Origin of the sequence: Streptomyces sp. NPDC014870 (genome assembly GCF_043081505.1) — a bacterium.
Lineage (GTDB): Bacteria > Actinomycetota > Actinomycetes > Streptomycetales > Streptomycetaceae > Streptomyces.
This window is the reverse complement of sequence record NZ_JBIBWQ010000001.1, coordinates 477152-534822: the sequence shown is the minus strand read 5'-3', so window position 1 is coordinate 534822 and position 57671 is coordinate 477152. Positions and strand designations below refer to the sequence as shown.

Here is a 57671-nt window from a genome sequence, read left to right as displayed (position 1 = left end):
AGGTCGACCTGATCGTCCGTCACCGTCAGGGCCGGGGCCAGGCGTACGGTGGCTGGGCCGGCCGCGTTCACGAGGAAGCCGGCCTGCTGCGCCGCCTGTTGGACGGCGGGGGCGACCGGCTCCGTGAGGACGAGCCCCAGGAGCAGACCGGCGCCACGCACCTCCGCGACCCGGGGGTGCCCCGACCCCTCGATGCCCCCGCGCAGGCGCTCACCCACCCGGATCACCCGGGCGAGGAGCCCCTCCGCCTCGATGGTCTCCAGGACGGCGAGACCGGCCGCGCACGCGACGGGGTTGCCGCCGAACGTGGAACCGTGCGCCCCGGGCCCCAACAGCTCGGCCGCCGCGCCGAAGGCGACCGTGGCGCCGATGGGCAGCCCGCCGCCCAGGCCCTTGGCGAGCGTGACCACGTCCGGATCCACGCCGCGGACGGCCTGGTGCGCGAACCAGTGGCCGGTACGGCCGATCCCGGTCTGCACCTCGTCGAGGACGAGCAGGCTCCCCGTGGCCCGGGTGAGTTCGCGGGCGGCCCGCAGATAGCCCTCCGGCGCCGGAACGACGCCCGCCTCGCCCTGGATCGGTTCCAGGACCACCGCCGCCGTCTCCTCGGTCACGGCCGCGCGCAGCGCCTCGACATCCCCGTACGGCACGTGCGTGACCTCGCCCGGCAGCGGCAGGAAGGGCTCGCGCTTCGCCGGCTGGCCGGTGAGCGCGAGCGCCCCGAGCGTGCGCCCGTGGAAGCCGCCGCGCGCCGCGACCAGGTGCGGCCGCCCCGTCCTGCGGGCGATCTTGAAGGCGGCCTCGACCGCCTCCGCACCGGAGTTCGCGAAGAACACCCGGCCCCGCTCCCGCCCGAACAGAGCGAGCAGCCGCTCGGCCAGCTCGACGGGCGGCCCGGCCACGAAGAGGTTCGAGACATGGCCCAGTCGGCCGATCTGCTCCCGGACCGCCGACACCACGGCGGGGTGGGCATGGCCGAGGGTGTTCACCGCGATCCCCCCGGTGAAGTCCGTGTACGCACGACCCGACTCGTCCCAGACCGTGCTGCCCTCGCCCCTGACCAGCGCCAGCGGGGGAGTGCCGTACGTGTCCATCATCACCGCGCTCCAGCGGCGCGTCAGCGGCGCGGCGCCGTTGTCGGCCTCCGGGGTCACGTGCGGTCCTCCTTCGTCCCGTCGCCGGGCTCCTCGTCCGGGACGACGGTCGTGCCCGGCCCCTTCTCGGCGAACACGCCCCGCAGCAGGGCGTGCGGCACCCGGCCGTCCAGGACGTGAGCGCGCCGCACACCTCCGCGTACCGCGCGCAGACAGCCCTCCATCTTCGGGAGCATGCCGCTCGCGAGCCCCGGCAGCAGCGTGTCCAGTTCGGCAGCCGTGAGCCGGTCGATCACCTCGGTGCTGTGCGGCCAGTCCGCGTAGAGCCCTTCCACGTCGGTGAGCACCACCAGCCGTTCCGCGCCGAGCGCGACGGCGAGCGCCGAGGCGGCGAGGTCGGCGTTGACGTTGTAGACCTCCCCGTCCTCGCCCCGGGCCACGGGCGACACCACGGGGATACGGCCCTGGTCGAGCAGGGTCCGTACGGTCCCCGGCGACACGGACACCACGTCGCCGACCAGACCGATGTCCACCGGCCGACCGTCCACCCACGCGGGGCGCCGCACGGCCGTCATGGTGTGCGCGTCCTCGCCCGACATGCCCACTGCGAACGGGCCGTGGGCGTTGAGCGCGCCGACCAGGTCGCGCTGGACCTGGCCGGTGAGCACCATGCGGACCACGTCCATCGTCTCGGGCGTCGTGACCCGCAGACCCGCCTCGAAGCGGACCTCCAGATCCAGGCGGTCGAGCATCGCGCTGATCTGCGGTCCGCCGCCGTGCACGACGACCGGCCGAAGCCCCGCGTGCCACAGCTCCACGACGTCCTGGGCGAACGTCCGGTGCAGCGCGGGGTCGACCATCGCGTTGCCGCCGAACTTGACGACGACCGTGCGGCCCTGGAGCTCCTCCAGCCACGGCAGATCGGCGGCGGTCAGCTCGGCGGTCGACCCAGCGGTCGGCCCGGCCGTCGACCCGGAACCCGGGCCGGAAGCCGCGCCGGCGGTCGGACCCTCGGTCGCTCCGGCGGTCGGGCCGGTCACCGTGCCCTGCCCGCTCATGAGCTGTACGCGCTGTTCTCGTGGACGTACTCGGCGGTCAGGTCGTTGGTCCAGATCACCGCGGAGGACTCACCCGCGCGCAGGTCCACCGTGAGGGTGATCCGGCGCCCCGAGAGGTCGACCTTCTCCCTGGGCTCGCCCGCCGCGCCGTTCCGGCAGACCCAGACGCCGTTGATCGCCACGTCCAGGCTGTCGGGATCGAAGACCGCCGCCGTCGTACCGATCGCGGACAGCACGCGGCCCCAGTTCGGGTCCTCGCCGTGCAGCGCGCACTTGAGCAGGTTGTTCCGGGCGATGGAGCGGCCCACCTCGACGGCGTCCTCCTCGGAGAACGCGCCGACGACCGTCACCGTGATCTCCTTGGACGCGCCCTCGGCGTCGGCGACCAGCTGACCGGCCAGGTCCAGGCAGACCGCGTGCACGGCCTCGTCGAACGCCGCGGGGTCGGGGACGATCCCGGAGGCGCCCGAGGCGAGCAGCAGGACGGTGTCGTTGGTGGACATGCAGCCGTCGGAGTCCACCCGGTCGAAGGTGGTGCGCACCGCACGCCGGAGCGCCGCGTCGAGCGCGCCGGCGTCGACGTCCGCGTCGGTGGTGAGGACCACCAGCATGGTGGCGAGTCCGGGCGCGAGCATGCCCGCGCCCTTGGCCATACCGCCGACCGTCCAGCCGTCGCGGGTGACCGCGGCCGTCTTGTGCACCGAGTCCGTCGTCTTGATGGCGCGGGCCGCGTCCTCCCCGCCGTCCTCGGCCAGCCGCTCCGCGGCGGAGTCGATCCCGGCCGTGACCCGGTCCATCGGCAGCATCACGCCGATGAGACCGGTGGAGCACACCGCGACCTCGTGCGGGTCGGTGTCCAGGGCCCGCGCCGTGCGCTCGGCCATGAGCAGCGCGTCGACCGCGCCGGCCTGTCCCGTACAGGCGTTGGCGCCACCGGAGTTCAGGACGACGGCCGCGAGCCGGCCGTCGGCGAGGGCGCGGCGGGTCCACCGTACGGGCGCGGCCTGCACGCGGTTGGAGGTGAAGACGCCCGCGGCCGCGCGGGACGGGCCTCGGTTCACCACCAGCGCGAGGTCACGGTCGCCGGACTCCTTGATGCCGGCGGCGACACCGCTGGCGAGGAATCCACGGGCAGCGGTCACACTCACTCTGCGTTCTCCTTGGCTTCTGCGCCCACCGGGGTCGGTGGTGCGGGCGTCGTCGTCGGCTGCCGACCGGTGGCCGGGCGCGGGGCGCTCACGGAGCCACTCCGTTCGTCGGCAGGCCCTCGGCCTCCGGCAGGCCGACGGCGAGGTTCATGCACTGCACCGCGCCGCCCGCGGTGCCCTTCACCAGGTTGTCGATGGCGCTCACGCAGATCAGCCGGCCGGCTTCCGGGTCGACGGCGAGCTGCACCTGGGCGGTGTTGGAGCCCAGGACGGCGGCGGTCGACGGCCACCGTCCGGGCGGCAGGAGCTGGACGAACGGCTCGTCGCCGTAGGCGGCCTCGTACACGGACCGCACCGCGGCCTCGCCGCCGGCGGCCGCCTCCGGGCGCAGCCGGGCCGAGCAGGTGGCGAGGATGCCCCGGGACATGGGGGCCAGGGTCGGCGTGAAGGAGACCGTCACGTGTTCGCCCGCCACCAGGGAGAGGTTCTGCGTCAGTTCGGGGGTGTGCCGGTGGCCGCCGCCCACGCCGTACGGTGTCATGGCGCCCATCACCTCGGCGCCGAGCAGGTGCGGCTTGAGCGCCCGGCCGGCCCCCGAGGTCCCGCTGGCCGCGACGACCACCGCCTCCGGCTCGACCAGCCGCGCTGCGAACGCGGGGAAGAGCGCGAGCGTGACCGCCGTCGGATAGCAGCCCGGCACCGCGATCCGCGGGGCGCTCTTCAACTCCTCCCGGGTGCCGGGGAGTTCGGGAAGCCCGTACGGCCAGGTCCCGGCGTGCCCGGAGCCGTAGAACCGCTCCCAGGCCGCCGGGTCGCGGAGCCGGAAGTCCGCCCCGCAGTCCACGACCACCGTGTCGAGGTCCAGCTCGTGCGCGAGCGCCGCCGACTGCCCGTGCGGCAGGGCGAGGAAGACCACGTCGTGGCCGCGCAGGGTCTCCGCCGAGGTCTCCCTCAGGACCCGGTCCGCGAGCCCGGGCAGCTGCGGCTGCACGGACCCGAGCGGGCGGCCCGCGCTGCTGTGCGCGGTGAGCGCGCCGAGCTCCACGCCGGGATGCGAATCCAGCAGGCGCAGGAGTTCCCCGCCCGCGTAGCCGCTGGCACCGGCCACCGCGACCCGTACGGTCATCTTCTTCGTTTCTCCCTGTCCGTGTGGGGGCTGCGGTCACAGGATCGGCGCCGCAGGTCGCCGTCAGGGGGACTCGGTCACGCGTCCCGGCGAACGGCAGGTTGCGCCCTGCTGAGAAGGAGGTCGCGCAACAAGGATTCGGTCGTGCACACCACACCGCTGCGGGCGGCCCAGCGCAGCGCCATCGCGTGTTCCTCGGGGGAGAAGTCCGCCACGGCGTCCGCGACGACGAAGGGCTGGATGTCGTTCATGAACGCGTCGGCCGCCGTGAGCAGGACGCCGAGGTGGGCGTAGACCCCGCAGATGATCAGCTGGTCGCGGCCCTCGTCGCGCAGCAGCCGTCCGAGATGGCTGCGGAGGAAGGCGTTGTGGCGCACATTGGCGAGCAGGTGCTCGCCGGTTCGCGGGGTGAGCGGCGCGACGATCGCCGCGGCGTCGGGCTCGTCCCCTATGCCGGGGCCCCAGACGTCGGCGACGAGACCGCGCTGGCCGGGCCGTTGCGCGGCCGGCTCGGCGCTGAAGACGACGGGCATCCCGAGGGTCGCGGCGAGTTCGCGCAGGGCCGCGATGTTGTCGACGAGCTCGACGACCGGGCTCTCCCCGGCCGGGAACGTCTCCACGAAGTGGTTCTGCATGTCCAGGACCAGGAGCGCGGCGCGCGCGGGGTCGATGGACCAGGAGACGCAGGACCGGGGGAGGGCGGCTCGGTCGGGCAGGGGGTAGGGGCCGACGGTCGGCAGGCCCATGGGTGGTTCCTCCCCCCGGGCGGTGGGCACGGGTCCGCGCCGACCACCCTGACGTGTGATTTAGCTTAGCCTAACCTAAGTGGTACCGGTCCCGGCAGTGCCAACCCCGCATCGGGAGCGAGGAGTTGGCCCTGTCGGGGCCGGGCGGAGGTCAGGTGCGCGGCGAAGGGTGGCGGTGGTGGGAGCAGGAGGGCGTCGTCAGGATCCGCCGGACCTGCTCGCCGGCCTCGGCCGCGTCCCGGGCCTCGACGGGGAAGGGGATGCGCAGATCGCAGTGGCCCTCGCGGTACTCGCACCGCAGGGTGATGCCGTACCGGTCCACGGCCAGGGGCAGGGCGCGGACCACGCCGTACGGCAGGCGCGATCCGGTGAGGACGACGAGGTCGGCCACCATGTCCGCGTGGGCGTCGGCGAGATGCGTGAGCATGGCGGCCTCCTCGACGGCGAGCGCGTCGGGGCGCGCGAGGGTGTAGGCGTCCAGGCTCACCTCGTGCGCCCCGGCGGCGGTGCGCAGTGTGACGCGCGCGAGGTCGAGCCGGAGTCCTCCCTCTTCCCGCTCGCTGCCCGCCGGGTCGGCGGGGGTCAGCCAGCCCGAGATCGTCACCCGAGCCCGGACCCGGTCCCGCAGCGGCGTCGGCGCGATGTCGGTGAACTCGAGGAGGACGGCCAGACTGCCGTGGGGAGCCATGGCGACCTGGGCGGTCAGCGGGCTGTCGGCCTGTGCGGTGAGGGTGATCCGCCCGGCGGGCCCCACGGTGTGCATGCCGATGAGGTCGTAGCACTGCCCGTCGGTGGTGAGGGAGAGCGAGACCGCCTGTGCCAGCACGGAACGGACGCGCTCCGCCGCGGCCTGCTCGGACGGGGCGGTGTCGGTGACGGCGCTCAAGGCAACTCCTCGCGGGGCGGCGGGCATCGGAACGCCCGATGCGGCTTAGGTAAGGCTAACCTAAGTCAGTCGGGGGGTCGTGTCCAGCCCCGCCGCGTGTCGCCCCCCGTGTGCCGCATCCCCGCGTGTCGCGTCCCGGTGTTCGCCTCCCCGCCTGTCGCCTCCCCGCCTGTTGCGTTCCCGTCTGTCGCGTCCCCCTGTGTCGTCTGCCGCGCGTCAGTCGACGACCGCCGTCGCCTCCACCTCGACCAGGTGCTCGGGTACGTCGAGGGCCGCGACGCCGATCATCGTGGCGGGCGGAGTTGTCGTGATGCCCAGCGCGGCGGAGGCCCGCGCGACCCCGTCGAGGAGCAGCGGCATCTTGTCGGGGGTCCAGTCCACGACGTACACGGTCAGCTTCGCCACGTCCCGGAACGAGGCGCCGGCCCCGGCCAGGGCGGTGGCGATGTTGACGTAACAGCGCTCGACCTGGGCCGCGAGGTCGTCCTCGCCGACGGTGACTCCGTCGGAGCCCCACGCGACCTGCCCGGCGACGAACACCAGCTTCGAGCCGCTCGCGACCGACACCTGGTGGTAGACGGGGATCTCGGGAAGTCCGGCCGGGTTGGTGAGGGTGATGGCCATGAGGGTGCCTCTCGTGCTCTCTTGTGGTTACTCAGGCACCGTAGGAGAGTGGTCTCCGACATGGAAGAACGCACTTTTCAGTGACTGGGGAACCCGATGGTGACCAAGCAGCTCAGCGGCCTGCCGGAGGACGCGGACGTGACGCGCGCGGACTCGCTCGGGCGGGAGATCTTCTCCGACGTCGCCAACAAGTGGGCGCTCCTGATCATCGAGTGCCTGGGGGAGGACACCGTCCGTTTCAGCGCGCTGCGGGACGGCGTCGAGGGCATCAGCCACAAGATGCTCACGCAGAACCTGCGCATGCTGGAGCGCAACGGCCTGGTCGAGCGCACCGTGCACCCCACGGTCCCGCCACGCGTCGAGTACGCCCTCACCGAGCCGGGCCTCGCCCTCCGGGTCACCATCGAGGGCCTGTGCGGCTGGACCCGTACGTACCTCCCCGCCATCGAGGCCAGCAGGGCCGCCTTCGGGGCCCCGCCCGCCTGACGCGCGTGGCTCAGGCGGCGTCCGAGGAGCCCATGGCCTGCTCGGCGCCCTTGGCCATCTCCTCCTCCGAGACGTCCTCCACATGCGTGGCGACGCTCCAGCGGTGACCGAAGGGGTCCTCGAACTGGCCGATGCGGTCGCCGTAGAACTCGTTCGTGACCGGCTTCAGTTCCCTGGCACCGTGCGCGAGGGCCTTCGCGAAGACCGCGTCGACGTCCTCCACGTACAGGTGCAGGGTGAGGGGCGTGCCGCCCAGTGCCTTCGGCGACCGGAAGTCGATGTCCGGGTGCTCGTCCGCGAGCATGAGGAGCGAGTCGCCCACCTCCAACTCGGCATGGCCGATGGTGCCGCCGGGCGCCGGCATCCGCATCCGCTCGGTCGCGCCGAGCACGGTCACGTAGAAGTCGATCGCGGCCGCGGCGCCGTCGACACTGAGGTACGGCGTGAGGTTCGGGTATCCCTCGGGAACGGGCTTGACGCTCACTGGGCTTCGGCCTTCCGGGAACGGGGCGATCGCCGCCGACCGCCTTCTGCGACCACTGATATCCCGTACGGGCGGGCTGCCCGCCCCCGCCGCGCGGCAGGCGCCCGCCCGGATACCCCGAAGGGCGGCGGCCCGACCTTGTCCGTGGGGTGATCACGGGTTACGGTGCCCCGTCACGCAGGGGGATCTTGAAAGTGGGGGGTCGGGGGACATGGCCGACGACATCGACGGGCTGCCGAAGGGCGCGGGCGTGTGGGGGCAGGTCATCGCCGGGCTGTTGCTCGTACCCGCGCTCGGCGCGGGACTCTGGGCGCTCGGCGAGGTGACCGGGACCTCCGGTACCGGGGCCGGCGAGCGACGGCCCGCCGCGTGCTCGGACGGCGCCGACGACACGCCGCCGGTCGTGGGTCCGTCGAAAACGGCGGACGCGGCCGCCGAACGCCGTCTGACCGGGCAGCAGCTGTGCCTCGCGCTCAACCGCCCCGACCTCGCCCGTCTCCTCGGCACCCCCGAGGAGACGGCGACATCCGCGAGCGGCAGCGACGGCTCGCTCAAGCTGGCCGGCGGCAGCCTCGCGGACCTCTCCACTCCCATGTCCCAGGTCGAGTTCGAGACGTACACAGTCTCCCTGGCGGCCACCTACGACAGGCTCCCGGTGAAGGGCTCCGAGGCCGGGCTGCTCTGGGACGGCGCGCGGGCGCGGACCGTCCTCGGCCGCCCGGCGGTCGTGTACTCCGAGGCCACCGTCGCCGTCAGCTTCCGCCTCGACGGCAGCGACGCGTACACCGGGACCGGTGCCCCGGCCCGCGTCCTGTCCGTGGCCAAGGACGCCAGGGACAGCGGCGGCTCCTTCGAACTCGCGATCTGGCGCGAGGACGGGACCGCGCCGGACGACGCGGTCCTGCTCCGCGTGGCGGAGCAGGTGCTGCCGACGATCCCGGGCTGGTAGCCGCCGTCACCGCGCCTTCGGGTCCGACGCGGACGCACGGGCCGCGCGCGGCGCTCGGCCCACGGGCGCGGAGGCGAACAGGTTGAGGCCGAGCGTCCGGGACAGCCGGCGCGCCGCCCGCTGTCCGCGCACGCTGTTGCCCGCCGTGTCGAGAGGCGGGGAGAAGGAGGCCAGGGCGCACTTCCCCGGCGCCACCGCGACGATGCCGCCGGACACCCCGCTCTTGCCGGGCAGCCCGATGTCGTACAGCCAGTCGCCCGACCGTTCGTACAGCCCCGACGCGGCCATGGCGGCGAGCACCCGGCGGCAGGTCCCCGGCCGCACGACCTGGACGCCCGTGAGCGGGTTCATCCCGCCGTCGGCCAGCGTGGCGCCCATGACCGCGAGGTCCCGGGTGGTCACCGTCAGGGCGCACTGCCGGGTGTAGACGTCCGTGCTCTCCAGCGGATCGAAGGGCAGCCGGCCGTAGCTCTCCAGGAGCCGGGCGATGCCGCGGTTGCGCTGGTTCGTCGCCGCCTCGGACTCGTAGACGGCCACGTCGAGTTCGAGGCGCCGTCCGGCGAACGCCGACAGGCCGTCCTGGACGAACGTCCACTTGTCCGCCGCGCCGTCCCCGGGCACCAGGCCGGTGGTCACCAGCGCCCCGGCGTTGCACATCGGATTCATCGGGGAGCCGCCGTTCAGCTCGAGCGCCATGACCGAGTCGTAGGGCAGGCCCGTGTTGTTCACCCCGACGGCCTCCCAGGCGGCGCGATGGCCGAGCCGCTCGCAGACGAGCGCGAAGACGAAGACCTTGGAGATCGACTGGATGGAGAAGGACCGGTCGGCGCAGCCGACGGCGTGCACCCGTCCCCGGGTGTCCGCGAGGCTCAGGGCGAACCAGGAGCGGTCCGCCGCCGCGAGCGCCGGTACGTAGTCGGCGATGCGGCCCTCGTCCGAGGGGAGGTAGCGGGCGTGCGTCTCGCGCAGCAGCGCGTCCACCGCGCTCGCCTCGGGCAGCGAGCCGGTCGAGATCGCCCCCCGCCCCAGCTCGTCGCCGAACTCGGTGTCACCCCGCTCCAGCTCGGGCGGCACGGCCTGGCCGGGCGGGCCCTGCGGGTCGACCGGCCCGTCCCCCGGCTCGCTGGTGCGCATGGACGCCACTCTCCCCGCGCGCCCCGGCCCGCGCACGCTCGTGGGACCAGGCAGGTGAAGCGGGAGCGGGAGCGTCCCGCCCCTCCGCGCCGCTGATGCCCACCTCCAGATGCGGGCATATCGTGCGAAATGAACGCTGTGACGGCAAAGGAGACAGAGCATGTCCGAGCTCATCGTGATCGGATACGACGACACGGCCGTGGCGAAGAAGGCCTTCAAGGCGGTGCAGGAACTCCAGAAGGGCCATGTGGTCGACCTCAACGGGCTCGCGGTCGTCTCGGTCGACGAGGACGGGGAGACCCATGTCGACACCCCCGCCAAGAGCGAGAAGGTGGCTGTCTCGGCCACGGCCGGCGCCTTGTGGGGCATGGTCTTCGGTCTCGTCATCCTCACCCCGGCGATGGGCGTCGTCGGAGCGGCGGTGGGAGGCGTCATCGGCAAGCTGAGTCAGATGGGCATCGACAAGGACTTCCGGGAGAAGGTCGACTCGCTCCTCAAGCCCGGCTCCGCGGCCGTGGTGATCATGGCCTCGAAGGTCACCGAGGACAAGTTCGCCGCCGCCATGCAGCCCTTCGGCGGCACCCTTCTGAAGACCTCCCTGAGCGAGGCCGACGAGAAGGCGCTCGGCGAGCAGCTCGCCGGCGCGGAGTAGCCCCGGTCCCTGACGCCGGCGACAGGCGGTACGAGTCCGGGGCGGTACGGAGACTCTCCGTACCGCCCCGACTCCGTATCGCCCGGACCCGAATCGCCCCGACTCCGTATCGCCCCGACCCCTTACCGCCCCCGCCCCGCGTCAGTACCGCAGGACCGCCGCGATGCGTCGTGCGTCGGGCAGGGTGTCGTCGGGGACGAAGCGCACACCGGCCCCGGTGCCCAGGGCCTGCTCGACGACCTCGTCCACGATGTCGTCGCGCGCGTCGAGGTCGGCCGGCTCCGCGGGTTCGAGGTGGTCGCCGTAGTCGCGCACGACCGCCCGGTAGTGCTCCTCGACGGCGAGGAGCCGGACCCGGCCCTCCTTCACGGCCTCCCAGACCTCGTCGAGGCCGCCCGCGAACTCGCGCCGGCCCTGCGCGGCGTCCAGCTCGGAGACGACGGCAGCCGTGTCGGCCGCCTCGCGCGCCGCCCGCAGGGGCTGGAGCGTCCGCCAGACCTCTGCCGCCGGCCCTGCGGCGAGACCACCGGCCGGGACAGCCGTGACGTCCTTGCCCAGTGCGCCCAGCTCCTCCAGGAGGGAGAGCGCGGGAGCGTCCCCGACCAGGTACAGCGGCCGGGGGGACGAGCTCAGCACGACGCGCATCGCCTCGTGCGCCTCCCGCAGGAACTGGCGGGTCTGCTCGTCCCTGAAGGTGCTCGGCAGGTCGCCGATCTGCTCCTTGCGCTCGGCGTCCGGGTCCTCCAGGCTCCGCGTCAGCGGAAACCCGCCCTCCGCGCTCTCGGTGACCCGCTCGGCCTCGCCGTCCCAGAGGGAGACCCGGTCGGCCGCCACCGCCAGCGCCCAGAAGGGCTGCTCGGCGGCCTGGGCTGCCACCAGGTTGCGGGTGAGGAAGGTGTCGCCGAGGACGACCCGCTCGGGCACCGCGCGGGCCACGGACCAGACGTGGTGCTCGCCGGGGGCCGCGTAGACCACGAGGCCGTCCTCGGCGTGGGCGAGGTCGACCTCGCCGAGGGCCAGCTCCAGCTGGCTCAGCACGTCCAGCCGCCGCTCGCGGGTCACCGCGGGGTCCTGCTCCAGGGCCTCCCCGGCCCGGGCCACGAGGTTGCGGAGCCGCACGGGGTCCTGAGTGTTGTCGGGCTCCCTGCGGTGTGTCGGCATGAGCAGCGACACGGCCGGATACGGGCGGGGCTGACGCAGCTTGGCGAGCAGTTCGGTGCTGAGCGCGGGGTGCATGAGAACCGGCCTTTCGGGTCGATCGCGGGAGTGCGGCGGTCGCGCGCGGGAGAAGCTTGGTTGATCCTTGAGGAACGATATGTCCGAGTTCGCGAGAAGGCGCGTCGCGACCCCGCCGCGTGGGTCCGCCATCCGTTCGGTCCTGCCGGACCGCGGGGGCGGCCGTACGGCACGAGGCTGGGCCCGACCCCTCCGGAAGGAGCGTGAACGGCGTGGCCCGGAACCGCCGTCTGATCCTCAGCTCACCGCCCGAGGTCTGGCGTCTGCTCTCCGACGGCCACCGCTACGGAGAGTGGGTGACGGGCACGCAGGAGATCCTCTCGGCGGACCCGCACTGGCCGGCCGTGGGTGCCCGGCTGAAGGTCCGCGTCGGCGCCGGCCCGCTGACCCTCGACGACACCTGCGTCGTCCGCGTCTGCGAACCGGAGCGCCGGCTGGAACTGGAGGCGAAGGCCGATCCCTTCGGCGCGGCCCGGATCGCCATGAACCTGAAGGCCTGGGGCGAGAACACCCTCTTCACCCTCGACTGGCACCCCCTCCGAGGGCCCGGCACCCGGATGCACGGCCTCCCGGTGGACTACGTCATGGCCGTACGCAACGGCATGATGCTGACGAAGCTGGCCCGAATCGCGGTACGGGAACACACCGTCGCGAGCCGGGCCGGCGAAAGGGCGGAAGCATGAGCGCCAACCCGGAGGAGCGGGAACGGACCGAGGCGAGGGTGGGCCCGGAGCCCACCGCGGAGCCGGAGTACGCGCCCTATCACCACCCGGCCGCCGGCTGGGGCGCCGCCAACAGCGTGACCCGGTTCATGATGCGCGAGGGCGCGCTCGTGGACGGGCCGCGGGCGATCATGCGGATGAACCACGAGAACACCGGGTTCGACTGCCCCGGCTGCGCCTGGCCCGACGACACCAAGGGCCTGCACCTGGACATCTGCGAGAACGGCATCAAGCACGTCACCTGGGAGATGACCCGCAAGCGGGTCGACCGCGCGTTCTTCGCCGCCCACTCGGTGACCGAGCTGGCCGGCTGGAGCGACTACGAGCTGGAGAACCAGGGCCGGCTGACCGAACCGATGGTCTACGACCCCGACACGGACCTCTACACGCCGATCAGCTGGAAGGACGCCTTCGAGCTCGTCGGACGCACCCTGCGCGCACTGGACTCCCCGCACCGGGCCGCGTACTACACCTCCGGCCGGCTCGGGAACGAGGCCACCTTCCTCTACCAGCTCATGGCCAGGGAACTGGGCACGAACAACCTGCCCGACTGCTCCAACATGTGCCACGAGGCCAGCGGCCGGGCCCTCACGGCGTCCCTGGGCACCGGAAAGGGGACCGTCGACCTCAAGGACTGGGAGACGACCGACGCCCTGTTCATCCTCGGCGTCAACGCCGCCTCCAACGCGCCCCGGATGCTGACCGCCCTCGCGGAGGCGTACCACCGGGGCGCCCAGGTCGTGCACATCAACCCGCTCGTGGAGGCGGCCGCCACCCGCACGATCATTCCGCACGACTTCAAGGACATGGCCACCTTCCACGCGACCCGGACGAGCACGCTCAACCTCCAGCCGCGCATCGGCGGCGACATGGCGCTCGTACGAGGCATGGCCAAGGCGATCCTGGAGCAGTCCTCCGCCGACCCCAAGGCGCTGGACCGGGAGTTTATCGAACGTCACACCGCCGGGTTCGAGGAGTACCGCGCCCTGTGCGAGGCCACGTCCTGGGAGGACCTGGAGCACCAGTCGGGGATCGGCCGCGCCGACATCCTCGAGGCGGCCCGCGTCTACCGCGAGGCGGACCGCTCCATCGTCAGCTGGTGCCTCGGCGTCACCCAGCACGAACACGGCGTCGACACCGTACGGGAGATCGTCAACCTCCTGCTCCTGCGCGGCAATCTGGGCCGCGAGGGCGCCGGACCCTCCCCGGTGCGCGGCCACAGCAACGTCCAGGGCAACCGCACCTGCGGGATCGACCACCGGCCCGGCACGGAGTTCCTCGACCGGCTCGCGGAGGTCTGCGGGATCGAACCGCCGCGCGAGCACGGCCTCGACACGGTCCGCACCATCGAGGCGATGCTCCGCGGCGAGGTGAAGGTCTTCGTCGGCATGGGCGGCAACTTCGCCCTCGCGGCGCCCGACACCCCCGTCACGTACGAGGCGTTGCGCGCCTGCGAACTCACCGTCCAGGTGAGCACCAAGCTGAACCGCAGCCATGTCGTCCACGGCCGGCAGGCGCTGATCCTGCCCTGCCTCGGCCGCACCGAGAAGGATCACCAGCGCACGGGCCCGCAGAGCACCTCCGTCGAGGACTCGATGAGCATGGTGCACCTGTCCGCGGGCATGAAGCGCCCGGCCTCCCCGCACCTGCTCTCCGAGCCCGCGATCGTCGCGGGCATGGCCCGCGCGGCCCTCCCGGACAGCGAGACGCCGTGGGAGTGGTACATCGAGGACTACGACCGCATCCGCGACACGATGGCCCGCGCGCTCGACGGCTTCGAGGACTTCAACCGCCGCGTACGGCTGCCGCTCGGCTTCCGCATCAAGCAGCCCGCGCGCGAACTCGTCTTCCTCACCCCGTCCGGGCGCGCGGAGTTCTCCACCGCCGAACTCCCCGACGTCGTCCCGGCCCCCGGCACCCTCGCCCTGGGCACGATGCGCTCCCACGACCAGTGGAACACCACGATCTACTCCGACAACGACCGCTACCGAGGGATCAAGAACCTGCGCACGCTGGTCTTCATGAACGAGGACGACATGCGTGAACGAGGGATCGCGAAGTTCGACCCCGTCGACATCACCAGCACGGCCAGGGACGGCAGTACCCGCCGTCTGCCCGGCTATCTCGCGATCCCGTACGACATCCCGCGCGGCTGCGCGGCCGGATACATGCCCGAGATGAACGTCCTGTGCGCGCTCGGCGACTACAGCACCCAGAGCGACCAGCCGATCATGAAGCATGTCCGGGTGACCATCGACCCGGCCGCCTGACCGCGCGGCCCCGCCGGGCCGCGACCGCCGCCACCACGCCCTTGTCCCACCACGCCCTGTCCACCCGTCACGTCCGCCGGGAGCCCCATGCCCACCCCGCAGCCCGTCGTCGCACCGCCCTCCAGGGCCGCCGTGTTCCTGGTGGCCACGGTGAACCCCGGCGGGGAGACCGCCGTACGCGAGACGCTCGCCGATCTGGCGGGTCTGACGCGGTCCGTGGCCTTCCGTGCCCCGGACGACCGGCTCAGCTGCGTCGTCGGCATCGGCTCGGCGGGATGGGACCGGCTCGTCGGTGGACCCCGCCCCCGCGAACTGCACCCCTTCCCGCCGCTCACCGGCCCCCGGCACCGGGCCCCCGCCACCCCCGGCGACCTCCTCTTCCACCTGCGCGCCCGGCGCATGGACCTCTGCTTCGAACTCGCCCGGCTCCTCGTCGACGTCCTCGGGCCCGCCGTGACCGTCGTCGACGAGACCCATGGCTTCACGTACTTCGACGAGCGCGACCTCCTCGGCTTCGTCGACGGCAGCGAGAACCCCGAGGGCGAGGCGGCGGCCGAGGCCGTCCTCGTCACCGCCGCCGAGGACGATCCGCCCTTCCACGGCGGCAGTTACGTCGTCGTCCAGAAGTACGTCCACGACATGACGGCCTGGCAGGCGCTCACCGTCGAGCAGCAGGAGCATGTGATCGGCCGTACGAAGGACGCCAACGTCGAACTCCCCGACGACGTCAAGCCGGCCGACTCGCACGTGGCGCTCAACACGATCGTCGACGAGGACGGCACCGAGCGGCAGATCCTGCGCGAGAACATGCCCTTCGGCACCATCGGCCGCGGCGAGTTCGGCACGTACTTCATCGGCTACGCCCGGACCCCCGAGGTGACCGAGCGGATGCTGCGCAACATGTTCCTCGGCGACCCGCCCGGCCGCACCGACCGGATCCTCGACTTCTCCACGGCCGTCACCGGCGGCCTCTTCTTCGTCCCCAGTGCCGACCTCCTCGACGACCTCCCCGCACCGCCCGCCGCCGAAGCCGCCGTCCAGCGGGACGACTCCCTGCGCATCGGCAGCCTCAAAGGAGCCCGAGCGTCATGACGATCCCCGCCGCCACCGGCAACCTGCACCGCCAACTCGCCCCGATCACCCCCGCCGCCTGGGCCGAGATCGAGGAGGAGGCCGCCCGCACCTTCCGGCGGCACGTCGCCGGACGCCGGGTCGTCGACGTGCCCGAACCGGGCGGGCCCGGACTCGCCGCCGCCGGCACCGGGCACCTCGCCACCATCGACCCGCCCGCCCCCGGCGTCACCGCCCGGCTGCGCGAGGCCCGGCCTCTGGTCGAACTCCGCGTCCCGTTCACCGTGAGCCGCTCCGCCGTCGACGACGTCGAGCGCGGCTCGCACGACTCCGACTGGCAGCCGGTCAAGGACGCGGCACGCGCCATGGCGTTCGCCGAGGACCGCGCCGTCTTCGAGGGCTACGCGGCAGCGGGCATCGAAGGGCTCCGGGCCCGCTCCTCCAACCCGGAGCTGAGCCTGCCGCCCGAGCCACGCGACTACCCCGACGCGATCAGCCGCGCCCTGACCGCGCTGCGCCTGGCCGGGGTCGACGGTCCGTACGCGCTGCTGCTCGGCGCCGACGCGTACACGGCGGTCAGCGAGACCTCCGACCACGGCTATCCGATCGCGGCGCACCTCGGCCGCATCCTCGGCGGCGACCCGATCTGGGCCCCCGCGCTGACCGGTGCGTTCGTCCTCTCCACCCGGGGCGGGGACTTCGAGCTGCTGCTCGGCCAGGACCTGGCGATCGGCTACACCGGGCACGACGCCAAGGGGATCGAGCTGTACTTCCAGGAGACGCTGACGTTCCTGACGTACACCGACGAGGCGGTCGTCTTCCTGACGCGCTGATCGGCGGTCGGGGCCGCCGGCTCAGCCGAGGGAGACCACGGTCGCGCTCGTGTCCCCGTCGGGGGTGCGATAGGTCACGGTGTCCCCGGCGCGGTGCCCGAGCAGCGCCTTCCCGAGCGGGCTGTCGGCCGTGACCAGGGTCCGGTCCAACTCCTCGGCGACCTCGCCGACCTGGAGCGTCGACTCCGCACCGTCCGCGAACCGTACGGTGACGGTGCTGCCGACGCCGACCACGTCCGTGGACGGCGGCCCCGCCACCGAAGCCTCCCGGATCCGCCCCTCGATCTCCTCGATGCGCCGGTCCAGGCGCGCGACGTCCGAGGCGCGCTGCAACTCGTCGGCCTCGTCCGCCCGGTCGCCGACCGGGTCCTCGCTCCGCAGCGTCGCGGCCACCTTCGCCCGCTCGGCGCGCAGCTCGTCGAGGTCCTTCTGGAGCGCCCGCAGAGCCTCGGCGCTGATGGGTTCGGGTCCACCGGTCATGGGTCCATTACCCCACCGGCGGGGAACACCGGCAAATCGCGCATCACGCGGTTACGGTAACGAACCATGACACGGTGGTTGCCCCAGTCCGCGGTCGCCCGGCTCGCCCTCTCGGTCGTCGCCGGTGCGGCGGTCGCGGCGCTGGTCGCCGTCCTCGCCGACCCGCCGCTCGGGACGCTGGCCGGTATCGCCGCGACGGAGGCGGTGTTCGTCGTGACGGGCTGGCTCGTCCTCTGGCCGATGGACGCCGCCACCACCCGGCGCGACGCCCGACGGGAGGACTTCCGGCCGGCGGTCGACGAGCTCGTCATCGTCGCCGTCGCGCTGTGCGGGCTCGCCAGCATCGTCGTCCTGCTGCTGCGCGGCGGCACCGACACCGGCCACGCCGCCGCCGCGACCGCGCTCAGCGGGGTGTTCATGGCGTGGGCCGCGCTCCACCTGATGTACGCCACGCGGTACGCCTACCTCTACTGCGGGACGTCCGAGGGCGGGATCGACTTCAACTCCGAGGAGCCGCCCGCGTACCGCGACTTCCTCTACTTCAGCTACAACCTGGGCATGACCTACCAGGTCTCCGACACCGACGTGTCCGACCGGCGGATCCGCGCGGTGGTGCTGCGCCACTCCCTGCTGTCGTACGTCTTCGGCACCAGCATCCTCGCCACCGCCATCAACCTCGTCGTCGGCCTCGTCACGGGCTGACCCACCGGCCGACTCATGGATCGCCCGGGACCCGTTCGAGCGCGGCGGCCACATCGGTCTCCCGGGCCACGGCGGTCAGGGCGCGGGCCATGACGGAGCCCGGCTCCCGGGCGTGGACCACGAGGCCCACCGGCACGGTCCGTTCCGGTCCGACCAGCGGCACCGCGCGCATCCCGTGCGGCACGCCGAAGACATGGAGCCAGGTGTGCGGCACGACGCTGGCCCAGCGGCCCGTGCGGACATGGGAGAAGAGGGCGCCCACCGAATCGGTCTCGACCCGGGGCGAGGGCCGCACCCCGGCCTCCTCGAACACCTCGTCCAGCACCCGGCGGCCCTGCATCGCTCCGCTCAGCAGACAGAGCGGCAGCCGTGACGCCTCGGCCCAGGTCGCCGTCGCGCCCCGCGCGGTCCGATCCGCCACGCCGGTGAGCAGCACGTACCGCTCCTCGTACAGCGGGAGGGCCGAGAAGCCCTCCGGAAGCTGCCCGTCCAGATACAGCAGCCCTGCGTCGATCTCGAAGTCCCGCAGCCGGCGGAGGATCTCCTCCGACCGCAGGTCTGCCAGGACCTCGACGGTCACCAGCGGGTGCGCGGCGCAGAGGGGAGCGGTGAGCAGGGAGACGGCGCCCGACGCGTTCGGGACCGTGCCGATCCGGATCCGGCCGCTGAGGCCGGTGCGCAGCGCGCCGATCTCGTCCTTGAGCGCGTCGCGGTCGGCCAGGATCCGCTGCGCCCACACCACGATCCGCTCACCCTCGGGCGTCAGCCCCTCGTAGCTGCGGCCGCGCCGGACGAGTGGCACGTCCAGCTCCTCCTCCAGCTTCCGGACGGCCTCCGAAAGCGCGGGCTGGGAGACGTAGCAGGACTGCGCGGCCCGGGCGAAGTGACGCTCACGGGCCAGGGCGACGAGGTACTCGAGTTGACGGAACAGCACGTCACGGGTCTACCCGACCGTCCACGGCCACGCCAATCGGCCCCCGCCCGACCGGCGCCCGCCCTCATGCTCGGGGCAGGTTCCGGCGGCTGAACCGCGCCGTGACCGTCAGGCAGAGCAGGCCGCCGGCGGCGAGGCCCGCGAGCAGGGCCGAGTAGGGCGCGGCCCCGGCGGTGACGGCGAGCAGCAGCGGAGTGAGGAAGCCGCTGTAGGCCGCGCCCTGGTGGACGAAGGCCGTCGACGGCCGCGCGGCGGGCGGCGCGAGCCGTTCGACCTCCCGCAGCCCCGACGCCAGGGTCAGGCCGTAGCCGCCGCCCAGAAGGACCGCTGCGAGCACGACCAGAACGACCGAGTCCCCGTACGCGGCGCACGCGCCGACCAGGAGCCCGCCGATCACGGTCACCATCGCCACGAGCGTCGCCCGCGCGCTGTGCGCGTGGTCGAGCCGGTCGGCCAGCGGCCGCACCGCGAGGCCCACGGCGAACGTCAGCGCCGCGACAAGCCCGCTGAACACCGGTTCGTAACCGGGTACCCGGTCGGCCACCAGGGGCGGGAGGACGACGTACGCGACGGTGGAGGCGCCGAACACCGCGGGGCTCGCCGGAAGCACCACCCAGAGGAAGCGGGGGTGCGCGAGCAGGGCCCGGCCCGAGGCCGTGAACCGAGGCTCCGCAGCGGCGGTGACCGCCGTCGGCGCGGCCCCGGGAACCCGTGCGGTCGCGCCAAGGGCCAGCAGGGCCACGGCGGCGTGGACGAGACCGGGCAGCACCGTCGGCCCCGGCAGCCACTCGGCCAGCGAGCCCGCCGTGAGCGCCCCCGCGGCGAAGCCGCCGCCGGTGGCGTACGCGGCGCGGACCGCCCCGGCGTCGGGCCGGCCGGCGCCGGCGGACAGCTCCCGCAGCCACGCGGTGCCCGCCGTCAGCACAAGACCGGCCGCGAGCCCCGTGGCGATGCGGCTGACGTACACGGCCGCCTGGGACACGGCCGCCCCGGCGAGGACGACGCTGGCGGCGGCGGACAGGGCCAGCGCGGACCGCACCACGCGCCGCCGCCCGGCCCGGCGCGCGGCCGGGCCGCCGAGCAGCAGACCGGGCAGGAGCCCGAGGAGGTACGTGGTGAACATGGCGGCGACCGGGACGGCGGGCCACCGCTCCTGCGTCCGGTACACCACCGAGAGCGGGGCGAACTGGTTCGCGCCCCACCCGGCGACGAACAGCGCAGCCGCCACCGGAATCCAGCCGCGCACGGCGCGGGAAACGGGCATGGCGGAAGACGCCTTTCTGTGTCGGGGGGGTCGCAAATGAGCCTCCGACAAATTCCCCGGGCGCGTCAAAGAGGGCTTTCCGATGACGTGATAGGCGCCGCTTGTCACCGCACGTGCCTGCGACGACGGCCCCGGGCACGCCTGCCGCCGCGTGTTCCGTGCACACCCGACCACTCCGTGCTACAGTCGAGATCAGTTGCAGTTGTGGTTCCCATAAACTTCAAGTGCCTTTGGCGAATTCAATTCGCCGGGCACTTTTTGTATTTTCGGCGCTGTTTCCGGACGGGGCAATCATCACGGCGACGCCGGGATGCGCACAGTGCGCACCCCGGGTAGTGCCTCGAAGGAGATATGACATGGCTACTGGCACCGTGAAGTGGTTCAACTCGGAAAAGGGCTTCGGCTTCATCGAGCAGGAGGGTGGCGGCCCGGACGTGTTCGCCCACTACTCCAACATCGCGACCTCCGGGTTCCGTGAGCTCCAGGAGGGCCAGAAGGTGACCTTCGACGTCACCCAGGGTCAGAAGGGCCCGCAGGCGGAGAACATCCTCCCCGCCTGACGCCGAGCCTTCCGACGCAGCTGGGGTCCCCACCCACCGGGTGAGGACCCCAGCTCGTCGCGTGTTCCGGACGAGGTCATCTCTCATGAACGCTTTCGCATCGCAGGACCCCCGCACCCCCGCGCTTCCCCCGGTCGCCGCCTTCGACGAGCTGGATCTGCCCGTCGCGGTACGGGAGCTGCTCACCGAACTCGGTGTCGCCACGCCCTTCCCGATCCAGGCCGCGACGCTGCCGAACGCCCTCGCGGGACGCGACGTCCTCGGGCGCGCGCGCACCGGATCGGGCAAGACGCTCGCCTTCGGGCTGCCCCTGCTCGTGCGCACGGCGGGCCGCCGCGCCGAGTCGCGCGCGCCGCGCGCCCTGATCCTCGTCCCCACCCGTGAGCTGGCCCAGCAGGTCGCCGACGCCCTCCTGCCGTACGCCCGGGTCCTGAAGCTGCGCCTGACCACCGTCGTCGGCGGTCTCTCCATCGGCCGGCAGGCCGCCGCGCTGCGCGAGGGCGCCGAGGTCGTCGTGGCGACGCCCGGCCGTCTGAACGACCTCGTCGCGCGCAAGGACTGCCGCCTGGACCGGGTGGACATCACCGTCCTCGACGAGGCCGACCAGATGGCCGACCTGGGCTTCCTGGACCAGGTCACGGAGATCCTCGACCTGGTGCGCCCCGACGGCCAGCGCATGCTGTTCTCCGCCACCCTCGACTCGGACGTCGACCAGCTCGTCGAGCGCTATCTGGACGACCCCGTCAGGCTCTCGGTCGACCCGTCCGCCGCCGCCGTCGCCACGATGGAGCACCACGTCCTGCAGGTGCACGGCGCTGACAGGTTCGCCACCGCCACGGAGATCGCCGCCCGCGACGGGCGCGTGATCATGTTCCTGGCCACCAAGGCCGCCGTCGACCGCTTCACCGCTCATCTGCGCGGCAGCGGCGTCCGCGCGGAGGCGCTGCACGGCGGCAAGTCGCAGCCGCTGCGCAACCGCACCCTGGAACGGTTCAGGAGCGGCGAGATCACGGTCCTGGTGGCCACCGACGTGGCCGCGCGCGGCATCCACGTCGACCAGGTGGACCTCGTCGTCAACGTCGACCCGCCCGCCGACCCCAAGGACTACCTGCACCGCGGCGGCCGGACCGCCCGCGCCGGCGAGTCCGGCAGCGTCGTCACCCTGGTCGTGCCGGACCAGCGCAAGGACGTCGTCCGGCTCCTGGGCGACGCGGGGATCCGGGTCCGGGTGACCCAGGTCCGTTCCGGCGAGGCCGAGTTGACCCGTATCACCGGCGCCAGGAAGCCCTCCGGAGTGCCCGTCGAGGGCAGCGCGCCGAGCACCGAGGGCGCCAAGCGGGGCGGCGCCGCCTTCCGGGGGATGGGCACGGTCCCGGGCAAGCCCGGCCGCGCCAAGAACGAGTCACGGCGCGCCGCCGAGGCCCGCAAGACGGCCGAGGCCCGCCAGGCCGCCCGGATCCGCAAGGGCCGCTAGGGGCCCCAGGGCCTGTGGTGTGGCCTACCCGCATCGGTACGTGAAGCGGGTCTCGGCGGTGTGCCGGGTGGGGGAGACGACGACGAGCCGGGCCGTCGCGCGGTGTTCGCCGGGGCCGTGGAACGTCCAGAGCAGATGCAGGCGCGCCTGCGTCTGATGCCGGGCGAGCCGTTCCTCCAGCAGCCCGGACGCGGTGCCGTCGCTCCGCTCCCAGCGGTACGTGACGGTGCCGGGCCGCCCGTCGGTCTCCAGGACGGCCACGATGTCGGCGGTGCCGTCGCAGCCGGGCGGTCGTGCGGGGGCGGCGACGGTCACGCCGCGTACCGCGACCTCGGGTCCGAGCCGCTGCCAGGCCAGAAAGGCCAGGACGGCCAGCAGGACCACGGCGGGCAGGGCGTAGCGGCGCAGTGCGCGGCGGCGGCGCGGCAGGGTCTCGGGCGGAGCCGCGTGCCAGAGCTGCGCGGTGGTCGGTCCGCCGGCCAGGCGATGGCCGACCGCCGGGGTGACCCCGGGGCCGAAGCGGAGGACCTCGCCCTCCACCCGGTCCGGCGGCACGTCCTGCGCCGGCCCTTCGAACCAGTGACTGCCGAGGACCGTGGCGCTGTAGTCGTCGTTCGTGTCGCGCTCGCTCATGAGACCGTGCACCGCCTGGTGAGGATCTGTCGGGTGGAACCGCCGCTCGCGGCGGTCGGGGCCGTGGTCGCCCGGACACCCCAGTAGCAGCCGCTGCCCCGGAAGCTGTGCGTCAGCGTGATCGTGTACCGCGTCGCCCCGCTCCGCTCCACGCGCGCGGAGCCGTCGGACACCTCGCCCTTGCCGTCGGTCGTGAACCAGGAGAGGTCGAGAACCACGGGCCCTGTCCCGTCCGCCACGATCTCGAACGAGGCCTCCGCCGTGCTCGATCCCGTCTGCCGCAGCCCCGTGACGGCGACCGACTTCACGCCGACCGGACGCGTCGTGGGCGGTGTCGTCGGTGGCGTGGTGGGCGGTGTGGTCGGCGGTGTGGTCGGCGGGTCCGTGGTCGGCGGGGTGGCCGTCGGGGTGAGCGCGGGTGTGGGCACGAGCGTGGGCGTCGTCGTCGGCGGAGTGCTCGACGGGGTCGCCTCCTCGGACGCCGAAGGCGTGGCCTCGGGGGACGGCGTGCTCGTGGGCGACGCGGCCGTCGGGGGCACCGAGGCGGTCGGCACCGTGCTCGTCGTGGCGAAGGACTCCGCCGTCGAACCGCCTCCGTCGTCACCGGCCCGGGCGGCGACGGCCGCCAGCAGGGCGAGGATCAGCGCGGTCACCCCGGCCGGGACGACGACCTCCGGCCACAGTCGGCGTCCGCGCCCCGCGGGCCGCGGCAGGGTGGTGGTGGCCAGTGCGGTCGTGCCGGTGGCCGGCTCCCCGCCGGCGGAGGGGAAGAGCAGGGGGAGGAGGGCGGCCAGCGCGGCGAGCCTGCCCCGCCCGCGCTCCTCCCAGTCCTCGCCGTAGGCGGCCGTGGCGACCGATTCGAGCTCCGCCACGAAGGCCGTCGCGTGCTCGGGGCGCTGCCCCGGGACCTTCGCAAGGCCGCGCCGGATCAGCGGGCGGAGCGGTTCCGGGACCTCGGCGTCCGGTACGGGCGCGTCGAGGTGCTGGAGCGCCAGCTCGGCGATGTTCTGTCCGGTGAACGGCTTGCGTCCGGTCAGGCACTCGAAGAACGTCGCGGTCGCCGCGTACACGTCGGCGGCCGGGGACGCGGGCTCGCCGTTCCACTGCTCGGGCGCCATGTACGCGGGGGTGCCCGCCACTCCCGGCTTGCTGCCGCGGTCCGTGGCGATGCCGAAGTCCACGAGCGTGGACGAGCCGTCGACCGCGACCAGGACGTTCTCCGGCTTGTAGTCCCGGTGCACGACCCCCGCCCGGTGCGCGGCGGCCAGGCCGAGGAGCGAGCCCTTGAGCACCACGAGAGCCGCCTCGGGGCCGGTGGCGCCTTCCCGGGCGAGCAGCGCGCGCAGGGCGATCCCGTCGACCAGCTCCATGACGATCGCCGCACCCCGCGGCGACTCCACGTACTCGTAGAGCCGGACCACGTGCGGTGTGTCCAGTGCGGCGAGCAGCCGTGCCTCCGCCCGGAACCCCCGGACGAACGTGGCGTCCGTGCGCAGGCGTTCGCCGAGGTACTTGACGGCGACCGGTACACCGGTCGTGTCGTGGACGGCGAGCACCACCCGCCCGCTGGCGCCCGCGCCCAGCTCCCGGGACTCCGTGTACCCGGGCACCACCCATGCGTTCATTCCGCCCCCAGCCCCCAGTCCTCCTCTACGAGGACAGATTCCGGCCACGACCGGTTCCCGGCAAGAGCGCGCGCGGAGTGCGGGCGTGCGGTGCGGGCGGCGCGTGGACGCGTCGGCGATCCTACGGCCCCTTCGCGGGCGGCCCGTCAGACGGTGACGACCTCGACGCCCGCGTCGGTCAGCCGCCGCACCGCGTCGCCGGGCATGCCTGCGTCGGTGACGAGGACGTCGACGCGTTCGAGCCCGCAGATCCGGGCGAAGGCGCGCCGCCCCATCTTCGAGGAGTCGCCGGCCACGACGACCCGGCTCGCGCGCTCCGCGAACAGCCTGCTGATGCCGGCCTCGTCCTCGTGGTGGGCCATGATCCCGAGCTCCGGGTCGATGCCGTCGATGCCGAGGACCACGACGTCGAGGACCACCTCGTTGAGGACCCCGGCGGCCAGCGGTCCGACCAGTTCGTACGTCTGCGGACGGGCCACACCGCCCGACACGACGATCTTGATCTGCGGGCGGACGGCCAGTTCGCCGGCGATGTTGAGGGCGTTGGTGACCACGGTGAGCGCGGGCGCGGGCGGCGTGCCGGGGGACTCGGACCGTCCGCCGCCGAAGCGCAGGGCGAGCGCCCGGGCGACCTCGGTGGTGGTCGTCCCGCCGTTGAGGCCCACCACCTCGCCCTCGTGGACCAGTTCGGCGACGGCCGCGGCGATGCGCTGCTTCTCCGAGGCGTGCCGGGAGGACTTGTAGCGCAGCGGCAGCTCGTAGGAGACCCCGTGCGGGACGGCGCCGCCGCGGGTGCGGACCAGGAGCCGCTGCTCGGCGAGTTCGTCCAGGTCGCGGCGGATCGTGGCGGGGGAGACGTCGAGCGTCCCGGCGGCCTCCTCGACCTCCAGCCTGCCGGTCGCGGCGAGCAGTTCCAGGAGCGTGTTCCACCGCTCGTGCTTCGACATGATCGCGATCTTAGCGCCGCGCGGCGGTCGTGGGCCCTGGACCGTACGCCCCGGCTGATGGATACTACGCACCGTAGCTGTTGCTCGAAGATGCTCGAAAATAATCTGTTACGAGCAAGACTGAGCATCCTGTGTCTGTGAAGGAGTCGCACGTGCCCATCCCGGGACCCTCCCGCACCGCCGCCGAAATCGCCTCGCAACCGGCCTCCTGGCGCCGGGCCGCCGAGACCCTGCCCCAGCACCGCGCGGCGCTTCCGGTGCGCGGCGAGCGCGTCGCCGTCGTCGGCTGCGGCACCTCCTGGTTCATCGCCCAGGCCTACGCCCAGCTGCGGGAGAACGGCGGACACGGCGAGACCGACGCCTTCGCCGCCTCCGAATTCCCGCTCGGCCGCCGCTACGACCGGGTCCTCGCGATCACCCGCTCGGGCACCACGACCGAGGTGCTCGACCTGCTCCGCCGCGTCCAGGGCACCGTGGCCACCGGCGCCCTCACCGCCGACCCCGCGACCCCGGTCATGACGGCCGCCGACGCCGTCGCCATCCTCGACTTCGCCGACGAGGAGTCGGTGGTGCAGACCCGCTTCGCCACCACCGCCCTCGCCCTGCTCCGCGCCCACCTGGAGGCCGAGGACGCCCTCCCGGAGGGGGTCCGTACCGTCGAGCGGGCCGCCAAGGACGCCGAGCGGGCCGTCGCCGAGCCCCTCGGCGCCGAGGTCACCGGCGCGGAGCAGTACACCTTCCTCGGCACCGGCTGGACCTACGGTCTCGCCCTCGAAGCCGGCCTGAAGATGCGGGAGGCGGCCGGCGCCTGGACCGAGGGCTACCCGGCCATGGAGTACCGCCACGGCCCCATCAGCATCACCGCGCCCGGCCGCGTCGCCTGGTCCTTCGGCCCCGTCCCCGCGGGCCTCGCCGACGACGTCGCCCGGGTCGGCGGCACCCTCGTCGCCGACTCCGGCGACACCGAGGCGGAGCTCGACCCGATGGCCGACCTGATCCGCGTCCAGCGGCTCGCCGTGCTGCTCGCCGAGGCCCAGGGCCAGGACCCCGACCGGCCCCGGAACCTCACCCGGTCCGTCGTGCTCGCCCCTGCCGGGACGGAGGAGAGCTGATGCCCCTCACCCCCACCGGCGAGATCGTCCTCGGCGCCCGCGAACGCACCGCGGGCGCGGGGGCGTTCAACGTCATCCAGATCGAGCACGCGCAGGCCATCGTCGCAGGCGCGGAGGCCGCCGGGCTGCCCGTCGTCCTCCAGATCAGCGAGAACACCGTCCGCTACCACGGCTCCCTGGAGCCGATCGGACTCGCCACCCTCGCCATCGCCCGTCGCGCAGCCGTCCCCGTCGCCGTCCACCTCGATCACGCCGAGTCGCCCGAACTCGTCCACGAGGCCGTCGGCCTGGGCTTCCCCTCCGTCATGTTCGACGCCTCGACCCTCCCGTACGAGGAGAACGTCGCCGCCACCCGCGCCATGACGGAGCACTGCCACCGCCACGACGTCTGGCTGGAGGCCGAACTGGGGGAGGTGGGCGGCAAGGACGGCGCCCACGCGCCGGGCGTGCGCACCGACCCGGACGAGGCGCGCGCGTTCGCCGCCGCCACCGGCGTCGACGCCCTCGCCGTCGCCGTCGGCAGCTCCCACGCCATGCTCACCCGGGACGCCGTCCTCGACCTCGAACTCATCACCAGGCTCCGCGAGGCCGTCGACGTGCCCCTGGTCCTGCACGGCTCCTCCGGCGTCCCGGACGACGTGCTCGGCCAAGCGGTCCGGGCCGGCATGACGAAGGTGAACGTCGCCACCCACCTCAACAAGGCGTTCACCGGCGCCGTCCGGACCCACCTGGGCGAGAACGCCTCGACCGTCGACCCGCGCCGCTACCTCGGTCCGGCGCGCACGGCCGTCGCCGAGGCGGTCACCCACCTTCTTCAGGTGCTGGCGGCTGAGGCTCCGCTGGTTCGCACGTGACGCGGTCGCGCGGGGTGTAGTGCGTACGGAAGGTCTCCCGGCCGACCTCCGCCCCGCCGTCGCGGAAGACCCGGTCCACGGTGATGTCGAAGCCCTCCAGGGGGTCCTGCGGTTCGCACTTCGGGCCGGTGCCGGTCCGCTCGGCGGGCTCCGTGAGATTGGTGCGGGGGCCTTCCACGGCCTCGACCGCGTCGTACTTCTTCGTGCCGAGGAAACTGACCGTCACGGAGGAGTCCGTCGCGGTCGCCTTGATGTAGATCCAGGCGTCCGAGTTGTTGCGGAACTTCAGGTCGAGGGTGCCCCAGGCCACGGTCGCCTCCCGGCCCGGCGGGTACCGCTCGATGTAGAACGAGTGCGCGCCGTACTCGACCGGCTTGACCCCGGCGAAGAAGATGGCGTTGAAGACCGTCGTCGCGACGGCCGACACCCCGCCGCCCGGCGCCGAGTGGTACTGGCCGTCCAGGATCATCGTGCCGTCCACGAAACCGTTGGCCTTGGTGCGTTCTCCGACGGTCCGGTTGAAGCTCCACACCTCGCCGGGCTTCACCAGCGAGCCGTTGATCAGCTCGACCGCCCGGCCGATGTTGATCGTCCGGTAGGGCGCGGTGGGGAAGTTGACCGTGAAGCTCGACATCTGCTCCTTGATGCCCATCCGGGCCACCGACTCCCGGGTCAACACCGGCTGGATCAGCTCGGTGGCCACCGGTCCGGTCCGCGCGGCCTCACCGCGCTTCGGGAGCAGCGGCATCACCGCGTCGCCCAGGGCCTCCGCGGTCACCTCGTGGCCCGGCCTGCCGTCCGAGAGGACCACCACCCGGCCGTTCTCCACGCCGAGCCGTGCCTCCACCGGGCCGGTCGCGACCGCGTCGAGCGGGCGCGCCACCGCCGGGTCGCGGAGCAGCCCCTTCTCGTCGAGCGTCGGCACCAGCCGACCGTCGTCGTCGGCCTTCACCGTGAGATGCGCGCCCAGCGTGGTCGGCGTGATCCGGAGGCGCTCGCCGTCCACGGTCAGGGTGACCGGACCCGACATCGCGGGTGTCCCGAAGGTGTTGAGGAAGCCGGCCGTCTCGGCCTCGCCGACCTCGGGCGGGGACACGGCGGTCGGCAGCGGAACCGGATGCGGGGCCTCGGGCTCGGGGTAGTTGGAGCGCAGGGTGTCCACGGATCCGTCGACGTCCATCTTCTGGCCGTCCCTCGGCTGCACGGTCACCGCCTGACCGTTCTTGAAGGAGACGGCTCCCTCCACGGTCGTACGGTCATAGGTGCGGGCGGTCTCGACCATCGCCGCCCGCGCCTTGGTCTCGTCGAAGCGGACGACGGGCTCGACGTTCCGCTCGTCCGAGGAGAACAGCCGCCCGATCACCGTCACCGGATCGCGCGCCGGGTCGGCGGCCCTGTCGACGGTCTTCGCCACGTCGACGCTCAGCCCGGCCGTCGCGGGGACGACCGTTCCGGTGCTCCCGCCGATCCGCACCGGTATCGGCGCGGTCCAGGACGCGGGGGCCGCCGACGTCAGCTTCGCGCGCGCCTCCTCGCGGCTCATGCCGCCGATGTCCACCCCGTCGACCCGTGTGCCCTCGGATATCTCGTCCCCGGTCGCGATGAGCCCCGCCGCGTACAGTCCGCCGGCGGCCAGCAGTGCCACTCCGGCCGCCGTCACCGCGAGCCGGACGCGCCGTCCACGGGCGGACAGCGGCGTGGGGTCGTCCTCAGGACTGGAGCCGCGCACAGAGCCTCCCGGTGTGGGGGTACCGGCGATCTTCCCAGGACGTTACGCCAGGTGGGGGTACCGCGCACGCCGTGCGGCTCTGGCCTGCGCTGATGCCCGCCCCGCAGGAGCGGGCCGCTCCTCGTACGATGCGGCTGCCGAGATGCATCGGGTCCCCGGAGCCCGGAGAATGGGCACGGACAGGGTCCGTTTCCGCTACCGGGCGCCTACCTGGCAAGGGGGCGGTCGACGATGCCGCAGGCACAGGAGAACCGGTCGTTCGCGGCCGGAACGCTGAGACGCTGGGTCATCGTCTATCTGATCGCCGTCGCCGTGCTCACGGCCCTGTACCTCACGATCCCTTCCCGGCACACCCTCCTCTGGGCACTCATCGGTCTGAGCGGTGTCGCCGCGATCCTCTTCGGTGTCCATCTCCACAAGCCCGCGAGACGCTGGCCCTGGCTCGTGCTCGCGGGTGCCAACTTCACCTTCGTCGGCGGTGACACCGCGTACAACCTCCTGGAGAACCTCTTCCACCAGACCAACCCCTTCCCCTCGGTGGCCGACGCCCTGTACCTGGCGACGTACCCCCTCTTCGCCATCGGGCTCTTCGGGTTCATCCGCTACCGCGCCGCCTCGCGCGACCTCGCCGTGGCGCTCGACGCCCTCATCCTCACCTCCGGACTCGCCCTGCTCTCCTGGGTGAACCTGATCACCCCGCTCGCCAAGTCGCCCGACATGACGTGGATCGAGAAGGCCATCTCGATCGCCTATCCGCTCGGGGACGTCCTGATGCTCGCGATGCTCGCCCGACTCCTGGTCCCCGGCGGACTCAAGTCCCGTGCCGTGCAACTGCTCACCATCGGAACCTGCGGCATCCTCGCCTCCGACGTCATCTACGGCACGCTCCAACTGCGCGGCACCTGGCAGGTGGGCACCGGCTGGGACATCGGCTGGGTCCTCTTCTTCACCGCCTGGGGCCTCGCGGCCCTCCACCCCTCCATGACCGGACTGACCGAACGCGCCCCCGAGCCGCCGTCCGTCATCGCCGAACGGCGCCTCGCGCTGCTCGCGGCCGCCTCGCTCGTCGCCCCCGTGCTGCTGCTCTACCAGTCCCTGCGCGACGACCGCGAACAGGACATCGCCGTCATCGCGGTCTTCTCCGCGATCATGTTCCTGCTCGTCCTCACCCGGCTGTGGAGCATGATGGCCGAACACCGCCACGCCGAGGAACGCGAGCGCAGCCTGCGCGTGGCCGCCGCCTCACTGGTGGCCGCGCTGAGCCCGCGCGAGGTCGCGAGCGCCGTCGAGGTGTCCACCGCGACACTCGTCGGACCGGGCACCCCGCACAAGACGATGCTCCTGGCGCGGGACCGCCGACGGCTCCTCAACGCCGTCCCCACCGGCCACCTGCCCTGGAACTTCCGGGGCACCCGGCTCACCGGCCCGGACAGCGCCCCCTGGTCCGAACTCCTCGCCGACGGCGGGAAGCTCGTCGCCACCGACGACCTCGACCCCTCCGTCGCGCGCGCCCTCGGCCCGCTCTCGCACGCCCTGCTCTGCCCGCTCGCCCTCCAGGCACCCGCCGCGGGGGAGTCCCTGCTCGGCGTCCTGCTGCTCGCCGCGCCCGAGAAGAAGCTCCGCGCGATCGCGGGACCCGCCCAGTCCCTGGCCTCCCAGGCAGCCCTGGCCCTGGAACGGTTCGGGCTCAGCGAGGAGGTCAACCGCCGCACCAGCGAGGCGTACTTCCGCACCCTCGTGCACAACACCTCCGACGTCATCCTGATCATCGACGACGACGACACCGTGCGGTACGCCAGCCCCTCGGCCGAGTCCATGTTCGGCCACGCGCTGCTGCCCGGCACCCCCCTCACCGAACTGCTCGCGCCCGGCGACGCCGCCGGTGCGCTGCGGATCCTGGCGGGCGTCCGGCGCCGCGGCGACGGAGACGCCAGGGACGACTGGAAACTGCGCCGGGGCGAGGCCACCGACCTGCACGTCGAGGTCCGGTGCAGCAACCTCCGTGACGAACAGACCGTCCACGGCCTCGTCCTCACCCTGCGGGACGTCACCGAGCAGCGGAAACTGGAGCGCGAGCTGACCCACCGCGCGTTCCACGACTCCCTCACCGGCCTGCCCAACCGCGTCCTGCTCCTCGAACGGATCGAGCGGGCCCTCCTGCGCGGCCGCCGCGAATCCACCCTGACCTGCATGCTCTTCGTCGACCTCGACGACTTCAAGGTCGTCAACGACACCATGGGGCACTCCGTCGGCGACGAACTCCTCGTCGCCGTCGCCCGCAGGCTGACCTCCGTCCTGCGGCTCAGCGACACCGCGGCCCGGCTCGGCGGCGACGAGTTCGCCGTCCTCATCGAGGGGGCCAAGGAGCCCGGGGACGCCGAGGCGCTCGCGGCCCAGATCGTGCACACCCTCAGCCAGCCCTTCCACCTGACCGACGGCGCGGTCTCCGTCTCTACCAGCGTCGGGGTCGCCACCGTCCTCGACAGCGCCCACGCCGAGGAGCTCCTCGGCCACGCCGACCTCGCGCTCTACGCGGCCAAGGCGGCCGGCAAGAAACGCTGGCGGCGGTTCCGGCCCGAGCTCCACTCGCGCCTGGTCGCCCGGCACGAACTCCAGGAGAGCATGGACACGGCCATCGCCGACCACGCCTTCGCCCTGCGCTACCAGCCGATCATGGAGGTGACCGGCGGGGCGGTCGCCGGCTTCGAGGCGCTGATCCGCTGGCCGCACGGGCGCCGGGGCATGGTCCCGCCCGACCAGTTCATCACCCTGGCCGAGGAGAGCGGCCACATCATGCCGCTCGGCGCCTGGGTCCTGGAACACGCGGCTCTCGACGTCGCCCGCTGGCAGCGCGCCCGGCCGGGTCCTGAGCCGCCGATGCGCGCCAACGTCAACGTCTCCGCGCGGCAGTTCCGCGATCCCGGTCTCCTCGACGACGTGCGCCGCACCCTGAACTCCTCCGGGCTCGCGCCCGGTTCCCTCGTCCTGGAACTCACCGAGACCGTCCTGATGCGCAGGGACGAGCAGATCCGCACCACCATGCGGGCCCTGCGGGACATGGGCGTCTCTCTCGCCATCGACGACTTCGGCACCGGGTTCTCCTCGCTCAGCTATCTGCGGGAGTTCCCGATCGACGTCCTCAAGGTCGACAAGTCGTTCATCGACGACATCACCACCGACCGGCAGCAGATGGCGCTGGTCGAGGGCATCGTCAGGATCGCCGACATCCTCGGACTCGACGTCGTCGCCGAGGGCATCGAGCACGAGGAACAGCGCGAACTCCTCGCCGCCATGGGCTGCCGGTACGGCCAGGGCTTCCTGTTCGCCCGGCCGATGACCGCCCATCAGGCCGAGTCGTTCCTGCGCCGCACCTCGTCGGCCGCAGCCTCCGCACCGGCCGGCCGGCACACCCCGGGCCCGGTCACGCTCGGACCGGTGGGGCCCGGGGGGCCGGTGGGGCCGGTGGCGCCGCCGTCGCCGAAGGACCTCGCCGCGCCGGGCACCACGCCGGCGCGGCCGACGACACCGGCGGCGGTGGCCGCGCGCCGGGGCCGGGGCCCCGCCCGGCGCGACCCCCGATGGCTGGACCTGGCGCGCCTGAAGCGGACCAGCCCGATGTGCGACGCCGTCATCGACGAGATCGACGGCCGCAGGCTCCGCGTCGACGACCAGTGGCTCGTCGACTTCGCCTCCTGCAACTACCTCGGCTTCGATCTCGACCCGGAGATCATGGCGGCGATCGACCCCCAGGTCAGAAGCTGGGGAACCCACCCCAGCTGGTCCCGGCTCATCGGCAGCCCCCGGCTCTACCCGACGATCGAGGAGCGGCTGACCGAACTGCTCGGCGCGCCGGACACCCTGCTGCTGCCGACCATCACCCTCATCCACCAGTCGGTCGTCCCGCTGCTCGCGGGCACCGGACACGTCTTCGTCGAGGCCCAGGCCCATCGGACGGTGTACGACGCGTGTGTGGTGGCCCGGGCCCAGGGCGCCACCCTGCAGCGCTTCCACGCCGACAGCCCGTCGGAGCTGGAGACGCAACTGCGGTCCCTGCCCGGCGACACCGGCCGACTCGTCTGCATGGACGGCGTCAACAGCATGACCGGCAACTTCCCCGACCTGCGCGAGATCGCCCGGATCTGCCGCGAGAACGGCGCCCTGCTGTACGTCGACGACGCGCACGGTTTCGGCGTGATCGGTCAGCGGGAACCCGGCGAGACCTCCCCCTGGGGCGCGCGCGGCAACAGCATCGTCCGCCACCTCGGCGAGAGTTACGAGGGCCTGGTGCTGGTCGGCGGCTTCTCCAAGGCGTACTCCTCGCTGCTCGCCTTCCTCGCCCTGCCGCGCAGACTGAAGGACCACCTCAAAGTGGCGGCCGCCCCCTACCTCTACTCGGGTCCCTCCCCGACGGCCTCGCTCGCCACCGCCCTCGCCGGGCTCGACGTCAACGCCGAGCGCGGCGACGCGATCCGGGCGGACCTGCACCGCAAGACCATGCGGGTCCTCGACCACGTCCGCGCCCTGGGTATCGACACCCCCAACACCGACGGCCTGCCGATCATCGAGATCCCGCTCGCCGACGCCCAGGACCTCGAAGCGGTGGCCTCGTTCCTGTGGCAGCGGGGCATCTACGTCACCCTGGCCAGCTATCCGCTCGTCCCGCGCAACCGGGTGGGATTCCGGATCCAGGTCACCGCCGCCAACACCGACGAGGAGATCGACCAGCTCAACACGGCGCTGACCGAACTCTCGCACCGCTTCGGACTGCAGCGTTCCCCGTCCCCGCGCCCCGGTGGCGTCTCCGCCGGCCGGCCGCCGGAGCCCCGATGAACCGGGCATCCCGGTGAGCCGGGCCGCGCGGATGCGGGCGCCCCGGCGCAACCGCGACGCCGACTGGAACGCCTGGCCGGTCGCCGACTACCTGGCGGAGAACTACCGGCGGCTGCACCCCTGCGACATCGGCGTCATCCACCACCACTCGGCCTTCTACCGGCGGTTCGCCCCCGCAAGCCTCGCCCGCACCCTGGAGTTCGGCGCGGGCCCCAACCTGTACCCGCTCATGCTCGCCGCAGCGGCGAGCCGGCGCATCGACGCGCTCGAACCCAGCAGGGCCAGCGTCCGCTACCTCCGCGGCCAGCTCGACCGAGGACCCGACGAGAGCTGGCAGCCCTTCTACACGCTCTGCCGCACCCTCGACCCCGCACTGCCCGCCACCGCGGCCGAGGCACTCACCCGGGTGCGGATCGTGCCCGGCGTCGCCGACGACCTCGCGCCCGGGAGCTACGACCTCGCCTCGATGAACTTCGTCGCCGAGAGCGTCACCGAGGACTTCGTCGAAGTGGCCGCCCTGTGCGGGGTCTTCGTCGGCTCGGTGCGGCCCGGCGGACACCTCGTCGCCGCCTTCATGGAACGCATGCCCAGCTACCGCATCGGCAGCGGGCCCCGCTGGCCCGCCTGCCCGGTGGACGAGGGCGCGCTCCGCTCCGTCTTCGAACCCCTCACCGACGACCTGCGCATCACACGGGTGTCCAAGGACCGCACGCTGCCCGAGTACGGCGACACGGGCGTGCTCCTCCTGACGGCCCGACGAGCGGGGACCGCGGCGGAGTTCCCGCGTTAGGAGGGGCAATGGCAGGCAACCACCGGCGTCTTCGATCCCTCACGCTCATGGCGGTGATCACGTTGATGGCTGTGGCGCTCCTGGCCACGGGATGCGCGTCCCGGACTCCCGAGGGTCTGCGTGTGGGGATCGCCTATGGCGATCGTCTGATCTGGATGTCCGACCGGGACCTCGGCGCCGCCCTCGACGATGCCGTCGAGGTGGGCGCGCAGTGGGTCCGGGCGGATCTGGCGTGGACGAACATCCAACCGGACGGGCCGGACACCTACCGGTGGGACGCGTTCGACCGGGTCGTCACGGCGGTCGAGGAACGCGGCCTGACCCTCCTGCCCGTTCTCGGCTTCACACCGGAGTGGGCGCGCCCCGCCGGCTGCGCGAGCAAGCACTGCCGGCCGGCCGACGCGAGGGACTTCGCCGCTTTCGCCGGCGCAGCGGCGACGCGCTACGCGCCGAGCGGGGTGCACACATGGGAAGTGTGGAACGAGCCGAACCTCGTCGCGTCCTGGAAACCCGCGCCCGACGCGGGCGCCTACACGGAGCTGCTGAGGGAGACCAGCCAGGCCCTGCGGAACAGCGACCCGGGGGCGTACGTCATCCTGGGTGGTCTCGCGGCGACCAGCACGAAGGACGGCGACATCTCCGAGACCGCGTTCTTGCGGGAGGTGTCGGCGCGCGGCGGCAACCATCTGGTGGAGGCCATCGGCTACCACCCGTACACGTACCCGTTCCTGGCGAGTGACGTGACGCCCTGGGGCACCCCCTGGGAGCGGATCGACGGCACGCGGGACAGTCTGAGGAGCGTGCTCGCCGCGAACGGCACTCCGGAGATGCCTGTCTGGATCACCGAGTTCGGCGCGCCGACGGACGGTCCCGGCACCTCGTCGGACGGCGCGCCGGGAACGGTCGGGCCGGACACCACGCACGTGTCCGAGGAGCGTCAGGCGCAGATCGCCGCGGACGGCGTGCGTACGGCGGCCGCGACCCCGTACGTCGCCGCACTGATCTGGTACGCCGAGCGCGATCTCGGCACCGACCGACGGGACAGCGAGAACTTCTTCGGCCTGCGCCGGGCCGACGGAAGCGCGAAACCCGCCCTTGACGCCCTGCGCGACGTGATCGCCGGGGTCAGGCGTGGGTCGGTGTGAGGGGGAGTGATCGGAAGAGGTCGAGGTAGCGGTCGGTGAGGGTGGGCCAGGCGTAGCGTTCTTCGGCGCGTTGTCGGCCGGCTGTGCCGAGGCGGTCGGCGAGGTCGCCGTCGTTCAGGACGCGTGTGCAGGCTGTGGCGAGTGCCTGGGGGTTGCCGTGGGGGACGATGAGGCCGGTGACGTTGTCGGTGATGACGTAGGGGATGCCGCCGGCGTCGGAGCCGACGACGGGGGTGGCGCATGCCATGGCTTCGACGAGGACCATGCCGAAGGACTCCGCGGCGGTGAGTGAGGGGAGTACGAGGAGCGCGGCGTTGCGCATCGCGTCGACGAGTGGGGTGCCGGTGAGTGATCCGGTGAACTCCACGCGGTCGGTGATGCCGAGGTGTTGGGCCAGTGCCGCGTGGTCGGCCGCGGCGTCGCCGCCGCCGACCAGGCGCAGTCGGGCGTCGGGGATCTCGGGTGCCAGTGCGGCGAAGGCGTGCAGGAGCACGTCGACGCCCTTCCAGGGGGAGGCTCGGTCGAGTCTGCCGACGAACACGATGGTGGGGGGTCGTGTGGAGGCCTTCGGTCCCGGGGTGAACAGTTCCACGTCGACCCCGGGCGTGATCTCCAGAGCCCCGGGACGGCCGGAAGCCAGCGAGGCGGGTGACACCGCGACCAGGGCGCGGGTGCGGGCGAACACCCGGGGCAGGGCCTTCCGCTCGTAGAAGCCGAGAAGCCGATCGCGGACTCTGTCGCCCTTGACCATGGTTCCGGCGTGGTAGGTCATGACGGCCGGCCGCCTTCCGGACACGGCGACCGCCAGATCCCCGAGGCCGGGGACGGGTGCGTGGGCGTGGACGACGTCGACACGGAGCCGGCGCAGCCAGCGGCGCAGCTGGAACGGCCACAACGGATTGACCGGCGTATTGATGTACCGGCTCGTCCAGGTGCCCAGGCGGACGACCGGCACGCCGTCCTCCACGTCCACCGAGGTGCGCCATCCGGTCGTGCTCGCCGTGATGACCGCCGCCCGCATCCCCGGATCCGCGGCGACCGCGTGCGCGACGCGGTGCGCGTACTGTTCGACACCGCCGATGTGGGGCGCGTAGTAGGGCGCGACGACGGCGACCGTGCGCGTCCGGCGGCCGGGGTCGGCGGCACGGTCGAAGACCTCGACGGTACGGTCGCACAGCTCCTCCCAGCGGGGTTCCCCCGGCGCGTCCTCGCCGCCGCGGTGGCCGATCGCGGTGGCCCGGACCGCGAGGGTCCCGGGCAGCTGAGCGGTGGAGTCCGCTACACACACGATCTCGCGTGCTCGTGAGGCGGCCTCGGCCGAGATCACCCGGAGGGCCGGCGTCCGCGAACCTCGCCGGGATCCGTCGACATGGCAGGTCAGTACAAGGGGCAGGTCGCGGCAGGCGCGAGCCGCCGCGGCGGCCAGCGGGGGGCTGGGGGCGTGGACGTCGACGAGGTCCACATGCTCCGTTGCGATGATGCGGCGCAGGTCGTGGACCCGGCGCAGAGCCGGCAGAGTGCCGGGCGCGGCCAGCCGGTAGACCGGCATGCCGTCGTCACCGACGTGGCGCCGCGGCTTCGTCCCCCGTGCCGAGGCCGCCGCCACCACCACTCGGTAACCATGGCGGGAGTTCAGGAGGCGGGCGAGATGCCACACGTGCCGCGTCACCGGACCGTCGTCGTCGGGCGGGAAGTGTGGCGCCACGATGAGAACTGAACGCGGTTTCATGGGGAGGCTCCTGATGAGGGGTCCTGCGCGACGTGATCGCCGGGCTCAGGCGTGGGTCGGTGTGAGGGGGAGTGATCGGAAGAGGTCGAGGTAGCGGTCGGTGAGGGTGGGCCAGGCGTAGCGTTCTTCGGCGCGTTGTCGGCCGGCTGTGCCGAGGCGGTCGGCGAGGTCGCCGTCGTTCAGGACGCGTGTGCAGGCTGTGGCGAGTGCCTGGGGGTTGCCGTGGGGGACGATGAGGCCGGTGACGTTGTCGGTGATGACGTAGGGGATGCCGCCGGCGTCGGAGCCGACGACGGGGGTGGCGCATGCCATGGCTTCGACGAGGACCATGCCGAAGGACTCCGCGGCGGTGAGTGAGGGGAGTACGAGGAGCGCGGCGTTGCGCATCGCGTCGACGAGTGGGGTGCCGGTGAGTGATCCGGTGAACTCCACGCGGTCGGTGATGCCGAGGTGTTGGGCCAGTGCCGCGTGGTCGGCCGCGGCGTCGCCGCCGCCGACCAGGCGCAGTCGGGCGTCGGGGATCTCGGGTGCCAGTGCGGCGAAGGCGTGCAGGAGCACGTCGACGCCCTTCCAGGGGGAGGCTCGGTCGAGTCTGCCGACGAACACGATGGTGGGGGGTCGTGTGGAGGCCTTCGGTCCCGGGGTGAACAGTTCCACGTCGACCCCGGGCGTGATCTCCAGAGCCCCGGGACGGCTGAAGGCCAGCGAGACCGGGGAACTGGCGACGAGCGCGTCGGCGCGGGCGAACACCCGGGGCAGGGCGTACCGCTCATAGGCACGTACCAGCAGATCGACGTCCTTGTGCCCTTGGAGCATCGACCCGGCGTGGTAGGTCATGACGGCCGGCCGCCGTCCGGACACGGCGACCGCCAGATCGCCGAGGCCGGGGGCCGGTGCGTGGGCGTGGACGACGTCCACGTGGAGCCGGCGCAGCCAGCGGCGCAGCTGGAACGGCCACAGGGGGTTGACCGGTGTGTTGAGATGGCGCACCCAGGTCCCCAGGCGGACGACCGGCACGCCGTCCTCCACGCCCACCGAGGTGCGCCACCCGGTCGTGCTCGCCGTGATGACCGCCGCCCGCATCCCCGGATCCGCGGCGACCGCCTGTGCCACCCGGTGCGCGTAGTGCTCGACACCGCCGCGCCGCGGCGGGAAGTTGGGCGCGACGACGGCGACCGTGCGCGCCCGGCGTCCGGGGTCGGCGGCGCGGTCGAATACCTCGACGGTACGGTCGCTCTGCCGGTCCCAGGTCAGCTCGCGGGCCACGTGCTCGCGGCCGGCGCTGCCGAGGCGCTGCGCCATGGCGTGATCGCCCAGCAGCGATCCGAGCGCCTCGGCCAGGCGCCGCTCGTCCCCGGGAGGCACGAGAAGGCCGTTGTCCCCGTCCGTGACGAGCGAGGGAATGCCGCCCACCGGGGTCGTCACCACCGGGCGCCCGCACGCCATGGCCTCGACGAGCACGCAGGGGAAACTGTCGAAGTGGGTCGGCAGTGCCAGGACGCGGGCGTCGCGGTAGGCCGAGACCAGGTCCGCGGGTTCGAGCCGGCCCCGGAAGGTCACGCGCCGGGAGAGGCCGAGACGCTGTGCGAGCGCCGCGTGGCCGGCGGCCCCCGAGCCGTCTCCGACCACGTCGAGGCGCACGTCGGGGAACGCGCCGGCCAGCCGCCCGATCGCCCGCAGCAGGTCGGGCAGCCCCTTGTAGGAGGCGGACCGCTCCAGCGAACCGACGAACACGATGCGCGGCACGTCCGGCACCGGGCTCGCGGGGAAGCGCTCCAGCACCACCCCCGGCGAGATGGTCGTGCACCTGCCCGCGAAGAGTTCGGGCAGGTCACCCGGGACGTAGTCGGAGGAGCACACGATCTCCTGGGCACGGCCGGCCGTCCGGGCCAGCACCGTCCGCTCGTAGGTCGCGCAGACCAGGTCCTGCAGCACGTGGCCCTTGCGCATCCGGCCCGTGTGGTACGTCAGTACGAACGGCAGGTCGCCGCCCGCCCGGGCCGCCGCGTCGGCGAACACGGGCACCGGCGCGTGCGCGTCGACGAGTTCGACGCCCTCCCGCTCGATCACGGTGCGCAGGAGCCTGCTCCAGTGCAGGCCCAGCGGTGTGTGGGAGATCCGCAGCGGAGCCGGCAGGCGGTACACAGGGAAGCCGTCGGGGTGGTCGTACCGTCCGCCGCGCGTTCCGCGGGGCGCGGTCGTGGCGACGACGACCCGCACGCCGTGCCGGGATCTCAGCGAGCGCGCGAGATTCCAGACGTACTGCTCCAGTCCTCCGAGGGCGGGAGGGAAGTAGGGGGAGGCGAGCAGGACGGCACGCGGTGTCATGACGGTTCCTCCTTCGGTACGGGTCACGGCGCGGCGGGTGCGCGTGACGGGGCGGTCGTGAGGACGGTCATCGGCCGACCCCCTTGCTCGGAGCAGGCCCCGGGGTGGCCGCCCGGCGGCGGGTGAACAGCGCGAGGCAGGCGTAGACGCCGGAAGCGAGGTTCCCCACCAGCCAGGCGAAGCCGATCCACAACAGGCCCTTCGGCGCCCATGCGACGGCGAGACCGACGCTCACCACCGTGAGGACCACGCCGCTCGCGACGAGGTGCCGGAGGCGGCCGGCCAGCTTGAGCCCGAAGCTGGCCCACGTCCGCAGGGCGACCGCGAGGGCGCCCAGCGTCAGCACGATCAGTGGGCCCCGCGCGTGGTCCACGTACGAGCCGCCGAACAGCCGCAGGACCAGGCCGGCGGCGACGACGAGGACGACCGAGGCGGGGACCTGCACGGCGGCGAGGAGCGCGGCCGAACGCCTGAGCATCTCCTTGAACCGCGTCTCGTCGAAGGAGACCTCGGCCAGCAGCGCCTCTCCCACGTTGTCGGACAGGGTGTTCAGCAGGTTCGCGATCTGGAAGGCGACGAAGTAGTAGCCCGCTGCGGCGGGGCCGAGCCAGTGCAGCGCGATCAGCGGCGTCACCAGGATCGGCACCAGGGTCAGCGCGCTGAACACATAGCTCGCGGCCGAGAAGCCCGCCTGCGGGCGCAGGGAGACGCTGCTCAGCCGGACGTCGAAGCGGAAGCCGGCGCCGCGCCACAGGAAGAAGAAGGAGGCCAGCACCGCCACGGCGCAGGCGCCACCGGAGGCGGTGACGATTCCGTACGATCCGGCGCCCACGAGGAACAGCGGCAGGACGATCTTCGTGATTCCCTGGATCCCTCCGTCGACGACCAGGTTGTACTGCGGTTTGCGGACCCCGATGAAGACGGAGTCGGTCAGCTGTTTCAGGGCGGAGAGGACGCAGAACGCCACGAACGCGGCCGAGAGCAGCAGGTCGGCCCGGACGAAGAGCAGGTCGCGGCCGTACCAGCGCAGCCCGAAGAGGTAGGCCGCTCCCAGGACGCAAGCGGCGCCCGCCACGAGGAGGACCGACTTGGTGATCTGCGCGTTGCGGGTCCCCGGGGGCGCGAGGAAGCGGATGAGCGTGCTGTTGAGCCCGAAGAGGCTGAAGAAGGCGATCAGTTCGATGGCCGAGATCAGGGTGGTGGCCAGCCCCACCTGCTCGGGCGGGTAGAGGCGCGCGACGATGATCCAGAAGACGAAGCCGAGGCCGGCCATCGCCAGCGACGCGGCCATGAGGAAGAACGAGCTGCGCGTCAGCTGGTCCTGACCCCGTGTGCCCTTGCCGCCTCCGCCGGCGGGTCGGGCGGGGCGTCCCGAGTACGGCTGTGCCCGCGCCGTCATCGGTAGATCTCCGCCCCGTCGCTGCTGTAGATCTTGTTCTTCGTCCCGTCCAGGAGCCCGGTGGGATACGTGTAGGTCACCAGGTCGCCGCCGTGAAAGATGGTGGCTTCGCCGTCGCGGACCACCGTGGTGCCCAGGAGCACGGGGGAGTCCTCGCGGATGAGCAGGGGGTGGATGTCGTTCCTCGCCGTGGTGGGGACGAGCACGCCCCCGTGGCTCAGGTTGTAGCGGTCGCTCAGGTTCTCCGACTGGACGTCCCCGAGCTGCCGGGGCGGGGTGTGGGCGGTCAGCCAGGCCATCGCCGCTCGCTCCTCGGCGTGGGGGTAGTAGACGTCGTAGTACGTGCCCGCGTTGTCGAGGTGCAGCTGCGGCGGATTCCCGCCGAAGATCCGGGGCAGCACGCCGGTCAGGTCGAAGAAGAGCAGGAGGACCACGGAGCAGGCGAGCGCCTCGGTCCACCGCCGTCCCACCCATCGGCACGCCCACACCACGCCGGCCGCGATGAAGGGCGCGAAGACGAACAGGCCCTGCTGGAAGGCGCGCAGGACGCCGTACTCGACGGAGAGCTGCGGCAGGACGGTGAGCAGCCCGAGGACGGCGACGGTGCCGACGGTCAGCGTCACCTGGTCACGGGTGGGGCGGAACTCCCTGCGCCGTCCCCAGAGGACGGTGACCAGGCCGACCAGCAGGAACACCTGCCACAGCCATGCGGCCGCGTGCCGCAGGGACTCGCCGACCGCCGACACGTCGACGCCCCGGTCCTCCACGGCCTGCCCGAGCGAGGTGAGGGGGAGGCGGGGCTCCGGCGCGGCCTCGACCGCCCCGGCGGGGTCCACCGCCCACGGCACGTACACCCCGTCCGCCCGTTCGGCGGCCGTGTCGCGCAGGGTGATGGTCTGGAAGTCGCGCAGCCGCTCCTCGGGGCTGCTCTTCGCCCCGCCGAACAGGCTGTACGAGACGTCGGACGACCAGGCCGTGGGCTGCTTGCCGCCCGTGACCTCCTGCACGGTGCTGACGACGGTGGACCGGAGCTGCCCGTCCGTGTGCGTCAGCGGGCCGGTCCACACGAGCGCCGCGGCCACGGCGGAGACGACGACCCACCAGGTGACGAAGGCCGGCTGCGCGGCGGCCGCAGGGCGCGCACGCCGGGTGCGCGAGAGCAGCCGCCAGCAGAGGTCCGCGCAGAGCGCCAGCGCGAGGGCCGCGAGGAAGACGTACGCCGTGGAGTAGTGCGCCAGGACGATCCCGGCGGCCAGCAGGACGAAGGTGATCCGACGGCGGCGCAGCGCGCGGCCCTTGTCGGTCAGCACGACCATGGCACAGCCGAGGAAGAGGAACGCGACCTCCTGACGGGTCAGGAACATCATGTCCGTGAAGAACGTCGGAAAGCTCATGAACAGGACGGCCGAAAGGACCGCCACGAACGGGGGCGCCACGTTGCGCACCGACCGGTGGACGAGCACCGGCGCGAGGGCGAAGAGGAGCGGCAGAACGGCCTTGAAGACATACGGGCCGGGAATGTCGGTCAGCCGGACCCACGATGTCGGCAGCAGGGTGATGCTCAGGCACGCGTTGTACGGGTCGACGAACGCGGCCATGTCCCAGTGGCTCTGGGCCTCCGTCAGCCCGAAGGCCTCGTACTCGCGCTGGATGTCGTGGCCGGTGATGTACCAGCCGCGCAGCGAGCTGAGCAGGAGCAGTCCGGCGGCGGCGAAGAAGAGGCCGACCCCCACGACGGCCGAGGAGTAGCGCCGGTACCTGGTCATCAGGAGCGCCAGGAGAACCCCGATGGTGACCAGCGCGGCGATGCTGACGCCGGAGCCCAGCCGGTTGTTCAGCCGTATCGGCCCCGCGACGGAGAGCGTGAGCGCGAGCGCGCCCAGGACCGTCACTGTGGCGAGGCCAGCCGGCAGGCCCTCCGCGCGGATCCGCTGCCACCAGGCGGGAGCGGCCGGGTCCTTGTCCGGAGGGTCCGCCGAGGCCGCGACGGCCGCGACGGCCAGCACCGAGGCGATGGCGAGCGCGGGGCGGCTCAGGGGCCCGTCCACCCCGACGAGCGGAAGCGCCGAGTTGACCGTCAGCGCCACGACGAGGGAGGTGAGGAGGGCCAGACCGCCGGCCAGCAGCACGCGACCGTCCCGCGTCGACACGATGCGGGAGGCGGGCCCGTACCACACCACGGTCGGCGCGCCCAGGAGGAGCCACACACCGGCCAGGGTCGGCAGCGGGGCGAGAACGGCGGGCAGGAGTTCGACGACGACGGCCAAGGCGCTCGCCGCGAGGACGACCCGGCGGGCGGCGACGCGTCGGCCGATCCGGCCGGCCACCCCCTCCGCCGGCGCTTCGGCTGTCGCGAGGGCCCTTCGGGTCCGGTTCTCGGTCATCGCCGCACCTGCTCGGGAAGGTCGCGGTTGGACAGGTAACCGACCCCGGGGCGGCCCGAGATGTGGGCGAGCACCCGCTCCAGGCGGTGCCAGTCGCGGTGCGCGTCCACCTCCCAGCTGTGGCCCCAGAGGTGGAACACGCCACCTCGTTCGAGGCAGAGGTCGAACCACCGGAGAGCGAGCTCGTCCCACCGGAGGAACAGCCCGGCGGCCGTCCACGGCCGCAGCCGCGCCAGCCGGAGGGCGACCGGTCCGTCGACGCGGTGGGCGTAGGCATGGACCGTCGTGGGCAGTTCCAGGGGCGGACCCGCGGCGAGCGAGTTGCGGCGCACGGTGCGCGCGCGCCGGAAGCCCATCGCGCGGGCGGAGGCGACGTGGGCGGAGGTGTATTCGCCGCGCGGATAGCAGAAGCTGGTGACCGCCGTGCCCACCGTCCCCTCCAGCTCCTCCTTGCCGGCCCGCATCTCGTCTGCGGCCGCGCTGTCCGTCAGCATCGGCAGCCGCCGGTGCGTCAGCGTGTGCCCGCCGATCTCGAACCGCTCGGCCAGCTCGCGGACCCCGGCCGGGGAAAGACGGTCCCGGGCGGCGATCTCGACGTTGTGCGGGGCGATGTAGAACGTGCCGGCGAGGCCGTACCGGTCGAGCAGCCCGCCGAGGCGGTCGTCGAGGCGGTGGCCGTCGTCCCAGCTGGTCGTCACCACGGCACGGGAGTGCACGCGGGTCCCTTCGGTCATGGCGTGCTCCCCGGTGCCGGGGCGCCCTCGGCGGGCAGCCGGTAGTGCAGACTCTGACCGCTGTCCAGCAGCGCGACCCGCACGATGACGGACCCGTCCTGGAGCGGCAGCCGGGAGACGGCCGACGCGGGAGCGTCGGGGCCCGGCGTGAGGGCTGTCGTGGTCGACGCGGTGGTGCTGCCGTCGGAGGCTTCGACCGAGACCCGCAGCCGGTGCGTTCGCTCACCGGGCCCGTGGTCGTCCACCGAGACCGGGACGAGCACCGAGTCTCCCCGCACGACCGGGTCGCTGGTGAAGTACAGCTCGGTGTACGCGGCCGGAACCGGGGAGAAGGACTGCTTCAGTTCCTCGCGGATCGCGGGCGTGGCCAACGCGACCGTGACGGCCACCACGACCGCGAGGAGGACGAGGACCGTCTTGCGCAGCCGGGGCGACCCGTGCCGCGGGCGCGGGCGGGGGCGCAGCCGGCGCACCGAGCGTCGGCAGACTTCCGACGCCTCGGTCCATGCGAGCTTGGCAACCGACGGACTGCTCATCGCAGGTCACTCCGTGGGAACACCCGTAGCGGGCGCTCGGACGCTTGGAGACGCTTTCGGCGCACACGCGCGAACACACAGCCCCGAGCACGCAAGGCGCATACGACCTCCCGTTCGGGGTGTCCCCCCGGAACGGACGGTCTCCGGTGTAAGATGACTTCGTCTATTTACGCCGTATACGTCCATACTCTTCCCTCTCCCGGTCGGAGTCAAGACGGAGGAACGTCCATGGCACAGGACTCGGCAACAGGCCCCGCCCGCCGGGCGGGCGACCACGGGCGCCGCGGCCGGCTCAGCCGGGAGGTCGTGCTGGCGGCGGCCCTGGAACTCGTCGACAGGGAGGGCCTGTCCGCACTGAGCATGCGTCGGCTCGGCGCCGAACTCGGCGTGGAGGCCATGGCCCTGTACCGCTACGCCAACGGCAAGGACGCGCTCCTTGACGGGCTGGTCGAGGCCCTCCACCTGGAGTTGGAGCTTCAACTCGACGAGGGGCGGGCCGCCCCGGACGCCGACTGGCGAGCCGGACTGCACCGGATCGCGGTGCACACGTACGAGGTGTGCCTCGGGCACCCCCATGTGGTGCCCCTGCTGGCCACCCGGATGCTGGCGGTGCCTCTGGCGCAACGGCCGCTCGCGGTGCTCAGGAGTCACGAGCGCATCCTCGCCCTGCTCGGGACGGCGGAACTCGGCCCGGCCCGGACCGCGGCCGCCTTCCGTGCCGTCACGGCCTGGATCCTCGGGTACGTGTCCGTGGAGCTGGGGCCCATGGTGGACAACCCCGCGGAAACCGATCCCTCGTTCCGGCTCGGCCTGCACCGCATGCCGGCCCAGGAACTCCCCACCCTGCGGGGGATCACCCCCGTACTCGCCGAGCGGGGCGGTCGCGCGGGTCTCGTCGCGGGCCTGGACGCCCTGCTCGACCGCTTCACGGCGGAGGAGGCGTAGCGGGACCTCACGGCCGAGGAGGTCGGGACCTCACGGCCGAGGAGGTGCGGCGGGACCCGCGTTCACGCGGTGCCGCGGTCGCCGAGCGCCCCGGACGGCCGCGTCGGGCCTCCCGGCGGGCAGGGCGGCGGTGGACGTGCCCTGGCGGCGGAACCGGTGCACGAAGAGCTGGCAGAGGTTCGCCGTGCCGTCGTGCAGGGCGTGCAGCTTCACTTCGCCCCCGCGCACGCGGTACGTGATCGGGACCTCCAGGCAACGGCACCCCGCGAGCGTCGCCGCGTTCTTGATCTCCTGGGAGAACGCCATGCCGGTCGACCGGACGTCGAGGCTCTGCCAGACGTAGCGGCGGAACACCCACATGCCCGACTGCGAGTCGTGCAGTCCGTTGTGGAACAGCAGACGGCTCACCGTGCTCAGCACGTGGTTGCCCATCGCATGGGTCGGATGCATCGCCTCGCGGTTGCCGGGGACGAGCCGGTCCGTCGTCAGGAACTCCACGTCCAGGGCGTCCAGGACCGTGAGCAGCCCCGGCAGCGCGTCGAACGGGTAGGTGCAGTCGGCGTCACCGGTGGCGATCACGTCCCCCCGCGCCGCAGCGAACCCCGCGTGGTAGGCGTTGCCGTAACCCCGCTGGGGCTGGGGGACCACGCGCGCCCCGAGCGAACGGGCGACGTCCCCCGTGCCGTCGGTGGACGCGTTGTCCACCACGACCAATTCCGTCTCCCAACCCGCTTCCGCCAACTCCGCCACGGGGACGGTGGCGATCACAGCGGGCAGATTGGACGCCTCGTTGTAGGCGGGCATGACGACCGACAGGCTGCTCATCGCAGGTCACTCCGTGGGGAACACCCTCAGCGGGTTCTGGGGGAGCGCCGGAAATCTCCGCTGTAGACGCACAATGTCGATTTACGACGTATACATACACTTTGCGCCCTTCGGTGCCCGGCGTCAAGAGCAGCTCGGCGGGCGGGCCGGTGCCGTCCCGATGACGGGGCACGGCCCGGCGGCCTCAGGTCAGCAACTCCCGGTACAGAGATCCGTACTGGGCCGCGAACCGCTCGGGTCCGAAGGACTCCTCCACGGTCGCCCGGCCGCGCTCCGCGAGCATGTCCCAGACCCGCGGCTGTTCGAGCAGCCAGGCCAGCTGCTGCCCGGTCCTGCGGGCATCACCGGCGGGAGCGCGCAGCACCGAGTCCCCGAACTCGGCGAACTGCGGAAGGTCGCTCAGAATGGCCGGTCGCCCGGTTGCCAGCGCCTGCAGGATGATGAGCGGGATGTCGGCCTTGCCACCGGTCACCGGCGGCGGGAAGAGCAGGACGTGCGCCGAGGCCAGCAGGGCGCGCATGTCGTCGACGAAGCCGCGCACGTCCACGTCGGTCAGACCCCCGGCCCCGGCCCGCTCCCTCAACTCCTCACGCAGCGCGGTCGTGTTCTGCCCCGGCCGCCCGCGCATGGCCAGGACCAGCCGGAACACCGCCCCGGACCGCGCCGCCTCCGCCGCCGCCTCGACGGCGGCCACGGCGCCGCCCCCCGGATCGAGACGGCCGGCGAAGAGGACGGTCGGCACACCCTCGGGGCGCGGAAGGAAGGGCCACTCGCTCAGCCGGATCATCGGCGGGATCACCCGCACGTCGCCGAAGTTCGCGGCGCGCAGCCGCCTGGCCAGCGACTCCGACTGTGCGACCGTCGTCCCCAGCGGCCGGGTCCTCGCGAGCAGTCGCGCCTCCAGCACACCCGGCACGGTGTGGACGACCGGGCGCGCCCCCAGCATCAGGGGGCGCAGCCAGGAGAAGGCGGGGAAGGCGTGCCCGATCGTCAGAAACGCGTGGACGAGATCGGCGCGGCGGGCCGCGACGCCCCCGGCGAGCGCGGCCTGCAGACGGACCGGAGCGTGCGGCGCGCCGTCCGGGGACCAGAGGCGGATCGCCCGGCCGACGGGCGGCGGCGGCAGCCCGCGCCGCGCGGGCCACTGGGAGAACCAGAGGAACTCGATGTCGGGCAGGGCTCCGAGCACGTCCCTGGCCAGCGCCACGTCCGAACCGTCCGCACCGTCCAGCGGGCTGCCGGTCAGAAGGAGGACACGGGGCGGCCGTGCGGTGACGGTCATGAGCCACATCCGGGGTCGGCCGCCTGGCCCGTTCCGGCCGACGGCGGGATCCGGTCAGGGGCTGGTGTCCCCCGCGTCGCCCCCTCGCAGGTGCAGGGCGGCTCGCCGATCGCGGACGGCCGGCCCGGGCGCGACGACAGCACGACCGGCGGGTGGCTCGGCGCGATCGCGGTGGTCAGTGGGTCGTCGGCCATGCCCTGCCCCTCCTCTCCTTCCTCGGCCGTCGCCCGTGGACGGAACCGTCCACCAGACGACGCGTCAGGTCCAGGTATCGGCCCGTCATCTCGTCCCAGGTGTAGTGCTGCGCGGCCTGCCCGGCCTGCCGCCCGAGCGCGCGCCGGGCCCGCTCGTCGGCGGCCAGCATCCGCATCCGGTCGCCCAGCGCGGCGACGTCGAACGGCGGCACGGCGATATCGCCCCCGTCGCGCATCCACCGCAGAGCGGGCAGATCGAAGTGCACGACCGGCTTCCCGTACGACATGCCTTCGAGCGCCACCAGGCCGAAGGTCTCGTGGCGCGACGGCATGACCAGGAACGCACAGTTGCGTAGAAGATCCCGTTTGAGCGCCTCCCCGGCGTACCCCACCCAGCGGACGCTGCCCGGGTGCGCGGCGAGCAGCGCCGCCAGCTTGCGTTCCTCCGCCTGCGTACCGCTGCCCGCGAGCACCAGCGGCAGCGGAGGACGGCTCCGCCAGTACGCCTCCAGGAGCAGGTCGAGCCCCTTGACCCAGGTGTCGATCCGCCCCAGGTAGAGGATGTGGTCGCCGGCGCCGATCCGGGCGGCGTCGATCTGCCGCTGCTCGACGCCGTTGGCGACGACCTGGACGTCCGCCCGGGGGCTCAGTCGTCGCACGGCGGAGGCGTCGGCCTCGTTCATCACCACGATGTGCCGATAGCAGCGCAGCCGGGCCTTCTCCACCAGGAAGAACGGGAGGTGGTAGCGGCGCCACAGCGCCTCGGCGCTGCGGCCCTGGTCGATCCCGACCACCGGCGCGCGCGAGAACAACGGCAGGAAGCTCGTCGAGAACGGGGGCGTGAGGCTCTCCAGCCACGCGTCGTGGGGAAGCCTGCGGGCCAGAAAGGGGAGCATCGTCACGAAGAGCAGCTGCCCGGCGCGCGGACCGGTCCGGCGGACCGGGAGACGGACGTAACGGATGCCGTCGTCGTGGAGAGAGCCGGCGCGCCTGCCGGCCGTCACGACCGTCACGTCGAACTCCTCCGACAGCCGCCGGGCGACCTTCTCGACCACCAGGGCCCCACCGCCTCCGTGTTCGGCGTCGGCCGCGTCGTCGTAGACCGAGACGACGACCCGCTTCCGCCGCGCCGGGTGCGTGCCCTCACCACCGTCCGGGAGGCGCCGCGTCCGGAGGGTGCCGAGCACCTGCTCCAGTGCCTCGGCCGCGACCCGCGCCGGAGCATGCCCGCCGTCGAGCCGGGCCACCCGGGGCAGGCGGGTGGCCCAGTCGCGGTACCGGGCCCACCGGAGAGCCGGCAGCCCGGCCGCACGGTCCCAGCCACGCCCGCGCGAGGCGACGGGAGCGGCTTCCACCAGCAGGGTCAGGTCGTAGTGGTGGACGAGCCGGGCGAATCGGCCGGAAGCCGGATACCCGGGCGGGAAGCCGAACGCGACCAGCTCGTCCAGCGGTCCGCCGTCCGTCAGGACGACGGCCGGACGGCCCCGGGCGTGTGCCGACAGGGCGCGCCGCGTGGCACGCGTCCGTACGGACAGGTCGCAGGAGTCGAGCAGGGCATGGGCACGGCGCGCCCACGATCCCCGGCGCGGGGGACCGTCGGGGCGCCGTGCGGTCTCCTCCTCATCCCTCACCCGCGGAGGAGAGTCGAACCGACGGCGCGGGAAGCGGCCGTCGCAGGAGAGCGTCCTCACCTCGAAGCCGTGCTGTCGCAGCAGCTCGGCCAGGCGCCGGACCAGCGAGGACCTGCCCGCGCCCGCGGGGCCGGACACCGCGATCAGGAGAGGCCGCGCCGTGTTCATGACGTGCGCCTCCGCAGTCGCCCGGCCACCACGAGCGGCACCCGCAGAGCGACCTCGCGGGCCGCGGTGGAGGCCCGCCCACGGGTCAGCAGGTGTCCGGCGTGCTCCATGCCGGTGCGCAGCGAGGTCGCGACGGGCAGCGGCAGGGGGAGTGGGACGAACTCGCCCCGGTCCAGCGCGGCCATCGTCCGGGTCGCGAGGTCCAGGGCCCGGTCCGCACCTGTGGACCAGCCCTCCCGGGCGGTCTGGGCGCGTGCCTCGGCCACGACCTCGGGCGCCAGCAGCTCGCGCAGCGCGAGGAGTTCGGACAGGTCGAGCGACTGGTCGAGGAACAGCCCCCGGGCCAGCCGGATCCGCAGCCGGTCGGCGGGGCAGGGGACCAGCCAGGCGCGGCCGTCGTGGTCGGGGACGGCATGGGCGAAGAGGCGGCCCGTCGCCATGACCGAGACGCCGCGCCAGGCGACCGAGGTGTGCAGCTGGGCGGAGGGGCCGTCGGCCGGTTCCAGGGCCACGGAGGTGGACCGCTCCAGCCAGTGCGCCGACCGCTCCACGTACCAGCCGCTCAATGCCTTCTGGGCGGCCTTCCAGCACTCCGTGGGGACGACCAGGTCGAAGTCTCCGTGGACGACGTCCCCGGACAGGTCGGCCCTGATGAGCACCGTGGGGATGTCCGCCGCGCCCAGCCGGTCCGTCGACTGGACGAGGTTGCGCCGGAAGCGGCGCGCGGCGTCGCTCACCGCGTCGAGCGTCGTGGCCAGTTGACGCGGGTAGGCCCGAGCGAGTCGGCCCTCCACCCGGTTGCCCCGGGCGAAGGCCAGGGCGGCCAGCAGCTCCTCGTCGGACGCGGGCCGCACGTCGTCCCGCCAGACGGCGTCGACGAGCAGGCGGAGGGAGGGTTCGGTGTTCCGGTCGGTACCCCGGCCGGGACCCGGCGCGTCCGGCCCTGTCCGGCGCGACCGGGTCCCGACCGGGAGCCCAGGCCCGGCGGCGCGTTGCGGGGCGGCGCGTCCGGCGGACCCCTGTCGGCCCGCCTCGCGGATGAGCAGGACGCCCAGAGCGACCACCGTCCCGCACATCCCGCCGATCGCCGCCCCCGGCACGCCGCCGGGGGCCCAGCCGACGACCGTCGGCCCGGACACCTGCGAGAGCGGACCGGCGAGCAGTCCGGCGAGCAGCGCAGGCGGCACCCCGAAGGCGCGCGACACCTGCGCGAAGGTCGCCAGGAGTCCCAGCGCGCCGAGGGAGAACCCGGCGAGCGCCGGGCCCGCTCCGAGCGTGCCCGGCTTCGCGTACCCGTACGGGAGGACGCCGACGGTTGTCATGGCCACACCCCCCGCGGAGGGCTCGGCGTGCCGACGAGTGCGTCCCGGCCGCCGGCGAGCGAGACGGTCGCCTCGCGCACGTCGAGCTTCCTCAGGGCCTCCGGCGCCCGCACCTCGTCACTGCCGTGCGGCGGCGGCCGGAAGCTGTCCCCGCCCTGGTCCCGGGCGGGGGACCGGCACGTCTGATGCCCGGGTCGCTGCTCGTGCTCCGACCCGGGCAGGGCGCGTGTCATCGGCGCCGCGGGCCGCATGGGGCCCAAGGGGCCGCGGTGGCCCGCGCGTTCGGGGTGTCCGGCGGGTTCCGATGGTGAGCCGTGTGAGCCGCTGCCGCGTCGGTTCTGCGCCGCGCGGGCGCGGACGGTACGGGAACGCCGGCGTCGGGCGGTCGTCCGCGGGCGGCGCAGGACGGAGCGGCAGATGCGGACCGCGGGCAGGAACCGGTCGGTCGCACGCCGTCCCGGATGCACCGTCGGGTGGCGGGCAGGGACGTGCGAGCCGCGGCGCCTGGACCCGGCCGTGGGCCAGTCGGTCACCCGCCGCAGTGGATGCGGACCGGGTGCCGCCGGCGTTCGACTGACGCGCTCTGCGGTCACGACGTACTACTTCCGACCACCGACCCTCGCGAGGGTCCGGGTCTCACATACGGAGAAAAAATGCCTGACTTCAACCGTTAGCATCCGATATCTGATCCGTCAAGCGGGATGCGCGCCCTCGGCGCCCGTGCGCCTGGCGCGCCGTGTCCGAGGCGCGAGCCGGAGCAGGGCGTTGTGCGGGCGTTCGTCGAGCAGCCCGCCGAGGATGCGGGCCCCGTCACGGACCGTGCGGGGGTGCGACGGGCCGTGGCGGCCGGGCCCTTCGACGCTGGGTACCTCGGCGATGCGCAGCCCGTAGTGCAGGGCGTGGGTGACCAGTTCGGCGCCCAGCTCGACGCCGTCCTCCCGCAGGTCCAGGAGGTCGACGAAGCCCCTGCGGAAGGCGCAGAAGCCGTACCAGAGGTCGGTGAGTCGTTGACCGTACAACCGTCGGGCCACGCGGAGCAGCGCGCCGTGGCCGGCCCGGCGCAGCAGCGGATAGTCGACGCTGCCGCCGCCCGCGATGAAGCGCGAGCCCTTGACGAAGTCGTACCCGCTGTCGAGATAGTGCAGGTAGTGCGGGATCTCCTGCGGCGCCATGCTGCCGTCCGCGCCCATCAGCACGATCAGGTCTCCGGTGGCGGCGATCAGGCCCTCGTGCGGGATGTCGCCCGCCTCGCAGTTCCACGGCCCGAGCCCGCGCACGGTCACGGAACCGGCGCTCCCCCCGGGAGCCGCGTGCCCCACGAGGACGACCTCGTGGACATCGGCCGGCAGCTGGTCGAGCAGCCAGCCGGGGTCGCGGTCGCCGGGGCGCACCGGCACGACCAGAGTCACGGAACGGCCGTCGGCCCCCGGCGCGAGGTCGGTCGACCGGCGCATCGGATGTGGCCCGTTACCCATCGGTACGGCTTTCTCCAGAAGCTCTCCGGAATCCGAGAGCGACCTTTCTCAGGATCCTGCGCGGAATGCCGCGCCGTCAAGGCGGGATTACAATCCCCACATGGCAGGGCGAATTGAGGACTACGCCCTCATCGGTGATCTGGAGACGGCGGCGCTCATCGGAATGGACGGTGCTGTCGACTGGTGGTGTGCACCCCGATTCGACTCACCCGCCTGTTTCGCCGCGATTCTGGGAGACGAGTCCCACGGCCGGTGGAGCCTTTCGCCCGTCGGCAACCGACCCTGCAACCGGCGGAGTTACCGCGGCGATTCCCTGGTCCTCGAATCGGTCTGGGAGACCGTCTCGGGCGCCGTGCGCATCACGGACTTCATGCCGCCCCGCGAGGAGACCCCGCGGATCGTCCGGCTCGTCGAGGGCATCTCCGGACGGGTGGACCTGCACGGGGAGTTGAGGGTGCGCTTCAACCACGGCAGCGTCGTCCCCTGGTCCTACCCGGTCGACGGGCGCACGGTGGCGACGGTCGCGGGTCCGGACGCGGCCTACCTCATCTCCGGACCGGGTGCCGAGGTCGCCGTCACCAACTCCTGCACCACCATCGACCTCTCGGTGACGGCCGGTCAGCAGGTCTCCTTCGTCCTCGGCTGGCGGCCCTCCCACTCCGCGCCCCCGGCCTTTCCCGACGTGGCCGCGGAATTGGACCGTACGCTCGCCTTCTGGAAGGAATGGGCCGGCCAGCTCCGTTACGACGGGCCGTACCGCGAAGCCGTCATCAGATCGCTGCTCACCCTGAAAGCCCTCACGTACGAGCCGACCGGCGGCGTCATCGCCGCGGCGACCGCCTCGCTCCCCGAATCCATCGGGGGCCAGCGCAATTGGGACTACCGCTTCTGCTGGCTGCGCGACTCCACCTTCACCCTCTCCTGTCTGCTGCGCAGCGGATACCACCGCGAGGCGCTCGCCTGGAAGGACTGGCTCGTCCGCACCGTCGCCGGAGACCCGGCGGACCTCCAGCCGCTCTACGGAGTCGCCGGACAGCGCAACCTCCCCGAGATACGCGCCGACTGGCTGCCGGGCTACGAGGGGTCCCGACCGGTCCGGCTCGGCAACGCGGCCGTCGACCAGTTCCAACTGGACATCTACGGCGAGGTGTTGAGCACCATCTACTCGGCCGTCCGGGCCGGCGTCGCCATCGACCCGCACGTCTGGAGCCTGATGGCCGCACTCCTCGACTACGTCGAGAAACGGCGGCAGGATCCCGACGAGGGGATCTGGGAAGTGCGCGGCCCACGGCGCCACTTCGTCCACTCCAAGATCATGGCCTGGGTCGCCGCCGACCGCGCCCTGCGGCTCGCCCGCGTCGCCGGACAGCGCACCTCCGTCCGGCGCTGGCAGGCGCTCCGCCACGACCTGCACGCGGAGGTGTGCGCGCTCGGCTGGAGCGACGAACAGCGGTCGTTCGTCCAGTACTACGGAGCCCGCCGGATCGACGCGACCGCGCTGCTGATCCCCCGGCTCGGATTCCTCCCGGCGACCGACCCCCGCGTCCTGAGCACGGTCGACGCGATGTCCCGCCTCGACGAGCACGGCTTCCTGCGGCGGTACGCGGACGTGAGCAACGGCGAGGTGCACGAGGTCGACGGCCTCGACGGCGCCGAAGGGGCCTTCCTGGCCTGCACGTTCTGGTACGCCGACGCCTTGGCGATGACCGGGCGCCCGGCCGAGGCCTGCACCGTCTTCGAGCGGGTCCTCGACGTCCGCAACGACGTCGGCCTGCTCTCCGAGATGTGGGACCCGTGCGCCCGCCGCCAACTGGGCAACACACCACAGGCGCTCAGCCACGTGGCCCTGGTCAACACGGCCTTCACGCTCTTCGGAACCCGCCGGCGCGACCGCTCACCCGCCGGGCGCGCGGCTGTGGCATGACCCCGCCGGCATCGGCCGAAGGGGCGGCTGTCGACGCGGGCGGGTACTCCGGCACAGGGGGCGGCCTTCTCGGGCTGCTGCCCGTGGGCGGCGGCGCGGAGCCGTCACGCCACGGCCGACTGTTCCCCTCGTGACCGCTCGGCGATTCGTTCGGGTGCGTCCAGCGGGCGCCCCGGACCCCACCGGGTTCGAATCGGAGCATGGCTCCCTATGACAGGCTCCGCACCGACGGCAGCGCGCAGCCCCTGGAGACCGGCACCTGGTGGTACGCCGCCGTCGCCGGTGAAGCGGCCGACTCCTTCAGTGCCCGCGTCCGCAAGCGGATGCGGCGCGCCTGCCTCGGCTCGGTCCTGCTCATGGCGATCGTCTACGCCGGCCTCGTCCTGACCGCGACGGGGCAGCGCTGGGAGAACGCGGTGCTCACCGGCCGCCTCACCGACGAGACGCTGGCCGCCGCCCACGAGGCGAACCACACCCTCCAGCACATCACGCTCTCCTCCCTGGCCGCCGCCCTGCTCCTGCTGGCCGCCATCGGCACGATCCGCAGGCGGTACGCGCTGACGGCCGCCGCGGTCGGCACCGTCGCCGTGTCGCTGCTCCTGACCGAGGTCCTCAAGCGCTTCCTCCTGGTCCGGCCCGACCTCGTCGACGCGCCCCCGCACCTGACCCAGAACAGCTTCCCGAGTGGGCACACCACGATCGCGACGAGCGTGATGTTCGGGCTCGTCCTCGTCGTCCCGTACCGGCTCCGCGGCCTCGCCGTCGGCCTGGGCGCCCTTTGGGCGATCGCCGTCGGCGCGTACACCGTCGCCGCCGGCTGGCACCGCCCCAGCGACGTGATCGGCGCCGACCTCCTCGTCCTCGCTGTGGGCTGCGGCCTCCTCGCGATCGTCGCCCGCCGGGGCAAGGTCGCCCTCGCCCGGACCCGCCGCCACCCCTACCGCATCCTCTTCGTGATCGTGCCCCTGGCCCTCGCCGCCGCCGGCGGCCTGGGCCTCGGAACCGTCCTCCTCGTCGACTCCATGTTCCTCCTCGACCCGGCCGACCCCGCCCTCCCGCGCGTCGCCTACCAGGGCGGACACGCCCTCGCCCTCGGGGCGGGCGCGGCCGCCGCGCTGCTGCTCCTCGGTCTGCTCCGCCGCGTCGACCTGGACGCCTGCCCCGCCCCGTACCGGCTCACCGGCACCCTCGCGAGCGAGGAGGCGGGGCCCTTTCCCACCGAGGCCGATCACGAGATATCTTGATGTCGAGCAATCTCGCAGACGCAGACGTGGAGCGGAGCACACCCGGTGACTGACTCGACCATCATCTACACCCACACTGACGAGGCGCCCGCCCTGGCGACGTACTCGTTCCTGCCCGTGATCCAGGCCTACGCCTCGACGGCCGGAGTCAATGTCGAGACCCGTGACATCTCCCTGGCCGGGCGCATCATCGCCGGCTTCCCCGAGCGTCTCGAAGAGGGCCAGCGCATCGCCGACGCCCTCGCCGAGCTCGGCGCGCTCGCCAAGACGCCCGAGGCCAACATCATCAAGCTGCCGAACATCTCGGCCTCCATCCCGCAGCTGAAGGCCGCGATCGCCGAGCTCCAGGCGCAGGGCTACGCCCTCCCGGACTACCCGGACGACCCGCAGACCGACGAGGACAAGGACGTCCGCGCCCGCTACGACAAGGTCAAGGGCTCCGCCGTCAACCCGGTCCTGCGCGAGGGCAACTCCGACCGCCGCGCCCCCGGCTCGGTCAAGAACTACGCCAAGACCCACCCGCACCGCATGGGCGCCTGGTCGGGCGAGTCCAAGACCAACGTCGCCACGATGGGCCAGAACGACTTCCGCTCCACCGAGAAGTCCGTCACCGTCGCCGAGGCCGGCAGCCTGCGCATCGAGCATGTCGCCGCCGACGGCACCACCACCGTGCTGCGCGAGTCCGTCCCGGTCCTCGCCGGCGAGGTCGTCGACGCCTCCGTCATGCACGTCGCCGCCCTGCGCACCTTCCTCGGCGAGCAGATCGCCCGCGCCAAGGCCGAGGACGTGCTGTTCTCCGTGCACCTCAAGGCCACGATGATGAAGGTCTCCGACCCGATCGTCTTCGGCCACGTCGTGCGCGCCTTCTTCCCGAAGACCTTCGCGAAGTACGGCGAGGTGCTCGTCGCCGCCGGCCTGTCCCCCAACGACGGCCTCGGCACCATCCTCAACGGCCTGGAGAACGTCCCGCACCTCGGTGCCGAGATCAAGGCCTCCTTCGACGCCGAGATCGCCGAGGGCCCGGCCCTCGCCATGGTCGACTCCGACAAGGGCATCACCAACCTGCACGTGCCGTCCGACGTCATCGTCGACGCCTCGATGCCGGCCATGATCCGCACCTCCGGCCACATGTGGGGCCCCGACGGCCAGGAGGCCGACACCCTCGCCGTCCTCCCGGACAGCAGCTACGCCGGTGTCTACCAGGCCGTCATCGAGGACTGCCGCGCCCACGGCGCCTTCGACCCGTCGACCATGGGCTCCGTGCCCAACGTCGGCCTCATGGCGCAGAAGGCCGAGGAGTACGGCTCCCACGACAAGACCTTCGAGATCGCCGCGGCCGGCACCGTCCGCCTCGTCGACGCCGCGGGCAACGTGGTCCTGGAGCAGGAGGTCGCCGAGGGCGACATCTTCCGCGCCTGCCAGACCAAGGACCTCCCGATCCAGGACTGGGTCAAGCTCGCCGTCACCCGCGCCCGCGCCACCGGCGCCCCGGCCGTCTTCTGGCTGGACGAGACCCGCGCCCACGACGCGCAGCTGATCGCCAAGGTCAACGCCTACCTGCCGGAGCACGACACCGAGGGCCTGGAGATCAAGATCCTCGCCCCGGTCGACGCGACGACGTTCTCCCTGGAGCGCATCCGCCGCGGCGAGGACACCATCTCCGTCACCGGCAACGTCCTGCGCGACTACCTGACCGACCTCTTCCCCATCCTGGAGCTGGGCACCAGCGCCAAGATGCTGTCGGTCGTCCCGCTGATGGCGGGCGGCGGCCTCTTCGAGACGGGCGCCGGCGGCTCCGCCCCGAAGCACGTCCAGCAGCTCGTCAAGGAGAACTACCTCCGCTGGGACTCCCTCGGCGAGTTCTTCGCCCTGGCCGCCAGCTTCGAGCACCTGGCCACCACCACCGGCAACGCCCGCGCCCAGGTCCTCGCCGACACCCTCGACCGCGCCACC

At 72.9% G+C, this 57671-nt stretch carries 48 protein-coding genes (2 of these 48 running past the window's edge); 20 read left to right on the top strand and 28 right to left on the bottom strand.

The genetic code is table 11. From position 1 onward, the window contains the following. The 7 genes from ACF09C_RS02285 to ACF09C_RS02255 all read right to left on the bottom strand — a co-directional run. Positions 1-1097 carry the 5' portion of an acetylornithine transaminase gene (locus ACF09C_RS02285; RefSeq protein WP_392088666.1) on the bottom strand. It extends 37 nt beyond the left edge of the window, so 1097 of the gene's 1134 nt are visible here — the first part of the coding sequence; its start codon is at positions 1095-1097; the stop codon falls past the left edge of the window. A gap of 53 nt (positions 1098-1150) precedes the next feature. Further along, positions 1151-2005, bottom strand: coding sequence for an acetylglutamate kinase (argB, locus tag ACF09C_RS02280; RefSeq protein ID WP_392088664.1), 855 nt, complete (start codon positions 2003-2005; stop codon positions 1151-1153). A gap of 143 nt (positions 2006-2148) precedes the next feature. Next, entirely contained in the window at positions 2149-3300 is a 1152-nt protein-coding gene (gene argJ, locus ACF09C_RS02275; protein WP_392087675.1) for a bifunctional glutamate N-acetyltransferase/amino-acid acetyltransferase ArgJ, read from the bottom strand. 88 nt (positions 3301-3388) lie between these two features. Then, positions 3389-4426 carry an N-acetyl-gamma-glutamyl-phosphate reductase gene (argC, locus tag ACF09C_RS02270; protein ID WP_392087673.1) on the bottom strand — a complete coding sequence of 346 codons (1038 nt, stop codon included), beginning with the start codon at positions 4424-4426 and terminating at the stop codon, positions 3389-3391. Positions 4427-4503: 77 nt separating this feature from the next. Continuing rightward, a complete protein-coding gene (locus tag ACF09C_RS02265; RefSeq protein ID WP_392087670.1) occupies positions 4504-5172 on the bottom strand; it encodes an isochorismatase family protein in 669 nt (222 codons plus the stop codon). A 151-nt stretch (positions 5173-5323) separates the two neighbouring features. Further along, positions 5324-6058: a DUF2470 domain-containing protein gene (locus tag ACF09C_RS02260; RefSeq protein ID WP_392087667.1), complete on the bottom strand. Its 735-nt coding sequence runs from the start codon at positions 6056-6058 to the stop codon at positions 5324-5326. Positions 6059-6274: 216 nt separating this feature from the next. After that, a complete protein-coding gene (locus ACF09C_RS02255) occupies positions 6275-6682 on the bottom strand; it encodes a RidA family protein (RefSeq protein WP_392087665.1) in 408 nt (135 codons plus the stop codon). 96 nt (positions 6683-6778) lie between these two features. Between ACF09C_RS02255 and ACF09C_RS02250 the strand changes: the two genes are divergently transcribed. After that, positions 6779-7168: a winged helix-turn-helix transcriptional regulator gene (locus ACF09C_RS02250; RefSeq protein WP_392087663.1), complete on the top strand. Its 390-nt coding sequence runs from the start codon at positions 6779-6781 to the stop codon at positions 7166-7168. Positions 7169-7178: 10 nt separating this feature from the next. Here ACF09C_RS02250 and ACF09C_RS02245 read toward each other — a convergent pair whose 3' ends face one another. Further along, the gene (locus ACF09C_RS02245; protein ID WP_392087660.1) at positions 7179-7652 is read right to left on the bottom strand and encodes a VOC family protein; all 474 of its coding nucleotides are present in this window, start codon (positions 7650-7652) and stop codon (positions 7179-7181) included. A 211-nt stretch (positions 7653-7863) separates the two neighbouring features. Here ACF09C_RS02245 and ACF09C_RS02240 point away from each other — a divergent pair, with 211 nt between their 5' ends. After that, complete coding sequence (locus tag ACF09C_RS02240; RefSeq protein ID WP_392087658.1) at positions 7864-8601, top strand: DUF6215 domain-containing protein; 738 nt, start codon at positions 7864-7866, stop codon at positions 8599-8601. Between the two features lie 6 nt (positions 8602-8607). Here ACF09C_RS02240 and glsA read toward each other — a convergent pair whose 3' ends face one another. Beyond that, entirely contained in the window at positions 8608-9735 is a 1128-nt protein-coding gene (gene glsA / locus ACF09C_RS02235) for a glutaminase A (protein ID WP_392087655.1), read from the bottom strand. Positions 9736-9895: 160 nt separating this feature from the next. Between glsA and ACF09C_RS02230 the strand changes: the two genes are divergently transcribed. After that, on the top strand, positions 9896-10387 hold the full coding sequence (locus ACF09C_RS02230; RefSeq protein WP_362417320.1) for a DUF1269 domain-containing protein: 492 nt from the start codon (positions 9896-9898) through the stop codon (positions 10385-10387). Positions 10388-10528: 141 nt separating this feature from the next. Here ACF09C_RS02230 and ACF09C_RS02225 read toward each other — a convergent pair whose 3' ends face one another. Continuing rightward, positions 10529-11623 carry a chemotaxis protein gene (locus ACF09C_RS02225; protein ID WP_392087653.1) on the bottom strand — a complete coding sequence of 365 codons (1095 nt, stop codon included), beginning with the start codon at positions 11621-11623 and terminating at the stop codon, positions 10529-10531. A gap of 212 nt (positions 11624-11835) precedes the next feature. On the opposite strand from ACF09C_RS02225, the gene ACF09C_RS02220 reads away from it, so the two are divergent. From ACF09C_RS02220 to ACF09C_RS02205, 4 genes are all read left to right on the top strand, one after another. After that, a complete protein-coding gene (locus ACF09C_RS02220) occupies positions 11836-12306 on the top strand; it encodes an SRPBCC family protein (RefSeq protein ID WP_392087651.1) in 471 nt (156 codons plus the stop codon). Beyond that, positions 12303-14615: an FdhF/YdeP family oxidoreductase gene (locus ACF09C_RS02215; RefSeq protein WP_392087649.1), complete on the top strand. Its 2313-nt coding sequence runs from the start codon at positions 12303-12305 to the stop codon at positions 14613-14615. Before ACF09C_RS02220 ends, ACF09C_RS02215 begins: the two co-directional genes overlap by 4 nt. 87 nt (positions 14616-14702) lie before the next feature. Beyond that, on the top strand, positions 14703-15707 hold the full coding sequence (locus tag ACF09C_RS02210; protein WP_392087647.1) for a Dyp-type peroxidase: 1005 nt from the start codon (positions 14703-14705) through the stop codon (positions 15705-15707). Further along, the gene (locus ACF09C_RS02205; RefSeq protein WP_392087645.1) at positions 15704-16519 is read left to right on the top strand and encodes a family 1 encapsulin nanocompartment shell protein; all 816 of its coding nucleotides are present in this window, start codon (positions 15704-15706) and stop codon (positions 16517-16519) included. Before ACF09C_RS02210 ends, ACF09C_RS02205 begins: the two co-directional genes overlap by 4 nt. Positions 16520-16540: 21 nt before the next feature. Here the strand turns inward: ACF09C_RS02205 and ACF09C_RS02200 are convergent, their stop codons facing one another. Beyond that, positions 16541-16999 (bottom strand): GreA/GreB family elongation factor, encoded by a 459-nt coding sequence (locus ACF09C_RS02200; protein ID WP_392087642.1) that lies wholly within the window; start codon positions 16997-16999, stop codon positions 16541-16543. A gap of 66 nt (positions 17000-17065) precedes the next feature. Here ACF09C_RS02200 and ACF09C_RS02195 point away from each other — a divergent pair, with 66 nt between their 5' ends. After that, on the top strand, positions 17066-17701 hold the full coding sequence (locus ACF09C_RS02195; protein WP_392087641.1) for a DUF1345 domain-containing protein: 636 nt from the start codon (positions 17066-17068) through the stop codon (positions 17699-17701). Positions 17702-17714: 13 nt separating this feature from the next. On the opposite strand, the gene ACF09C_RS02190 is transcribed toward ACF09C_RS02195, so the two are convergent. Both ACF09C_RS02190 and ACF09C_RS02185 read right to left on the bottom strand, forming a co-directional pair. Further along, positions 17715-18635, bottom strand: a complete 921-nt coding sequence (locus ACF09C_RS02190; protein ID WP_392087639.1) for a LysR family transcriptional regulator — start codon at positions 18633-18635, stop codon at positions 17715-17717. Positions 18636-18699: 64 nt separating this feature from the next. Further along, on the bottom strand, positions 18700-19899 hold the full coding sequence (locus ACF09C_RS02185) for an MFS transporter (RefSeq protein WP_392087636.1): 1200 nt from the start codon (positions 19897-19899) through the stop codon (positions 18700-18702). Between the two features lie 356 nt (positions 19900-20255). Between ACF09C_RS02185 and ACF09C_RS02180 the strand changes: the two genes are divergently transcribed. Beyond that, positions 20256-20459 (top strand): cold-shock protein, encoded by a 204-nt coding sequence (locus tag ACF09C_RS02180; RefSeq protein ID WP_033201600.1) that lies wholly within the window; start codon positions 20256-20258, stop codon positions 20457-20459. Between the two features lie 85 nt (positions 20460-20544). Then, positions 20545-21933 (top strand): DEAD/DEAH box helicase, encoded by a 1389-nt coding sequence (locus ACF09C_RS02175; RefSeq protein WP_392087633.1) that lies wholly within the window; start codon positions 20545-20547, stop codon positions 21931-21933. Positions 21934-21957: 24 nt separating this feature from the next. Here the strand turns inward: ACF09C_RS02175 and ACF09C_RS02170 are convergent, their stop codons facing one another. The 3 genes from ACF09C_RS02170 to ACF09C_RS02160 all read right to left on the bottom strand — a co-directional run bounded on the left by ACF09C_RS02170 (position 21958) and on the right by ACF09C_RS02160 (position 25138). Next, the gene (locus ACF09C_RS02170) at positions 21958-22566 is read right to left on the bottom strand and encodes a hypothetical protein (protein WP_392087626.1); all 609 of its coding nucleotides are present in this window, start codon (positions 22564-22566) and stop codon (positions 21958-21960) included. Continuing rightward, complete coding sequence (locus tag ACF09C_RS02165; protein ID WP_392087619.1) at positions 22563-24191, bottom strand: serine/threonine-protein kinase; 1629 nt, start codon at positions 24189-24191, stop codon at positions 22563-22565. Before ACF09C_RS02165 ends, ACF09C_RS02170 begins: the two co-directional genes overlap by 4 nt. A 146-nt stretch (positions 24192-24337) precedes the next feature. Then, positions 24338-25138, bottom strand: a complete 801-nt coding sequence (locus ACF09C_RS02160) for a DeoR/GlpR family DNA-binding transcription regulator (protein WP_392087617.1) — start codon at positions 25136-25138, stop codon at positions 24338-24340. 152 nt (positions 25139-25290) lie between these two features. Between ACF09C_RS02160 and ACF09C_RS02155 the strand changes: the two genes are divergently transcribed. Then, positions 25291-26250 carry an SIS domain-containing protein gene (locus ACF09C_RS02155; RefSeq protein WP_392087615.1) on the top strand — a complete coding sequence of 320 codons (960 nt, stop codon included), beginning with the start codon at positions 25291-25293 and terminating at the stop codon, positions 26248-26250. Continuing rightward, positions 26250-27104, top strand: a complete 855-nt coding sequence (locus tag ACF09C_RS02150; protein WP_392087613.1) for a ketose-bisphosphate aldolase — start codon at positions 26250-26252, stop codon at positions 27102-27104. Before ACF09C_RS02155 ends, ACF09C_RS02150 begins: the two co-directional genes overlap by 1 nt. Here ACF09C_RS02150 and ACF09C_RS02145 read toward each other — a convergent pair. After that, complete coding sequence (locus ACF09C_RS02145; RefSeq protein ID WP_392087612.1) at positions 27052-28833, bottom strand: VanW family protein; 1782 nt, start codon at positions 28831-28833, stop codon at positions 27052-27054. The genes ACF09C_RS02150 and ACF09C_RS02145 overlap by 53 nt on opposite strands. A gap of 231 nt (positions 28834-29064) precedes the next feature. Here ACF09C_RS02145 and ACF09C_RS02140 point away from each other — a divergent pair, with 231 nt between their 5' ends. From ACF09C_RS02140 to ACF09C_RS02130, 3 genes are all read left to right on the top strand, one after another. Then, on the top strand, positions 29065-33663 hold the full coding sequence (locus tag ACF09C_RS02140; protein ID WP_392087610.1) for an aminotransferase class I/II-fold pyridoxal phosphate-dependent enzyme: 4599 nt from the start codon (positions 29065-29067) through the stop codon (positions 33661-33663). 31 nt (positions 33664-33694) lie between these two features. Continuing rightward, entirely contained in the window at positions 33695-34453 is a 759-nt protein-coding gene (locus tag ACF09C_RS02135; protein ID WP_392088662.1) for a class I SAM-dependent methyltransferase, read from the top strand. Between the two features lie 155 nt (positions 34454-34608). Continuing rightward, positions 34609-35598, top strand: a complete 990-nt coding sequence (locus tag ACF09C_RS02130) for a cellulase family glycosylhydrolase (protein WP_392087608.1) — start codon at positions 34609-34611, stop codon at positions 35596-35598. Here ACF09C_RS02130 and ACF09C_RS02125 read toward each other — a convergent pair. The 6 genes from ACF09C_RS02125 to ACF09C_RS02100 form a co-directional block, all read right to left on the bottom strand. Beyond that, positions 35579-37303 (bottom strand): glycosyltransferase, encoded by a 1725-nt coding sequence (locus tag ACF09C_RS02125; protein WP_392087606.1) that lies wholly within the window; start codon positions 37301-37303, stop codon positions 35579-35581. The genes ACF09C_RS02130 and ACF09C_RS02125 overlap by 20 nt on opposite strands. Positions 37304-37372: 69 nt before the next feature. Beyond that, entirely contained in the window at positions 37373-39655 is a 2283-nt protein-coding gene (locus tag ACF09C_RS02120) for a glycosyltransferase family 4 protein (RefSeq protein ID WP_392087604.1), read from the bottom strand. A 67-nt stretch (positions 39656-39722) separates the two neighbouring features. Beyond that, the gene (locus tag ACF09C_RS02115; protein WP_392087602.1) at positions 39723-41054 is read right to left on the bottom strand and encodes a lipopolysaccharide biosynthesis protein; all 1332 of its coding nucleotides are present in this window, start codon (positions 41052-41054) and stop codon (positions 39723-39725) included. Next, a complete protein-coding gene (locus ACF09C_RS02110; protein WP_392087600.1) occupies positions 41051-43438 on the bottom strand; it encodes a DUF2206 domain-containing protein in 2388 nt (795 codons plus the stop codon). The genes ACF09C_RS02115 and ACF09C_RS02110 overlap by 4 nt, the downstream gene beginning before the upstream one ends. Further along, positions 43435-44172: a polysaccharide deacetylase family protein gene (locus tag ACF09C_RS02105; RefSeq protein WP_392087598.1), complete on the bottom strand. Its 738-nt coding sequence runs from the start codon at positions 44170-44172 to the stop codon at positions 43435-43437. Before ACF09C_RS02105 ends, ACF09C_RS02110 begins: the two co-directional genes overlap by 4 nt. Then, positions 44169-44708 (bottom strand): hypothetical protein, encoded by a 540-nt coding sequence (locus tag ACF09C_RS02100; RefSeq protein WP_392087596.1) that lies wholly within the window; start codon positions 44706-44708, stop codon positions 44169-44171. The genes ACF09C_RS02105 and ACF09C_RS02100 overlap by 4 nt, the downstream gene beginning before the upstream one ends. 228 nt (positions 44709-44936) lie before the next feature. Here ACF09C_RS02100 and ACF09C_RS02095 point away from each other — a divergent pair, with 228 nt between their 5' ends. Continuing rightward, positions 44937-45653 (top strand): TetR/AcrR family transcriptional regulator, encoded by a 717-nt coding sequence (locus tag ACF09C_RS02095; protein WP_392087594.1) that lies wholly within the window; start codon positions 44937-44939, stop codon positions 45651-45653. Between the two features lie 30 nt (positions 45654-45683). On the opposite strand, the gene ACF09C_RS02090 is transcribed toward ACF09C_RS02095, so the two are convergent. The 4 genes from ACF09C_RS02090 to ACF09C_RS02075 all read right to left on the bottom strand — a co-directional run bounded on the left by ACF09C_RS02090 (position 45684) and on the right by ACF09C_RS02075 (position 51075). Then, entirely contained in the window at positions 45684-46478 is a 795-nt protein-coding gene (locus tag ACF09C_RS02090; protein ID WP_392087592.1) for a glycosyltransferase family 2 protein, read from the bottom strand. A 184-nt stretch (positions 46479-46662) separates the two neighbouring features. Then, positions 46663-47760 carry a glycosyltransferase family 4 protein gene (locus tag ACF09C_RS02085; protein WP_392087590.1) on the bottom strand — a complete coding sequence of 366 codons (1098 nt, stop codon included), beginning with the start codon at positions 47758-47760 and terminating at the stop codon, positions 46663-46665. Between the two features lie 175 nt (positions 47761-47935). Beyond that, the gene (locus ACF09C_RS02080; RefSeq protein ID WP_392087588.1) at positions 47936-49753 is read right to left on the bottom strand and encodes a glycosyltransferase; all 1818 of its coding nucleotides are present in this window, start codon (positions 49751-49753) and stop codon (positions 47936-47938) included. Continuing rightward, positions 49750-51075, bottom strand: coding sequence for a hypothetical protein (locus ACF09C_RS02075; RefSeq protein ID WP_392087587.1), 1326 nt, complete (start codon positions 51073-51075; stop codon positions 49750-49752). The genes ACF09C_RS02080 and ACF09C_RS02075 overlap by 4 nt, the downstream gene beginning before the upstream one ends. Before the next feature lie 27 nt (positions 51076-51102). On the opposite strand from ACF09C_RS02075, the gene ACF09C_RS02070 reads away from it, so the two are divergent. Beyond that, a complete protein-coding gene (locus ACF09C_RS02070) occupies positions 51103-51261 on the top strand; it encodes a hypothetical protein (RefSeq protein ID WP_392087585.1) in 159 nt (52 codons plus the stop codon). 506 nt (positions 51262-51767) lie between these two features. Here the strand turns inward: ACF09C_RS02070 and ACF09C_RS02065 are convergent. Beyond that, the gene (locus ACF09C_RS02065; RefSeq protein WP_392087584.1) at positions 51768-52484 is read right to left on the bottom strand and encodes a glycosyltransferase; all 717 of its coding nucleotides are present in this window, start codon (positions 52482-52484) and stop codon (positions 51768-51770) included. Between the two features lie 166 nt (positions 52485-52650). Between ACF09C_RS02065 and ACF09C_RS02060 the strand changes: the two genes are divergently transcribed. The 3 genes from ACF09C_RS02060 to ACF09C_RS02050 all read left to right on the top strand — a co-directional run. Then, a complete protein-coding gene (locus tag ACF09C_RS02060; RefSeq protein ID WP_392087583.1) occupies positions 52651-54474 on the top strand; it encodes a glycoside hydrolase family 15 protein in 1824 nt (607 codons plus the stop codon). Positions 54475-54674: 200 nt separating this feature from the next. Further along, positions 54675-55718: a phosphatase PAP2 family protein gene (locus tag ACF09C_RS02055; RefSeq protein ID WP_392087582.1), complete on the top strand. Its 1044-nt coding sequence runs from the start codon at positions 54675-54677 to the stop codon at positions 55716-55718. A 45-nt stretch (positions 55719-55763) separates the two neighbouring features. Further along, positions 55764-57671: the 5' portion of an NADP-dependent isocitrate dehydrogenase gene (locus tag ACF09C_RS02050; RefSeq protein WP_392087580.1), read on the top strand. Its footprint extends 315 nt past the window's final position; the window shows 1908 of its 2223 coding nt (coding positions 1-1908); it begins with the start codon at positions 55764-55766; the stop codon falls past the right edge of the window.

Coding starts and splice junctions, on each gene's coding strand:
- argC (WP_392087673.1), bottom strand. CDS start 4,426: ATGACCGTACGGGTCGCGGTGGCCGGTGCCAGCGGCTACGCGGGCGGG.
- ACF09C_RS02265 (WP_392087670.1), bottom strand. CDS start 5,172: ATGGGCCTGCCGACCGTCGGCCCCTACCCCCTGCCCGACCGAGCCGCC.
- ACF09C_RS02255 (WP_392087665.1), bottom strand. CDS start 6,682: ATGGCCATCACCCTCACCAACCCGGCCGGACTTCCCGAGATCCCCGTC.
- ACF09C_RS02250 (WP_392087663.1), top strand. CDS start 6,779: ATGGTGACCAAGCAGCTCAGCGGCCTGCCGGAGGACGCGGACGTGACG.
- ACF09C_RS02240 (WP_392087658.1), top strand. CDS start 7,864: ATGGCCGACGACATCGACGGGCTGCCGAAGGGCGCGGGCGTGTGGGGG.
- glsA (WP_392087655.1), bottom strand. CDS start 9,735: ATGCGCACCAGCGAGCCGGGGGACGGGCCGGTCGACCCGCAGGGCCCG.
- ACF09C_RS02230 (WP_362417320.1), top strand. CDS start 9,896: ATGTCCGAGCTCATCGTGATCGGATACGACGACACGGCCGTGGCGAAG.
- ACF09C_RS02225 (WP_392087653.1), bottom strand. CDS start 11,623: ATGCACCCCGCGCTCAGCACCGAACTGCTCGCCAAGCTGCGTCAGCCC.
- ACF09C_RS02215 (WP_392087649.1), top strand. CDS start 12,303: ATGAGCGCCAACCCGGAGGAGCGGGAACGGACCGAGGCGAGGGTGGGC.
- ACF09C_RS02210 (WP_392087647.1), top strand. CDS start 14,703: ATGCCCACCCCGCAGCCCGTCGTCGCACCGCCCTCCAGGGCCGCCGTG.
- ACF09C_RS02205 (WP_392087645.1), top strand. CDS start 15,704: ATGACGATCCCCGCCGCCACCGGCAACCTGCACCGCCAACTCGCCCCG.
- ACF09C_RS02200 (WP_392087642.1), bottom strand. CDS start 16,999: ATGACCGGTGGACCCGAACCCATCAGCGCCGAGGCTCTGCGGGCGCTC.
- ACF09C_RS02195 (WP_392087641.1), top strand. CDS start 17,066: ATGACACGGTGGTTGCCCCAGTCCGCGGTCGCCCGGCTCGCCCTCTCG.
- ACF09C_RS02185 (WP_392087636.1), bottom strand. CDS start 19,899: ATGCCCGTTTCCCGCGCCGTGCGCGGCTGGATTCCGGTGGCGGCTGCG.
- ACF09C_RS02180 (WP_033201600.1), top strand. CDS start 20,256: ATGGCTACTGGCACCGTGAAGTGGTTCAACTCGGAAAAGGGCTTCGGC.
- ACF09C_RS02175 (WP_392087633.1), top strand. CDS start 20,545: ATGAACGCTTTCGCATCGCAGGACCCCCGCACCCCCGCGCTTCCCCCG.
- ACF09C_RS02170 (WP_392087626.1), bottom strand. CDS start 22,566: ATGAGCGAGCGCGACACGAACGACGACTACAGCGCCACGGTCCTCGGC.
- ACF09C_RS02165 (WP_392087619.1), bottom strand. CDS start 24,191: ATGAACGCATGGGTGGTGCCCGGGTACACGGAGTCCCGGGAGCTGGGC.
- ACF09C_RS02160 (WP_392087617.1), bottom strand. CDS start 25,138: ATGTCGAAGCACGAGCGGTGGAACACGCTCCTGGAACTGCTCGCCGCG.
- ACF09C_RS02150 (WP_392087613.1), top strand. CDS start 26,250: ATGCCCCTCACCCCCACCGGCGAGATCGTCCTCGGCGCCCGCGAACGC.
- ACF09C_RS02140 (WP_392087610.1), top strand. CDS start 29,065: ATGCCGCAGGCACAGGAGAACCGGTCGTTCGCGGCCGGAACGCTGAGA.
- ACF09C_RS02135 (WP_392088662.1), top strand. CDS start 33,695: ATGCGGGCGCCCCGGCGCAACCGCGACGCCGACTGGAACGCCTGGCCG.
- ACF09C_RS02130 (WP_392087608.1), top strand. CDS start 34,609: ATGTCCGACCGGGACCTCGGCGCCGCCCTCGACGATGCCGTCGAGGTG.
- ACF09C_RS02120 (WP_392087604.1), bottom strand. CDS start 39,655: ATGACACCGCGTGCCGTCCTGCTCGCCTCCCCCTACTTCCCTCCCGCC.
- ACF09C_RS02115 (WP_392087602.1), bottom strand. CDS start 41,054: ATGACGGCGCGGGCACAGCCGTACTCGGGACGCCCCGCCCGACCCGCC.
- ACF09C_RS02110 (WP_392087600.1), bottom strand. CDS start 43,438: ATGACCGAGAACCGGACCCGAAGGGCCCTCGCGACAGCCGAAGCGCCG.
- ACF09C_RS02105 (WP_392087598.1), bottom strand. CDS start 44,172: ATGACCGAAGGGACCCGCGTGCACTCCCGTGCCGTGGTGACGACCAGC.
- ACF09C_RS02100 (WP_392087596.1), bottom strand. CDS start 44,708: ATGAGCAGTCCGTCGGTTGCCAAGCTCGCATGGACCGAGGCGTCGGAA.
- ACF09C_RS02095 (WP_392087594.1), top strand. CDS start 44,937: ATGGCACAGGACTCGGCAACAGGCCCCGCCCGCCGGGCGGGCGACCAC.
- ACF09C_RS02090 (WP_392087592.1), bottom strand. CDS start 46,478: ATGAGCAGCCTGTCGGTCGTCATGCCCGCCTACAACGAGGCGTCCAAT.
- ACF09C_RS02085 (WP_392087590.1), bottom strand. CDS start 47,760: ATGACCGTCACCGCACGGCCGCCCCGTGTCCTCCTTCTGACCGGCAGC.
- ACF09C_RS02080 (WP_392087588.1), bottom strand. CDS start 49,753: ATGAACACGGCGCGGCCTCTCCTGATCGCGGTGTCCGGCCCCGCGGGC.
- ACF09C_RS02075 (WP_392087587.1), bottom strand. CDS start 51,075: ATGACAACCGTCGGCGTCCTCCCGTACGGGTACGCGAAGCCGGGCACG.
- ACF09C_RS02060 (WP_392087583.1), top strand. CDS start 52,651: ATGGCAGGGCGAATTGAGGACTACGCCCTCATCGGTGATCTGGAGACG.
- ACF09C_RS02055 (WP_392087582.1), top strand. CDS start 54,675: ATGGCTCCCTATGACAGGCTCCGCACCGACGGCAGCGCGCAGCCCCTG.